This is a genomic window from Eisenbergiella massiliensis, assembly GCF_003435485.1.
The window spans coordinates 1-57,671 of record NZ_QVLV01000002.1; the positions used below are offsets into that span (position 1 = coordinate 1).

Here is a 57,671-nt window from a genome sequence, read left to right on the forward strand (position 1 = left end):
TCATTACTATTTGTGCCGCGCCCGAAGGCGCGCGGAATGGAGATTAGTATGAATCAGTATTGTATATACTGCTTACCCCAAAAGATTATTTGAAGAAACAAAATAAAAAAGAATTGCCTGAAAGCTTCCGGGTTTACGGAGCTTTTCACGTTATTTGGAAAAATGACTTTTTTTAAATCATATGACAATGCCCCTATCCTCTAAAGTAAACTGCATCGCAGTTTGGTGAGCTCTCAACTTGCTAATGAAAAAGATAATGTTATACCGGTAAATCAAAATTTTCAGAATATATCAGATATATTCGTATTAATATGTGAATTAATTGCCGCAAAAATATTTGGCGATAAGGTATCAAAAATATATGATAAAACTTTTCAGGTACTTTTAATTATTCCTATAATTAGTATTTTTATGTTGCATAATCTTTTTACTTTGGGTATACACAGACGGCCGCTAATGCTTTCCTTCGAAGAAAGGGGCTGTCAGTTAATAGATAGCCCCTTTTTTAAACAGATTATTTTACGGTCCGGACGCTCTCCACGATCAGCCGTACGCATCTGTCAATCCCCAAAAGGGAGCTGTTCAGAACGATATGGTAGTTGGAGGGAGCGCCCCAGGTCTGACCGGTGTAACGCTTATGATGAAAAGCCCGTTCACTGTCCTTCTGCTTCATGATGGCGTCTGTTTTTTCGGGAGGGATTTTATACTCGGTTTGGATGCGCTGCCGCCTTTGGTCCGGATCAGAGCGGATAAAGATGCGCAGGCAGCCGGGATAATCTTTTAAAATATAGTCAGCGCACCGCCCGATAATGACGCAGGAGCCTACCCGGGCGATCTGCCTGATGACCTGCCGCTGTGCCTGAAAGAGACGGTCCGCTTCACTCAGATTTCCGGTGGCAAAAAGATGGGTCTCAAAGGCACCATAGCTTTGAGCGGCCCAGTTCCATGCGGTATCCCGCAGAGAAAGGCCTTCCTCCGTTGATTCCACATAATCGCTGGACAATCCGCATTCCCGGGCTTCCATGGCGATCAGTTCCCGGTCATAAAAAGGGATTTTCAAAGCCTGGGCAACTTTCAGGCCGATCTCTCGGCCGCCGCTTCCGTATTCCCGGGCAATTGTGATGATAATATGGGAAGAATCTTCCGGCAAAGCGGCGGCAGATTCTTTTTCCCAGCTTTCTTCCGCACTTTTTTTCGGGCGCATCAATACGGCGCTGACAGCTAGGGAGAGAAAAACAAGAATGGAAGTTACCAGAAAAGAAGTCTCAATTCCCTTCATATCCCCATTGTCCCTGGCAGAAACGGACATGACTGTTACCAAAAGGGCGCTGATGATGGAACCGCCCACCTGGCGCACCGTATTCATGAGGGCTGTCCCATGGGAAATAAATTTCGATTCTACCGAGTTCACCGCCCAGGTCTGCAGCGGCTGAAGAAGAGCCACAACCCCCAGCGTACGGAAAGCGTATAGGATGACCACAGTTGCAAGCGGCGTGTCGATACCGATAAAAGAAAGGCCGAAGGTTGCGCCGCCCAGAAGCACCAGCCCTGCAAGAGAGAGTAGATAAGGCCCCCTTTTATCCAGAATCCTGCCGCACAGGGGATTTAAGAGAGCCAGAAAAAGAGCGCCCGGCAGCATGACCAGACCGGAGACGGTGGCGGAATAATGTCTCAGATTTTGAATATAAATGGGCAGCAGTGTGGAAACCGACAGCATGGAGCCGTAGGCGAAAATCAAAAGGACTGTTCCCAGGGTAAAATTCCTGTTTTGGAAAATCCGCAGTTCAAGAAGAGGGGAGGGAAGCTTCAGCTGCCGCAGGGAGAAAAGCACGATACACAGAATCCCCACCGCCAGAGGACCGAAGACTATAGGTGAGAAAAAGCCGTAAATTCCCTGGTTGGAGACGCCAGTCAAAAGACCGCAGAAGCCGATGGTTGACAGTATTACGGAGAGGATATCCAGCTTTCCTTCCGAATGCTTTTCTTCTTCCGGAAGTTTTACTATGCCCAATACAATGCTCAAGGCAGCAAGGGCGCACATAATGTAGAAAATACTCCGCCAGCCAAATGAATCCGCAATCCATCCGGCAAAAGTAGGGCCAAAAGCCGGCGCAAATCCGGTGGTGAGCCCTACAATGCCCATAATGGTGCCGCGCTCTTCGGGCCGGTAAAGCCGGAATGCCACAACCTGGGGAAGCGGCAGAAGGATTCCGGCCCCCAGCGCCTGCACCACACGGGCCAAAAGAAGAAGATAAATGTTGGGAGAAAATGCGGCGGCCGCGCAGCCGATAAAAAACAGGGAAACAGAGATCAGATATAATTTTCTGGAAGAAAAGTGTTCCATGAGATAACCGGTACAGGGAATCATGATCCCCATTACCAGCAGATATCCGGTGGTGAGCCATTGTCCCACGCTTGCGGTGATGCCGAATTCTGTCATAATTCTTGGCAGCGAGGCAGTCATTACAGTCTGATTTAATGAACTGATAAATGCACCGACGATTATGATGCCGATGATCAGTTTCTTGTTTATATTCTTATTTTTCAATCAAAAAATCCCCTTTCAAAAGACGGCAGGCAAGATGCACAATTGTTTCCGTTTCCTCCTTCCAGGCATTTTGCTGCCAGGTGCGAAGCAGCTGAAAAGTCAGGCCGGCCAGATAATTTTCCAGATATGGGAGTTCATCCTGTGATTTGGCTCCTTTTTTGGCATAAAAGGAAAACTCATTTTTGAAAAGAAAAATGTTGTCGATGGCAAAGATGTGGGAAAGCTGATTGTCAAACAGCACGGACAGGAACTTTTTGTGACCGCTCCAAAATTCGAAATAGACGGCCAGCATCTCTTCCAGCGTTTCAGGCAGCTTGGGCAGACCGTTTATAAACATGGAAAAAAGCTGGTTTAAAGAGTTCTCCAGAATGTCCTCCTTCTGGCTGAAATTCGTGTAAAAGGTTTGCCGGGACAGGCCGGCGCTGCTGGTGATGTCCTCAATCGTGATGTCTTTTAAAGGGCGTTCCAAAAGCAGCGAAACCAGAGAAGTGGCAAGGGCATTTCGGGAACGGATGGCCGCGGGATTTGTAGTATTTTTAATCATAATTTTACTTCACCTCTGGCATTAGTATAGCACAGCCATAAAAAATTTACAAATGTAAAACTTTTTGGGCGATTTTCAGCTTTTTCCATATATAATAAAATTTTCGGAGCAGGATAATACTGGGGACCATATCTGGCTGGCATTTCAGAGTATCAATAAATGACTTATATAGTTCATCATCTTCATCAATGCATGTATGCAGTTGAAAGAATTTTTGCCGAAATGTTTCTTCGGGTAATCCTTTAATTGAAAGAATATCCGCATTTTTGTTGGATGGTATCTTTTATTTGCCCTTCAGGTAAATAAGGAGGGTACCCACCCATTATGCATTGTAATAGATTAGCAGATCCTTTATGTCAGACGGATATGGAATAAACTTTGTTAACGAGAGGGCAGCAATAACTCTTGAATTAATTGGATTATCAAATCCAGCTTTGATAAATGAACGGATCATAAGACTTTGACATAAAAAAAAACATATAGTACAATTTATACGGATTATCAAGTTTTCCATTGTAAGCGGTTAGAAGGTAATGCATACATGGAGAATAATGTACACTTCATAAGCGACAGTTGGAGATATGTAAAACGTACCGTAATTTAAATAATTTTACGATTTCTTACACACTGGAAGGGAGGGTATAAAGCCAAAAATATGCTGAAGAAGCTGAAAAAATTAATCATATGAGCATCCCGGCTGCTATTTTGGAATTCTCCCTGGCCTTTTTGCAGGACTCAGATCAGGAGAGATTCGTGGTCTCCGGCATGAAAATTTTGATGTGGGGAGAGATACGATCCGTATAGCAGGGCAATATATGACAGACTATCACCTGGCGGATAAGATGTTGACTTTTCATCAGGTGCAATATATATTAAGAGACAGCTGGGACGTAATATCAATGCGGAAACAGAAATTCTGACGACACAGAAAGTTGAAACAAGAACTTCAAATAGTATCCGGTGCGTTCCTGTTCCAGCCTGGGTGATTGATGAACTCATTGTAAAACGGGCATGGTATGAAAAGCAAAAGCAGTTTGTCCCAGATTCTCATGATATTTATCAGCCAGTGATATTGTAATAACAATTGTAACCAGTCAAAATAAAAGAGAAAATGTAATCGTATTAATTGCACAGTAAAGGCGAAAAAAAGAATGAACAAAATAACCACAAAAAACAATGTTTCAACGAATACAAGAGAGTTAATCACGGGCAATTTAGCGTTAAGTGATGAAATATTGTTAAATATAGAGAAGCCTGCCCGTTATATCGGCGGGGAGGTAAACGCGGTTGTGAAGGATAAAGACAAGGTAGATATCCGCTTTGCCATGTGTTTCCCTGATGTTTACGAAATCGGCATGTCCCACCTGGGGATTCAGATCCTCTATGACATGTTCAACAGCTGGGAGGATACCTGGTGTGAACGTGTCTATTCCCCATGGGTGGATCTGGACAAAATAATGCGTGAAAAGCATATCCCGCTGTTCGCGCTGGAATCCCAGGAGCCTGTGAGAAATTTTGATTTTTTAGGCATCACCATCCAGTATGAAATGTGCTACACCAATATTCTGCAGATCCTGGATCTGGCGGGAATTCCGCTGCTTTCCCGTGACAGGGATGAAACTTTCCCCATCGTCATCGGCGGCGGTCCCTGTACCTATAACCCGGAGCCTATCGCAGACTTTTTTGATATTTTCTATATTGGAGAAGGAGAGACGATCTACCGGCAGCTTCTGGATCTCTATAAGGAATACCGCAAAAACGGCAACAGCCGCAGGGAGTTTCTCATTGAGGCCGCAAAGCTTCCTGGCATGTATGTTCCCTCTCTTTATGATGTAAGCTATAAGGAAGACGGCACCATCGCCTCTTTTACCCCGAATGTGGAAGGAATCCCTTCCAGGATTCTCAAGCAGATCCAGATGGATCTGACGGATACTTATTATCCCAGGAAGCCTGTGGTTCCTTTTATCAAAATCACCCAGGACAGGGTTACGCTGGAAATTCAGAGGGGGTGTATCAGAGGCTGCCGTTTCTGCCAGGCCGGGCAGCTTTACCGCCCGGTGAGGGAGCGGGATGTGGACATGCTTAAGAAGTATGCCATCGATATGCTGGAAAGCACGGGGCAGGAGGAAATTTCCCTCAGCTCCTTAAGCTCCAGCGATTATTCCAGGCTGGAAGAGCTGGTAACCTTCCTTATGGATACCTGCCGGGAACGTATGGTGAATATTTCACTGCCTTCCTTGCGTATCGACGCTTTTTCCCTTGATATCATGAGCAAGGTACAGGATGTGAAAAAAAGCAGCTTGACCTTCGCACCGGAAGCCGGAAGCCAGCGACTGCGGGATGTTATCAATAAAGGCCTGACGGAGGAGGTAATCCTCAAGGGTGCAGCCATGGCCTTTGAAGGCGGCTGGACAAGAGTGAAGCTGTATTTTATGCTGGGCCTGCCCACGGAGACAGAAGAGGATATCCGCGGCATCGCCGAGCTTTCCAATAAAATTGCCGCGCTTTTCTTTGAGACGGTTCCCAGGGAAAAAAGAACGGGACAGGTGCAGATTGTGGCCAGTACATCGTTCTTCATTCCCAAGCCCTTTACCCCCTTCCAGTGGGCGAAGATGAGCACAAAGGAGGAATTCCTGGAAAAAGCCCATCTGACGAAAACGGCAATCAGGGAACAGCTGAACCAGAAAAGAATCAAATACAACTGGCACGAAGCCGATGTAAGCGTTCTGGAAGGTGTGTTTGCCAGAGGCGACCGAAAGATTGCCTCCGTTATCCTGAAGGCCTATGAAAAAGGCTGCCTTTATGATTCCTGGAGTGAATTTTTCAAAAATGAGGTTTGGCTTGCGGCTTTTGATGAATGCGGCCTTGATATCAGTTTCTATACCACAAGGGAAAGGAGCCTGGATGAAATATTCCCCTGGGATTTTCTTGACTGCGGTGTTTCCAAGGAATTCCTGAAGAGAGAATGGCTCCGTGCCCAGGAGGGAATTGTAACCCCCAACTGTAAGCAGCAGTGCCAGGGCTGCGGTGCTTCCCGCTTTAAAGGAGGCATCTGTTTTGAGGAAAGAAATGCGCAGGGGGAAATCGAAGACGGTTCAGCGCGCACGCTGACAGAATATGCCCAGCTGCATCAGGACACCGGCGAAATTGCGGGAGAAACACAGCCGCCGGCACAGGAAGGGAAAGGAGGGGCGCAGGCATGAAGGTACGTGTAAAATTTGCTAAATATGGCTGCATGAAATTCATCGGCCATCTGGATGTGATGCGCTTTTTCCAGAAAGCGATTCGCAGGGCCGGTATTGACGTGGCCTATTCCACAGGCTACAGCCCACACCAAATAATGAGCTTTGCCTCTCCGCTGGGAGTAGGAATGTACAGTAATGGGGAATATATGGACATAGAGGTGAAAAACTCCGCAGAAAATGCCCTGAAACCGCAAATGTCGTCGGCAGAGATGTGCCGCAGGCTGAATGAAGTGAGCGTTCCTGGCATTGAAATCCTCAGTGTGAAGGCATTGCCGGAAAATGCGGGCAATGCCATGGCCAGTGTGGCGGCCGCCAGATATACTGTATACTTTAAGGATCCTGCGTTTGATTTCCATTTCCTTGATTCCTGTCTGGAGGACTTTCTTGCCCAGCCGGCCATTATGGTTACCAAGGAAACAAAAAAAGGAACCTCTCAGATGGATCTGAGACCCGGAATTTATGAGTGTAGAATAACGGCAGACGGCAGTCTGGAATTTCTGGTGGATGCCAGCAGCGGCGGCAATATCAAGCCGGCCCTGCTGATAAACGCCCTGTGGCGGTTTGCCGGGCAGCAGCGGCTGCCATACTTTGCGGGACAGCCTTATGCGCAGGAGGAAGAACTGCCGTCCATAGCGCTTCAGCAGGTCCGGGAAGAAACCTATACCAACACCGGTACGGCGGAATCTCCCGTTTTCGTGCCGCTGGATGAAGTGGGGGAAGATTTTTGAACGATTCCAAACTGATTTTACTCAGACAGGACAGACATATTCTGTCCCTGCTCCTCAATGAAGGCCGGCTGACGGAGGTTAATGCCTACCAGCCGGCTGCCTGTGCGCCCGCTGCCCCGGATGCCGATACCTGCATTCTGGGCAGCATTTATGTAGGGAAAATCAACCATGTGGTGAAAAATATTAATGCCGCTTTTGTGGATCTCACGCAGAGCAGACGGGCATTCCTTCCTTTGGACGGCAGAGCGGAGCCCAGGCTTTTGAACCGCCCCTATGACGGACGGCTGCTGGCCGGGGACGAGATCCTTGTCCAGGTGGAAAAAGAGGCCGTTAAAACCAAGGATCCCGTGGTAACCCCGGAGCTTTCCTTTTCCGGCCGTTATGCGGTCCTCATTCCTTCCGAAGCTCCCGGCAGGCTGGTCTTTTCAGGCAAGCTGGATACCGTAGTCAAAAAGCGGCTGAGGGATTTCCTCCCTGCAGACGAATTGACGGAAGTCCTGAAAAATGCTTCCCTCATCATACGCACCAACGCCGGGGAGCTGACGGAGAAGGAACCGCTGGTTTCCGATATCCAAAAGCTTTCTGCGCTGGCCTGCCAGCTTCTGTCAGTTGCCGACAAACGTACCTGCTACAGCTGTCTGTACCGTCCTGCCAGTCCTTATCTTATGGAAATAAGGGATACCTATACCGACCAGTTTGATGCAATTATAACGGACGACAGACAACTATATGAGGAAACCGCTGATTTCCTGAAAACCCAGTACCCGGAGGAACTGTCCCGGCTGCAGTTTTATGAGGACCCCCGGGTATCCCTTTCCAATCTGTACGGCCTGTCTGCAAAGCTTAAGGAGGCCACAGAAACGCGTGTATGGCTCAAATCCGGCGGCTATCTCGTCATAGAACCGACGGAAGCCCTCACGGTTATCGACGTTAATTCAGGCAAATACAGCGGTAAGAAGGGCATTCGTGACACCTTCCGCATGATCAACCGGGAGGCGGCCCTGGAAATTGCCAGACAGCTGCGCCTGCGTAATCTTTCCGGAATTATCCTGGTGGATTTCATAAACATGGAGGAGGCTGACGACAGACAGGAACTGCTGGAATTCCTGTCCGCACAGTTAAAACGGGATCCGGTAAAAACGGCATTGATTGATATGACCCCTCTGGGCCTGGTGGAAATCACCCGGAAGAAAATCCGCCGCCCCTTAAAAGAACAGCTGGAACAGTAGTTTTTTCCCGGCTGCTTTGGACTTGCCGGTTACAAACATTTTCGCTGGAGGAAAAAACAATGCGGCTGCTCCGTATGAAAAATATACATGAAGGCGCCTATCTGAAGCATTACGAGCTTACCTATCTGAATAAAAGCGGTAAAGAAAAAGTTTTCGAACTGGTCAGCCGGAACCGCCTTGCTTCTCCACGGGACATCGGCAGGAAGGCAAGCGGCGTCACGATAATTGCTTTTCAAAAGGAACGCATGCTCCTGCTTCGGGAGTTCCGTATGAGCATCAATAAATCCATATATAACCTGTGCGCCGGGATGCTTCAGGAGGGTGAAAGCGTGGAGGACTGCGCCCGCCGCGAGCTGTATGAGGAGACGGGCCTTACCGTCGCCCGTTTCCTGGATATCCTGCCGCCCTCTTATTCTGCGGTAGGTTTTTCCGATACGAGCACCTACATGGTAATACTGGAAGCTGAAGGAACTTTTTCCGACCATACCTCTGCCAATGAAGAAATTACCGCAGGGCTCTATACCCGGGAAGAGCTGAAGGCCATGCTTAGAACCGAGGAGTTCAGCTCCCGTTCCCAGACCGCCGCCTATTTCTTTGCCCATTTCCGGTAACGGTCCGGGCGTCCGTATTGTTACCGTTTCCTTTAGAAGGTTCTTAGAGATAAACCTGATATCCTGTTTTTTGACGGCGGCAATCCGCCTGATTACATACAGGAAAGGAAAAAAGCAAATGAAAAAACAAGACAGAAAAACGAAAAGAATCCCCGGGTGCCTGTGCGCAGCCCTTCTGTGCGCGGCCGTTCTGGCTGCCTGCGGCAGCTCTTCCCAATCCGGACAGGAGAATTCCTCCCCTTCACAGGCAACGCAGGAGAGCGGCGCGCCTTCTTCCCGGCCCGGTGAAGTTGAAACCCCTTCCGCTGCAGAAAGCAGCGGCCAGTCAGCTGCAGACATAACGGAAAGCGGTAATGCACCTGCTTCAGGCAATGCTTCAGCAAATACATCCGCTGATGATACCGGCAAAAACGGCGGGCAGACAGAAGGACAGGCTTCGGACACAGACCATGCCCTCATCGAATTGTCAGGCGAAATTGAGACCATCGGGACCGGCAGCTTTGTGGTGAACCAGATTTTTAATGAAACACTGGATGACGGATCCATGATCGCTTATTCCTCCACTAAAGACAAGACGCTTCTTGATATTGAATATAATGATCAGACCGTGTTCACTATCTGCAGCAGTTCTGACGGAGGAATCACTTCGACAAACACGCCGGGAACCCAGGCGGATCTGGAGGTCGGCCGCAGCTTGATAATGAACGGCTTCTGGGAAGGCGATACTTTTCATGCGCAGGAGATTACCATTTACCATTTTGGGTAATTTATGAAAGCTCTCTCATCAGAACCGTTACGATATTTTCAGATGTATGGCAAAAAAATTATGGCAAATTTTTCGTATTTTTTGTTGACACCTGTCCGGCTCGATGCTATTATATATGAGTATGCCGCATAACGAGGTAAAAGTGTGTCCTCAGGGACATCACCGCAGTTAGCGAGTTTTGGAAATAGGAGGTGCCCTATGTACGCAATTATTGCAACAGGTGGAAAGCAGTATAAAGTTTCCGAAGGTGACGTTCTGAAGGTTGAAAAACTGAACGTAGCAGAAGGAGATGCTGTTACATTTGACCAGGTAATCGCAGTGAGTGACAACGGCCTTAAAGTAGGCGAAGATGTTGCTAACGCTACCGTTTCTGCTACTGTAGTAGGCGAAGGCAAAGGAAAGAAAGTCATCGTTTACAAGTATAAGAGAAAAACCGGTTACCATAAGAAAAATGGTCACAGACAGCCCTACACACAGGTTAAGATTGAAAAGATCAACGCTTAATCAGAAATCATGACGAAGATATTAGTCAGAAAGACAAGCACAGGAGGCTATGCAGGGTTTACCTGTATCGGCCACAGCGGTTTTGCCGCAGCAGGCAGGGATATAGTCTGCGCATCCGTATCCGTCCTTGTAATTAACGCCATCAATTCCATCGAGCAGTTAGCCGGGGAGGAGATGTCAGTAATTACCAATGAAGAGGAAGGTTTAATTGATGTCAGATTTGCCAATCCTGTTAATAAGAAGACCGCACTCCTTATGGATTCCATGCTGCTTGGCTTGCAGGAAGTGAAAGAACAATATGGTAGTAAATACCTGAAACTTCAATTCGAGGAGGTGTAGACCCAATGTTAAAAATGAACCTTCAGTTTTTTGCTCATAAAAAAGGAGTTGGCTCCACAAAGAACGGCAGAGACTCCGAGTCCAAGAGATTAGGCGCCAAGAGAGCTGATGGACAGTTCGTTAAAGCAGGAAACATTCTTTTCAGACAGCGTGGAACAAAGATTCATCCCGGCGTTAATGTAGGACGCGGCGGCGATGATACTTTATTCGCATTAGTAGACGGTGTACTGAGATTCGAAAGAAAAGGAAGAGACAAAAAGCAGGCTTCCGTTTATCCTGTAGAAAAATAAGTACGTATCTGCCGGGCTTCAAACATCTTTTGTTTGAAGCCCTTTCCATTATTATTTATTGTAAAGTTCGCCGCATTTTGCGGTTTTTTGAAAGGATTAATTATGTTTGCAGACAGAGCGAGAATTTATGTCAGAAGCGGCAAAGGCGGGGACGGTCACGTTTCTTTCCGCAGAGAAAAGTATGTACCGAACGGCGGCCCTGACGGCGGAGACGGCGGAAGGGGCGGAGATGTTATTTTCCAGGTGGACGAAGGCCTGAACACCCTGACCGATTTCAGGCATGTCCGCAAATATAAGGCGGTAGACGGGCAGGAAGGCGGCAAACGCAACTGCCGCGGCAAGGATGGCGAAGACATCATAATTAAGGTTCCGGAAGGTACTGTCATCAAAGAAGCCGAAAGCGGAAAAGTCATTGCCGATATGTCCGGTGACAACCGGAGAATCGTTCTCCTCACCGGGGGGCGCGGCGGCAACGGCAACCAGCATTATGCCACCAGCACCATGCAGGCTCCCAAATATGCCCAGCCGGGGCAGCCGGCCAGAGAACTGGAACTGCTTCTGGAGCTTAAGATGATAGCTGACGTTGGCCTGGTAGGCTTTCCTAATGTGGGAAAATCCACGCTTCTTTCCAGAGTTACCAATGCCAGGCCTAAAATTGCCAATTATCATTTCACCACCATCATCCCTAATCTGGGCGTGGTGGATATGGACGGCGCAAAGGGCTTTGTCATCGCGGATATCCCGGGGCTGATTGAAGGCGCTTCGGAAGGTGTCGGCCTGGGCCATGAGTTTCTGCGCCACATTGAACGAACCAGGGTTATCATTCATATGGTGGATGCGGCGGGAACCGAAGGACGTGACCCGATCACAGATATTTATGCCATCAATAAGGAGCTGGAAGAATATAATATGGAAATTGCTTCCCGCCCCACGGTAATCGCAGCCAATAAAATTGATGCCATAACAGATACAGAAAACAATCCCATCGATGCCCTGAAGGCTGAGTTTGAGCCGAAGGGGATCCGGGTTTTCCCGATTTCAGCGGTAAGCGGGGAAGGGTTGAAGGAGCTGCTTTATTATGTAAGCGGCCTGCTGGATCAGACTGAGGTAAAGCAGGTCGTTTTCGAACAGGAGTATTTTCCGGAATTTGAAAACGGTTATTCCAACGAACCCTACACCGTGGAATATAACGAAGAAGAAAATGAGTACGTGGTGGAAGGCCCCCGTATCGAAAAGATGCTGGGCTATACCAATCTGGACTCGGAAAAGGGCTTCACCTTCTTCCAGAATTTCCTTAAGGAAACCGGCATACTGGAACAGCTGGAGGAACTGGGAATTCAGGAGGGGGATACGGTCCGCATGTACGGATTGAAATTTGATTACTATAAATAAGCAAGCGCGGGAGGAATACAAATGACAAGCAAACAGAGAGCCTATCTCAAAAGCCTTGCCAGCAGTCTGGAACCAATTTTCCAGATTGGAAAGGGGAGCCTGACTCCGGAAGTGACAGAAGCTATTTCGGAGGCTTTTAACAAACGGGAGCTGATTAAAATCGCCGTTTTAAAGAACTGTTTTGATGATCCGAACGAAATCGCCGCTACCGTGGCAGAACGGACAAAATCCCAGGTAGTTCAGGTCATCGGTAAAAAAATCGTCCTTTACAAGGAAAGCAAGGATCATAAAAAGATCGAGCTTCCCAAATAGTAAGAGGAAAAACTGTCTGAATGGAGGAATCCCTCATGAATACAGGCAAAGATCAGGAGTCACACTCCTTAGAAGGAGAAAAAAGGCACAGAAGAGTGGGCATTATGGGAGGAACCTTCAATCCCGTGCATATGGGGCATCTGCTCCTGGCAGAAAATGCCTACTCCATGTTTTCACTGGATGAAATTCTTTTTATTCCCAGCGGCTGTTCTTATATGAAGGATCAGACGGAAATTCTGGACGGCGCCACAAGGCTGCATATGACGCGGCTGTCCATTGCGGATAATCCGCATTTTTCCCTGTCCTCCATGGAAATTGACCGGGGCGGCTATACCTATACCTGTCAGACGCTGGAACAGCTGGGGGAAGAGAATCCTGAAACTGATTATTATTTTATTTTGGGAGCCGACAGCCTGTTCCAGATGGAAAGCTGGAAGGATCCTGAAATTATTTTTCAGAAGGCCGTTATTCTTGCGGCGGTGCGTGAGGGCCGTGATATAAAGGAGCTTCTGGAAAAGGCCGGGCAGCTGAAGGATAAATTTAAGGCCGAGATCCATCTGGTACCTATTGGGAATATAGATATTTCCTCCTCAGATATCCGCAGACGGGTCCGTGAGGAACGTTCCATCCGCTATCTTGTCCATGAAAGCGTCCGGGAATTTATTGAAAAAAATAATCTTTACCGGGATTTAACAGTCCCGGCTTCGCAGGAGAACAGACATGAATAAAGAAGCAAAACATTCCGATGCAAAGCGTCCCAAAGAAAATCAGGAAATCATTGCTTTACGAAAAGCCATGAGTAAGGCCCTGGAAGAAAAAAGATATGAGCACACGCTGGGCGTCGCCTATACAGCGGCCGCCCTGGCCATGCGTTACGGACAGAGCGTGCATAAAGCGCAGACGGCTGGACTCCTTCATGACTGCGCCAAAAATCTGACAAATGAGAAGAGAGTGGACATCTGCCGGAAAAACAATATTCCAATCAATGCCGCTGAGGAGAAGAATCCTTTCCTCCTCCATGCAAAGGTGGGAAGCTATCTTGCACAGAAGAAATACGGCATTTCCGATCGGGAAATCCTGGATGCCATCACCTACCATACAACAGGCCGCCCTGATATGACCGTTATGGATAAAATTATTTACATTGCGGATTATATCGAACCTGGCCGCAGCCAGGCTCCTGGACTGCCGGAGGTACGCAGGCTTGCCTTCACGGATTTGGACGACTGTCTGTTCCGGATACTCGGGGATACGCTTGATTATTTGACCGCATCCAAGATGGAAATAGATGAAGCAACCCGTCAGACCTATGATTACTATAAATCACTGAGAGAACAAAATACGGAAAGGTAAAGGTACTTTTATGACAGATACACGTTCCAAGGAAATGACCAGACTGGCTATTACAGCCCTGGAAGATAAGAAAGCGGAAGACATCAGCATTATTGACATCAGCGAAGTCTCCGTTCTCGCAGATTATTTTCTGATTGCCAGCGGCAGCAACCGCAGCCAAATCCAGGCCCTTACAGACAGCGTGGAAGAAAAGCTGGGCCGTGCCGGCTACAGCCCGAAACAAATTGAAGGCTATGACACCGCCAACTGGATACTCATGGATTACGGCGATATTATCGTCCACATTTTCGACCGTGAAAACCGTCTTTTCTACGATCTTGAAAGAATCTGGAGAGACGGAAAAAGAATTGCACGGGAAGATTTCAATTAATCCCCGGTAGTTGGCGAAAGCCCGGCAAATTACCTGTCTGCGAAATGATTGCGGCGATTCATGGATTCCTTAAGATTCATAATTTCACAGAGCTGTTCAGATAATCTTACCAGAATGCTTTGGCGTGGTCTGGAACTTTTTCTTAAACGCCCTGGAAAAAGTGGAATAATCCTTAAAACCGCATGCATAGCATGCTTCCGTAACGCTCATTCCGTTCTGAATCTGTGTTTTCGCCAGCAACAGACGCTTTTCACTGATGTAGGAACCGATGGAATATCCGGTTTCCGCTTTGAACAGATGCATCAGATAAGACCTGCTGACAAAAAAATGCTCTGCCAGGCCATCCACAGTAATTTCATCCTTCAAATGAGCATTGATATAATCCACAATAGCCGCAATCTTTTCGTTTGACACTTCATTTTCAAGATAATTCGCATGATTGTTAATCAGCGCCCGGTTCAGCCATATCATAAACTCCAGAAAAAGCACCTTCTGATAAAGCCCATTGGCATATTCCTGGCTGGAGAAAGAACGCTCCAGCTCCCTGCACACCGCAAACAGGCTGCTTTTTTCCAGATTATCTATACGCAGAACATTCCCGTGTTTTTCCCTCGCTTCCTGAAAACACCGGCTCAAATCATAATTCTCATCTCTGTACTCCCGCATAAACCCGGAAGACACATAAATAATAATCCTCTCATAAGGCATATCGCTGTGAATCACCGGTCTGTGGATCTCTCCGGCATTTACCAGAATAACATCATAAGGCCTCAGCTCGTACCGCCGCCCCTCAATTGAATACGTCACGTCCCCGCTCAGGAACAAAACAATCTTGTCAAAGTCATGATAATGATAGGCAATATCCATTTTTCTGGCATCCTTCAAATGAAAAATCCTGAAATCATTCTTAAGATACCCCGTCTTTTCATAATTTTCCATCTTCACTCTCCTGACAACACTGGAACAATTTTCAAACATACTCTAGCATAAACTTTTCTTATTCCCTATTATAAAGCACAATTTGCAAGATTGAAAGCACCTGTTCTGTTTTTTGTATGGAAAATGCCGGGTAAAATAGAAGATAGTAGAGGAGGCTTACACTATGAACTTTGCAGCACTGCGTTATGAAGAGCTTGCGCTTAACGCGTTTCCTGTTTTGCATACTGAGGTTTACGATGGCTGGATTCTCCGGTTTTCCGGCGGGACGGCCCATGAGGGGAACTGTGTCAGTCCGCTTTATCTTTCTACAAAAGCATATGAGGATAAAATAGAGTATTGTGAAAATAAATTCAGGGAAAAGGGGCTTCCCTGTGTATTTAAAATGACGGCCAACGTACCGGCCGCTCTGGATCAGCAGCTGGCAATGAGGGAATATGAGCAGCAGGACAAAACCTATATCATGGAATGCCGCCTGACCAATGAAGGTGAAAGCCTCAAAAACGCACAGGGAGATGCCGCAGGCGCATCAGCGGCTTCCGGCACCCAAATCCGGCTGACCCGTACAATGGACGACAGTTGGCTGGAGGCATTTCTTTCTCTAGACGGCGGTGACTGCATCTGCCCGGAATCCGCAAGGGCCATGCTCACAGCAATCAGAAATCCTGTATACTGTGCCGCTTTATATGAAAATGACAGAATTATCGGCTGCGGCCTGGGGGTTGTGGAGGATGGCAAAATAGGCTTATATGACATCCGGGTACACAATGATTTCCGCCAGAAAGGAATCGGCGCCCGCATTTGCCGCGCCATAATGGAGGAAGGCCGCAGAGAGGGAGCCGATACCGCATTCCTTCAGGTGTCCGCTGCCAACAGGCCTGCTGTCAGATTGTATCAAAGCATTGGTTTTGAAGAAGTCTATACTTACTGGTACCGCATCAGATAAACTGGGCGGTGCCTTTTTATATCCCGTTTTATTTTATGCACCAATTCCGGGCCGGCATCTGTTTAAACTTCCAATTTCCGGTAATACTTCAGATAAAACCGGAAAGGAAGAGACTCTTTATGTTAAGAAGCTATCATCTGACCCATTTGACGGATACAGGCAAGGCTGAAAAAATTCTTCGTGAAATGGACGGTCTGGAAGGCGTCCGTTCGGTCAGTATTTCTGAGGATTTAAAGGAACTGGATGTGGAGGCTGAGGAAAACAGCTTCAGCCTGATTATGGACAGGACGGTAAATATCTGCAGAAGAGTAGCGGACGGCTGTGAAATAACCTTTATGTTTCGTTAACTGGCTTCTGGATTTGCATTTTTGATGAATGACCGACTGGGTCAATAACTTGTTTTGCTGCCGATACGGACATGTTCAGCACAAACCAGGTTTGGTCTCTACAAAAAATTATAGTAATTTTATAAGACAGTACAATATAAAGCGCCCGCTTACAGAAATGGGACTTTCCGTAAGCGGGCGCTTTTATGTCTGGAAAAATTAGTGTTTATTTATTATGGCTGAGCTTCTCTGACCTGCGGAAACGATTAATGGTAGATACGGAACACACCGAACACCTTACCGAGGATCTTACAGTCATTTACAATAATGGGAGCCATGTTGTCATTCTCCGGCTGCAGGCGGATATGGCCTTTTTCCCTGTAAAAGGTCTTGACCGTTGCGGAATCGTCAATCAGGGCAACCACCATATCGCCGTTCCTAGCCGTAGCACAGCTCTGTACGAATATCTGATCGCCGTTATTGATTCCCGCGTTGACCATGGAATCCCCGCGTACCTTTAAGATAAATGAGGGTTCTCCGGTCGGTATATACTCTGCGGGGATTGGAAAGTAGCTTTCAATATTCTCTTCCGCAAGTATGGGCTGCCCGGCTGCTACATTGCCGACCACAGGCAGGCTCACCAGCTCGGTCCTGACCATCTGGAAGCTGTCGTCACAAATCTCAATCGCACGGGGCTTGGTGGGATCTCTTCTGATGTATCCGTTCTTCTCCAGCGTCTCCAGGTGGGAGTGCACGGAAGAGGTGGATTTCAGGTGAACCGCCTCACAGATTTCCCTTACTGCCGGCGGATATCCCCTTTCCAGTATCTGTTCTTTTATGTAGTCCAGGATTTCTTTCTGCTTTGCAGTAATTTTGCCCTGTGCCATATTTCATCCTCCTTTAAATTCCTGACAGACACCGGTAGTATCCTGCCGGTGCCGTTTTTTTTAGTATATCATAGGGAAAATTAAAAAGCAAACATATATTCCGAATGACTGTTCGATTTTTTGTCCCCGGGTATTGACAATCGAATCTATGTTCGATATAATACAAAGCATAAAGAACGTGTGTTCGTTGCACCTGTTCGGACAGGTCAGGAGGGGCAGATCATGATTGAGGAAAGAATTCGTCTTAACAGAATCAGAAGAGAACAGGAGCTCAGACGGCATATCCTTCTTTTTGTCGTATCTGCCGCCATTATACTTGTTCTTGCTATTGCCGGCGGCAGCTTCATATCCAGGGCACAGGCTCCCGGGGAGACCGTTTATTATAAATATTTTACCAGCATCCGTATTGAATCGGGAGATTCGCTCTGGACACTTGCCGACACCTATGCGGATGGGAATTTTGAATCCAGGGAAGCGTTTATCAGGGAAGTAATCCGGACGAACCATCTCCTGGATGAGAATATTAACGCAGGAGACTACCTGATCATCCCGTACTATTCGGCAGAATTCAAGTAACTGCCACAGAGCTTGCCAGTTTGATATATAAGAGCTTTTACACTGCCTGATTTCCGTAAAACCAAAGAGTTTCTTTAGAAATTCTTTGGTTTTTTCTGTATGGATTTTTCAGTTTTCTGGTCTATTCTGTTTATAAACCTGATTGTGCCTTTTCCCCGGATGTACTTTACGTTACAGCTTAGCCTGCGGCTGCCCTGTAACTGCTTTACCACTGTTTACCTCTTACGATTTTGTAATTTAGAGGAAAAAAGGAGGAAAGTATGCTATAATATTTTAAAAATGCGGCCGGATAGCTGCAAAAATTGCTGACAGCAGAGGGAGGATGTTAAAATTGGAAGCAAACCGTATATTGGTAGTTGAGGACGACCGGGATATCCGAGAAGGAATTGAAATATATCTTAGGAATCAGGGCTATGTGGTATTTCAGGCCGGAGATGGAGTGGAAGGCCTGGAAATTATTAGACGGGAAGAGATTCATCTTGCTATTGTAGATATTATGATGCCCCGAATGGACGGCATTACCATGATGATGAAGGTAAGAGATAAGGGATATGATTTCCCTGTTATCATGCTTTCAGCCAAATCTGAAGAGGTTGATAAAATCATGGGGCTGAATATGGGCGCTGATGATTACGTGACAAAACCGTTTACTACCATGGAGCTGCTGGCCAGGGTAAATTCCCATCTGCGCCGCTACAGCCGTTATCTGGACGCCGTAAACAAAGCCGCAGAGCCGGAAAATGATACATATCATTGTCTGGGCGGCATTGAGGTTAACGAGGAAACAGTGGAAGTTTTTGTAGACGGCAATCCTGTGAAGCTTACGCCTATCGAATTCAAGATATTGCTTCTTCTCATAAAAAATCCGGGACGGGTATTCAGTGCAGATGAAATATATGAACGTATCTGGAACGAAAAAGCAATCAACACAGATACTATTATGGTCCATATCCGCAAAATCAGGGAGAAAATCGAAATCGATCCTAAAAATCCGAAATATCTAAAGGTGGTGTGGGGCGTTGGATACAAAATGGAAAAGCAATAAAAAAAGCTCTTTTCTGCTGCCGGTAATTGCGATCAGTGCGGCTGCCAGCATTCTTTTCATGAGTCTGTTTCCTCTTTTTCAGAAAAAGGCGGAAGAAAGCTATATTGATCCTCTTACAGAACAGGACTTTATAAGCGACCTGTTTTCAATCAATCTGGTCCAATATAAATACCTTCGTGAAAAAGCAGATCAAAAGCAATATGAATACTCGGATCTTTATCTTGATATTGAGATGCCGGCATCAGATAATCCCTCAGATTCCTATATGGATTCCAGCATACAGTCCTTCCTTGCTCTGCAGAGGGAGGCGATTAACAGCCAGTGTACGTCCTATGAAAGCATGCTGAGTTCCCTCAGTGAAATGATGGATTATTATGTTGAGGATTTGAATACCGGAACTGTTATCTCAAACAGCGGATCCGGCCTGCCTGATGCAGTGGGCGGAGAGGATTCTTCCGATAAGCAGGCGAATTCCGAGTATATGTATTACCTGAATCTGCAGTATGACAGCGCCGGCAATATCACCAATGTCAATGTAAAGTGCCGGAATAATGCAAAACAGTTTTTAAGCCGCGTCCAGAATGCAGGGCATGAGTTCCCTCTGAAGCTGAGTAAGGAAACTCCCAACGGGTATTCTTATTCCTATGATTATGATGCTGAGGTGAATGGCCGTGTTGCCGAGTATACGCTTTACAGCGATGATTATGAAACCGCTTCCTCACCAACGCTCCGGCTGAGCATATCCTCGCCGGCTGATATGAGAATTATTTATGGCCTGACACAGGCGCAGTATACGGAGCTGATGAAGCCTGACAATTATTATGTTTATATGGCAAATTTCCAGAGCATGCATTTTGCGGGGCGGGACAGTTATTTTGAAGCGGGTATCGCTCCGGCCTATCTGGCCTTTATATTGGCGATGGCCCTGGCCGGCTTTCTCCTCTGTCGGAAGAAAAGCCTTCGCTCAGAGGAGCTGCTGCCGCTCATCAGCCGTATTCCGTTAGAGTTTCTGACCGCTGCTGCCGTGGTTTTATTTTCCACTACATCCCTGGTTATCCAGTATATTTATGAATATCAAAACGACCTGTTTCTGCGCAATGTAAGGGCAGGAATCGGGGCCAACGGCAAGCTGGGCATTCTGCCCCTTGACAAAACAGTTATATTCCTCATGCTTACGGTCATTTTCATTGTTTCCTTCCTGATAGGCTCAAGTTTATCCGGTTTCCGAAAGGGCTTTCTGAAGGAGCACAGCCTGATTTGTAAATACTGGAACCGCATTGTTGGTAAGATACGCAGTCTGTGCCACAGCTTTTACACAGATCTGGTGACCTATGATATCGGGACGGATGCCAACAGCATTATTATAAAGGTAATCCTTGTAAATTTTGCCATCCTTCTTGTTATATGCTGCTTCTGGTTTGCCGGTATATTTGGCCTGGTTATTTATTCAGTCATCATTTACTTTATTCTGAAAAGATATGTGAAGGATATCCAGAGCAAATACCGGAAGCTGCTGGGTGCTACCCGTTCTATTGCCCAGGGCAATCTGGATACTGCGCTTTCCGAGGATTTCGGTATATTCGAAAGCTATAAATCACAGCTGCGGCAGATTCAGATGGACTTCAAACGCGCAGTGGATGAAGAAGTAAAGAGTCAGCGCATGAAGACAGAGCTGATCACCAATGTGTCCCATGACCTGAAGACGCCTCTGACCGCTATTATTACCTATATAGAGCTGCTCAGGGAACCGGATATTACAGAGGAAAAGAAAACGGAATATCTGGATATCCTGCAGCGCAAGTCCAACCGGCTGAAGGTGCTGATAGAGGATTTGTTTGAAATCAGCAAGGCCAGCAGCAAATCCGTAACCCTGCAGATTGTGGACGTGGATATCTGCAACCTGCTACGGCAGGCTTATCTGGAACAGGATGACCGTATTGAAGCTGCCGGGCTGGATTTTAAATTCAACCTGCCAGAGGAACGGATTATCCTTCCTCTGGACAGCCAGAAAACCTACAGGATCTTTGACAATCTGTACAGCAATATCATCAAATACGCCCTTAGTGGGACCAGGGTTTATGTCAATCTGAAAGATGAAAGCGATTATGTGAGGGTAGAGCTGAAGAATATTTCTGCAACGGAGCTGTCCGTCGCCCCTGAAGAGCTGACAGAACGTTTTGTCAGAGGAGATGATTCCAGAAATACGGAAGGCAGCGGACTCGGCCTGGCAATTGCCAAGAGTTTTGCCGAGCTGCAGGGAGGTTCCATGCAGATTGCCATAGACGGCGACCTGTTTAAGGTAATCCTCCGGTTTAAGAAGAAAGCCGTTTCCATACAGGAAGAAAAGCCTGAGCAAAATAACGTGCTTACCGGTGAAGGCAGTACTTTTTCCAGGCAGCAGATGCCTTATCCCGTACAGAATCCCCAGGGTTATTATGGCGGGCCAGGTACGTACAATAACCCCTCCGCGCAGAACTTTTACGGTGGGTATCCCGGAATGTACGGAAGCGCCCAGGGAATGCCCCGCACAGGAAATTACGGCGCCGGGCAGGAAATGCCCCGCACCGGCTATGGCGCCGGCCGGCCAATAAACGGCAGCGGTTATGGCGCTGCGCCTTACAATGGCGGAAGCTATCCGGGCGGAGGACGCATGGGAACGCAGCCTGCGCCTGATACAGCCTGGCAGAATCCACGGCCTCCTTTTTCACAGGAGGGAATGAACTCCCAGCCTGCAGCTGTGCCGCAGGAAGCATCGGAGCCAAAAGGTTCCTTCTTTAAAAAAAGGATCAGAAAAGAACGGAAGAAAAATCAGACAGAGGAAGAATAAATACCAAAACCGCTGCACCGCCTGTACGTGCAGCGGTTTTCGGCATGTATTGAAAGTAATCGGAGAAGCTATTTATGAAAACAATCTTACTTTTGGAAGATGATGAAAATCTGAACAGAGGCATTTCACTGAGGCTGGAAAAGGAAGGCTACCGTGTGCTGCCAGCCTTTCATATTTCCCAGGCACGCAGGCTGTTTCATGAGAATGAGGTATCACTGATCATAAGTGACATCACTCTTCCGGACGGCAGCGGACTGGATTTTGGCCGTGAGGTAAGAAAAAGCAGCAGCGTATACCTGATTTTCCTCACCGCGCTGAATCAGGAAATTGATATTGTAAGCGGTTATGATATTGGTGCGGATGATTATATTACCAAGCCGTTCAGCCTGATCATACTTCTTTCCAAGGTAAATGCCCTGATGAAGCGTGTGGAAACACCGGCCGGCTGCCGTCTTTGTTCCGGCGATATCTGTCTTGATTACCGGGAAATGAAGGTATGGCAGGGGGATGTCCCTGTGGATCTGAGCAAAAAGGAATGGCTGCTGCTGGCGTATTTTATGGAAAATCCCAGACAGATTCTCACAAAGGAACAGCTTCTGGATGCAGTTTGGGGGCAGGATGGTCAATTCGTAGACGACAATACCGTGCCGGTCAATATCAGCAGGTTGCGCGGGAAGCTTGGCGGGGATTTCATTCAAAATGTCAGGGGGATGGGGTATCTATGGACAAATTCCGTAACAAAAGAATTCTGAGCCTTACGGCGGCAGCAGCCCTTGCTATGGGCTGTCTGCTTCTTTTTGGCTCTCTCGCCTGGAATCTGGAAAAAAGGGAACGCATGCTTCTTGGGTTTATGTCCGCCCAGGCGCCGGAGCAGGCCGGAGAATTCCTGGATGAAATAAACCGCCGGGATTTTTATTACCAGGCAGGACGGGAACTGGAAAAACGTTATGGTTATCATGCCTTCAACAGGTCTGCGACTTTATTGGTTGGCAGATATTTTTTCCTGTTCTGCGTTCTTTCAGGTACTGCCGGCGTTCTGTGCTTTCTGGCTCTCAGGAGCAGTGATGTGCGCCGCCGCAGGCTGGAGGACGAGTATCAGGAGCTGAAGCAAAAGATGCGGACGCAGGAAGAAAAAAATCAGCTTGTCACGGACAGATTACGTAAAGAGGAAGGAAAGACCAAGGCTCTGATTACAGATATTTCCCATCAGCTGAAAAATCCGCTGGCCTCTCTGAAAATGAGCTATGAGCTGGCAGATACCGAGAGCCTGACATTGGAGGAGCAGCGAAGCTTCGTGAAGCAGGGCTTTGCGGAAATTTTGAAAATTGAGAACCTGCTGGATACCTTTTTGCAGCTTTCCCGCCTGGAAGCCCATATGATATGTATACAGCCGGTGGATTCCGGTCTGAAGGATACTATCATCCAGTCGGTAAACAGAGTTTACATGAAGGCGTTCCGGAAAGAGATATCCATAGAACTGAACGACTTTACGGACTTCGTGCTTCCCCATGATCCCAAATGGACCCAGGAAGCCCTGATTAACCTGCTGGACAATGCGATTAAATATTCTCCTTCCGGCAGCCATATCGAAATACGGGTGATACCTGTGGTGAGCTACATTTTTATAGAGGTGGAGGATGAAGGGATCGGCATTCCCGCAAGTGAGTATTCCCATATATTCCAGCGCTTTTACCGCGGGGCTTCTTTGCAGGTCAGGCAGGAGGAGGGGAGCGGGGTAGGACTTTACCTGACCCGGAAAATCCTTGAGGAACAGGGCGGAACCATTCGCGTTAAGAAAGGGAAAAAGGGCTCCGTCTTTCAGCTTACGCTGCCCAAACGCCGGTTTGGAATAGCAGATGATAAATAGAATAATCCGTGTCATTCTTACAATTTTGTTATTCTTTTTGCAATCCTTCTGTAAGAATCGGGGGCTATGATGGAATGATAAAGGATAACACAGAAAGGATGACTGTTTATGAAACATTTGCAATCAGACAAGGACAGCCGGCAGATGGCGGGACAGCAGCCGGAGGGGCAGCGCTATCCCATCGTGCTCACCAGGGATCTTGTAAAATATTATGGAAGCGGTGAAAATCTGGTCCGGGCCATTGACCATACCTCTTTGGATTTGCAGAGGGGAGAATTTACGGCGATTGTAGGGCGTTCCGGCTCGGGAAAAAGTACGCTTCTGCATATGCTCGGCGGACTCGACCGTCCTGATTCCGGGAAGGTCTTGATTGAAGGACAGGATATTTCTTGCCTGAAGGATGAAGAACTGGCCAGATTCCGCCGGCGGAAAATAGGATTCATTTTCCAGGATTACAATCTGGTTCCTTCCCTGAATGTATGGGAAAATATCGTTCTGCCCATAGGACTTGACGGAAAGAAGGCTGATAAGGAGTTTGTTTCTTCCATTGTGGAACGTATTGGTATCCAGGATAAACTCAGGGCGCTTCCAAACACTCTGTCCGGCGGACAGCAGCAGCGGGTTGCCATCGCGCGCGCCCTGGCGGCCCGGCCGGCCATCATACTTGCCGACGAACCTACCGGCAACCTGGATTCCAAAACGGAGCTGGAGGTAATCGCACTCCTGAAATCCTGTGTTAATGATTACTGTCAGACGCTTGTGGTCATTACTCATGATGAAACTATCGCCCAAATGGCGGATCGCATCCTGATTATAGAAGACGGGAAGGTGGTGAGCGAATGAATACCATCAATGCAACCGCCTGTGCGAACCTGAAATTGAACAGAGGGAGGAACCTTCTCACCGGGATCGCCATCATGCTCACCGCATTCCTTATTTTTTCCATTACCACCCTGGGAAGCGGTGTGATCCGGTTTCAGTTCCATGCGGCCAATCAGCTGTACCCGACTTATCATATCATGTACCGTGATGTCCCGGAACAGACTGCCGCAGAGCTGGCGCGCAGCGCAGATATTGAGAAGCTGGGGCTGAGGCAGGATACGGCACAGATACGGCAGGAAGATACCATATGCCGGCTGATATACCTGGATGAAACGGGAAGGGAGCTTGGCAGGATAGATTTGGAAAACGGCAGTTTTCCTGTTGAAAAAAATGAGATCGCTGTTTCCCGGGGCATGCTGCAGGCCTTTTCCATTTCTGGTTCAGCGGATATCGGAGATGAGATAACACTGCCTGTCCAGCCGATAGAAGCCCATGGGCTTGGCTTTGAGCAGGAGTATACCTTTACCATATGCGGTATTTTGCCCACGCCGGAAGCTGAAGAGGATAACCGGCTGTATTCCGCTCTGGTGTCAGAGCCGTTTGTCAGGGAACTGCTTCCTGCGTCAGAACGGCTGTACAGGGTTATGGTCCGTTTTTCAAATGCACGGTCCTACACCACGGATGCGATTATTCAGAAGGGGGAAAACATCGCTGAAGCTTTTTCCATTCCCAAAGGCAATATTTCCGAAAATTCCCCTTATCTGTTAGCGAACTATATTGATCCGACCTTTTATTCCGCTATTGCAGTGGTTCTTATTATCGTTGTACTTGCGGGCATTATTACGATTTACAGTATTTACTATGTATCTACCATGTACAAGGTACAGGAATACGGAAAACTGAAAGCGTTGGGGGCTACCTCAAAGCAGGTGCGCAGCATCGTTTTCAGGGAAGGAATGCTGACTGCGCTTCTGGCCATCCCTGTGGGACTGCTGACAGGGACAGGGGCCTCCTATGGCGCCTTTTCCTTTTTCCTGAATACCTTTTCCAGCAATGATGCGCTGGGAGAAGCGCTCAGGGCGGCGTTCAACAGCAGAGAGCTTCCGCTTCTGCAGGGATGGGTTTATTTCTTTGCAGCAGCAGTCACTCTGTTCACAACAGCCGTCTCCCTGCGCAGGCCGGTACGGATTGCCTCTAAAATATCGCCGGTGGAAGCCATGCGTTATGATGGTCCCGGCTGTCGGACAAAAGCAAAGCAGCGCAAAGGTTATGCGGATATCAGCCTTTTCCGTCTTGTCAGGGCCAATCTGTCACGCAACAGGAAACGGACGATGATCACGCTTGCCGCACTCAGTGTGACAGGGGTTTTGTTTCTGTCGGTATCCACCGTCCTTTCCTGCGCCAATCCTTCCGAAATCGCCCATGACCGGATTTTGTACGATTTTGAGCTTTCCATCTATTCTGTTTCCGGTGATAAAATGCGTCCTGAATTCGAATGGACATCCATTCAGCAGGACAATCCGCTGGATGCCGCGCTGGAAGAGCAGGTGCGAAGCATTCCCGGGGTTACAAAGCTGATCCGCCAGCTGAGTACCGATGTATTGCTTACGGATGTATATGACGGGGATGAGCTTTGGTCTACCTCTATTTCCGGCGTTCCCAAAGAGTTGGCGGATGCCATGGAAAAATCGGTGATTCAGGGGAAAATTTCCTATGAAGAGCTGCTTGACGGGGATAAAATAATACTGAACAAAAAAGCCTATAACTGGTCGCCGGAATGGCAGATCGGCAGCAGGATTTCCATGCTGATAGAGGACGGCGGCAGACAGATTCCGAAGACCTTCGTTGTCGCGGCAATTGCAGAACCGCCGGTTTACCTGAACTTCTATGCGCCCTTTATGGTTCCTTCTGAAGTGCTGGAAAAGCTGTGTGTAAACAATCAGACGTACCACTGGTCCATCCAGACGGAACCCGGGCAGTTAAAGGCGGCAGAGGCGCAGCTGCGTCAGATGGCTCAGGGAAACCAGTTCCTGAGGCTGAGAACTTTTGAAGAAGAGCTTGCGGAACGTGCCGAGCTTTCCGGCTTCACCTCGGCCATATGTTATCTGTTCCTTTCTATCCTGGGCGGAATCTGTATTATGAACCTGATAAACACCATGACCAACAGTGTTTACGTCCGCAGACGTGAGCTGGGAATGATGCAGGCGCTGGGCATGTCGGAAAAACAGCTGTCACGGCTGTTCCGGTTGGAGGGACTGTTCTATACGCTTGGCTCCCTCGCTTTTTCCACAGCCTTTGGGAGCCTGTTTGGTTATGTGTTTTACGTTAAAGCAAAGGATTCAGGTTTTTTAAGTATCGTAAGCTACCATTATCCATATACGCAGACGCTGGTTCTTTTTATTGCCATAGCGGCAATCCAGCTGCTCATGACCTGGATTCTGGCGCGCAGCTTCCGGAAGCAGAGCCTGATCAACAAGATACGTTTTTCCTGATGCGAAAGGCCATATAAGTCAGGCGCACCATAAATTAAGGGAACCGCGACGGTTACGGTTCCCTTAATTTTACGGCTTTGGCCGCTTTGCGTTTGTTTTCATCCTGCATGGCGGCATAATGCTTTCTTGTGGTATTCACATCCTTATGTCCAAGCACATCGGCAACCAGATAAATATCCCCGGTTTCCTGGTACAGGGTGGTGCCGTAGGTACTGCGCAGCTTATGAGGGGTGATTTTTTTCAGGGTGGTTACCCTGGAGGCATATTTTTTCACCAGATTCTCCACGCTGCGGACTGTAATTCTGCGGTTCTGCATGGACAGGAAAAAAGCGTTCTCATGACCGCTCAGAGGAATGATGCGCTCACGTTCTTCCAGATAATCATAAAGGGCATCCTCCACCTCTTCGCCGAAATAAACGATATCCTCGTAGCCGCCCTTCCTGCGCACCTTCAGCCGCTGGTTGTCAAAATCCACATCCTGGATATCCAGGCCCACGCATTCGGACACACGGATTCCGGTGCCAAGAAGAAGCGTCAGCAGCGCCAGATCCCTGGTTTTTGTCTTGTTGTGGTAGCGCTGTTCGTTTTTTGTCAGCCTGCCGCCGTCCTCCACCTCATCCAGAAGGACTGCCACTTCATTTGGGTCCATACGGATGATTTCCTTGTCGTGAAGCTTGGGAAGAGGCACCAGAACGGCAGGATTATTTTCTATCAGCTCATTTCTGTAATAGTAATTGTAAAAGCTGCGCAGGGAGGCCAGCTTTCTCTTTTTTCCCCGTTCGTCATTCGTGTACTCCACGCCGTCCTTCACATAATAGGAGAGGTATTCCATGTATTCTTCAATATCCTCCCTGCCGATTTCATCCAGAATGGACAGCGGAAAGTCAACGATATCCTTTTTCCGGTATACGCCGTTCGTCTCATGGATGAATTCAAAGAAGACGCCCAAATCATAGGCGTAGGCGATTCGCGTTCTGGAGGCCGTGGTATTCTCGATCCCGCGGAAAAACTGTTTGCAGAAGGGCGGGAGAGCAGCGAGCAGCTCCCGGAGCTTCAATATGTTTTTTTTATTTAATTCGTCATGATAGTTTTTATTCTCTGCCATTTTTCTTTTTCCTCCGCTGCAGTCCCTCCGTTGCCATGATCTTTGTGGAATGGTGGTACGATTGTTACCTGCGGCTGGTGTCCGGCGGCGGCCAGCCTGTCATTCCGCCGTCCTGGATGGCTGTAAACATGCGTTCCTTCACGCCGGGATTTTCCTGGTTCAGTTTCTTAAGCAGCTGCTTCACATATTCCCGTTTGGTATAGCCGTCGGCGGGACAGGGGCTTTTTACCACAGGGACCTGGTTCTTATTCACAAAGCCGATGACATCCGCTTCATTCATATACATGAGCGGCCTTATCACCGTCAAATCCATCCGGTCCAGATAGGTGACCGGGCTGAAGGTATGGAAGCGGCCTTCGTAAATCAGGCTCATCAGCATGGTTTCCACCACATCGTCCTTATGATGGGCATAGGCAACCTTATTGCAGCCTTCCTTCTTGATGGCCTCATTTAAGGCTCCTTTTCTCATTTTAGCACAAAGGGAGCAGGGATTGGACTCTTTTCTCTGATCAAAAATAATATCTGCAATATCCGTTTTCACAATAGTATATGGAATTTGCAGTTCGTCGGCGCAGATGCTTTCAATACGGCTTAAATCCAGATTGCCGAAGCCCAGATCCACAGTCACCGCATGGATATCGAACTTCTGCGGATAAAAGCGGCGCAGGCCGTGCAGCGCATATAAAAGCGTCAGGGAATCCTTTCCTCCGGAAATACCCACCGCAATTTTATCTCCGTCGGCGATCATATGGTAATCATCCACAGCCTTGCGGACATAGCTTAAAACCTGTTGCAGTCTCATAAATCATCCTTTCTTTTGTAACACGTGTCTCTTTATAAATCCTGAATAGATATTATACAATTATTTTAGAGAAATTTCATTAATTTTGCTTAATTTTTTAATGCGGGTGTTATATAATAGATATCGTGCACACCTGTATCCGGGTTCCTGCCGACAATACTTAAACAAAAGGAGACCATGCAATTATGAAATTCCGCTGGGACAAAAAATATCTCTATTGGGGCATCACGGCCCTTCTGGTCATAGGAGCCAGCATATGCCTCTTTTTCCTGATGTTCCGGGGCGCCAATTTCAAGGACGGAGTCTCCAAAATCATCGCTATTTCCATGCCCATCATCGATGGCCTGATTCTTGCCTATCTGCTCACTCCGGTTCTGAATTTTATTGAACATAAGGCTCTTAAGTATATTTTCAAGAAAAAGCGTGGGGATATGACTGAAAAGCAGCGCAAAATGCTGCGAATGTCCGCCATTACGCTTACCTTGCTGTTTGTTGTTTTTATCATTTACGCATTCTGTTCCATGGTGCTTCCTCAGTTATTCAAGAGTATACAGAGCATTGTATTTCAATTTCCTGTATATGTGAACAACCTTACCGTCTGGCTGGAAAAGGTCCTGGCGGACAACCCTGATGTGGAGACTTTTATCAACGATCTCATCAGCACATATACACCTGAATTGAAAAACTGGATGAATGAAACCCTGCTGCCTCAGATGAACGCCGTACTCAAGGTAGTTTCCAACTACGCGTTCAGCCTTCTGAAGGCCATGTGGAACCTGATAATCGGTCTGATTATTTCGGTATACATCATGGGGAGCAAGGAAAAATTTTTCGGACAGGCAAAGAAAACTGTGTATGCGGCCATGGATATCAAGCGTGCCAATGCTTTTATTGAAGACATCCGTTTCGTGCACCGCACCTTCGGCGGTTTTATCAGCGGCAAGCTTTTGGATTCCCTGATTATCGGAATTCTCTGTTTTGCAGGAACCAGTATTATGGGTACGCCTTACCCCGTGCTTATCAGCGTTATTATCGGCGTTACCAATATCGTTCCCTTTTTCGGGCCCTATCTGGGCGCCATTCCCAGTGCGGTCCTGATATTGATGATCGATCCGATGCAGTGTCTCTATTTCCTGATTTTTATCCTGATTCTGCAGCAGTTTGACGGCAATATCCTCGGACCCAAAATTCTTGGCGATTCCACGGGGCTTTCCAGCTTCTGGGTAATCTTTTCGATCACCCTGTTCGGCGGTATCATGGGAGTTCCCGGAATGGTAATCGGTGTTCCGACCTTTGCTGTAATTTATGCTTTGTGCAGGCGCCGCATCAACCGTAATCTGAAGAAAAAGAATCTGCCTACAGAAACGGACGAATATAAAAACCTGGGAAGTATTAAAGAAGGCAGCAGGGAATTCGTTCCTTACCAGCCGGAAAATGTGGATGGCAAGCCGGCGGAGAAGGCAGGGTCCGCTTCAGAGTCTTCTGTAAAGGGAACGGATGACGACAGGGAAGATAAGTGAATTGAAAGAGATGGTTTAATTAATTATGATAATTACAGATTTCAGATATGAGCACATTCCGGAGGCGGAGGCGCTGGCGCTGTCCTGCTATGATGAGGAGCGCAGAGAGGTTCCGGCTCTGCCGGAAATCCATTCGGTGCCGGCCCTGAAAGACTTTGCAGACAATCATATGGGGGCAGCAGCCCTTGAAAATGGGCGGCTGGTTGGCTTTTTGTGTTCGGTTGCCCCTTTTGATAATGTATTTCGATCCACGGATGTGAAAGGTGTTTTTTCACCTATGCTGGCCAATGCTGCCATATTGGAAAACAGGGCCGCAATTTATGCCGCATTGTATCAGTACGCTGCGCTTAAGTGGGTGCAGGCGGGAGCGTACAGCCATGCGGTCTGCCTTTATGCCCATGATGAAGCTGCCTTGGGGCAGTTTTTCCGTTATGGATTCGGCCTGCGCTGCGTGGATTCAATCCGGACAATGCAGCGGTTGGATACAATGCAGCAGTTGGATACGATGCGGCGGATGGATGGGCAACGGCTTTTGAAGAGTGGGAGCGCTCATGAGGGAAAGACAGGTATGTCGTCTTTGGGGGGATTTGTTTTTACGGAGCTGAAACCAGAGGAATATTGCCAAATATATCCACTTGAAAGCATGCTGAACAGTCACTACCGGAAAAGCCCTTTTTTTATGAACCGCAGGCTGGAAAGCTGTGAAGAATTTTGTGAGGAATGTGTGAGGAATAAAGACAGATGCTTTGCCGCGTTCCAAAAGGGGGAGCCATGTGCATACCTGAAACTTTCAGATACAGGGGAAACCTTCATTACGCAGGCTTCCGACTATATTCATATTACAGGCGCATTTTGCCTGCCGGAATATAGGGGAAGAGGACTGTATCAAAATTTGCTGGACTATGCTGTGGATATTCTGGAAAAAGAAGGATATACGCGCCTTGGCGTAGATTTTGAAAGCATAAACCCAACAGCCGATAGATTCTGGTCCAAATATTTTACTGCCTATACCCAGGGCGTTGTACGCCGTATTGATGAACGGATTGGGCAAGTCATTATTCCGGAATAAATGAATATTACATACAGGAGATTATACATCATGAAATTTGTGATTCAAAGAGTAACCGGCGCCAGCGTTTCTGTGGAAGGAGAAACTGTTGGAGCCATCAGGAACGGTTTCCTGGTGCTTATCGGTGTAACTGATACCGATACGGAGGCTGTTGCCGATAAAATGCTTCGTAAAATGCTGAACCTCAGAATCTTTGAAGATGAAAACGGAAAAACCAATCTGGCGCTCAAGGACGTAAACGGAAGTCTTTTGCTCGTTTCCCAGTTTACCCTGTATGCCGACTGCAGAAAGGGTAACAGGCCGTCTTTTGTGAAGGCAGGGGCGCCGGAACATGCAAAGCAGCTGTATGAATATATTATTGAAGAATGCCGTAAGGAATGCGGTAATGTGCAGTGTGGAATTTTTGGTGCGCATATGAAAATAGAACTGGTGAATGACGGGCCGTTTACCGTTGTGCTTGATTCAGAGGAGCTGATGTAAACAGGACGGGGAAATTCACGCAAAAGGTTTACATAATATTGTTATGTAAACCTTTTGCGTGAATTGTTATATTTTGCTGTTTATAATCAATTGCGCGCCGGAGATTTCGCATTGCAACATTTCGTTAAACTTCTTGGCTCGCAAATTTTTTCCTGGGAGGATTCTGTATTGACAATAACTCATAAAGGTTCTGTGGTGCTTGAAACTGAACGTCTTATCCTTCGCCGGTTTACTATTGACGATCTTGAGCCGGTTTTTAATAACTGCTGGAGCAAGTCTGAGGTTTGGCAGTGGACAAATTATAAGCCTATGAAAACCACCGAAGATGTTGTTAAGACTGCGGAGATGTTTACTGAGGAATGGCTGGGCGCATATTCCCGGCCAAACAGATACAGCTGGGCAATCCAGATGAAAGCGTCCGGCGATGTCATCGGCAGGTTCTTCGGCATGCACCCGGAGGATCGGCTTAAACAAATTGAACTTGCGTATGAAATCGGCCCTGACTGGTGGAACCAGGGCTACATGACCGAAGCGGTAAAAAGAGTTCTGGACTACTTTTTCCGTGAGATTGGCTTTAACCGGGTTTATGCCTACCATGCTCATGAAAACCCTGCTTCCGGCAGAGTGATGCAGAAATGCGGGATGCTTTACGAGGGCACTATGCGCCAGGCCTGCCTGTGTAACCGCGGTATCTTTGATAAGGTGAATTACGCAATTCTTGCAGAGGACTATTTTGGCAGGCAGAAAATGGGAAAGGACGGTTGAAAGCGCTATTTAAGTGTTAAAAAGCATTATCTATTCGTTAAACTTGTGTTTTGCGAATAGTTCTATTTGTAAGCTGTGATGCTCTTCTATGTAATTCCTCATTTATCGGTTCCTCCTATAAATCCTCAAGTTAATTCTGTTTCTTCATCTTCGCAATCAACAACCCTGAATCTATATTTGCTATATTTGCATGCGTCTGCATTTCCGTCAATTGCCGCTTGCATTTTTTCAAAGTCAATTGGCTCTCTAATCACATTTTAAAAGCTACTACAAATGCACGCCGCAGGAATACCGGCTGAAAAATTAAATAAATGCATCAAACCAGCCGCTCAACTACAACCGGATAAATCTTCGTTGTAATGAGCGGCTGATTCGTTTTTATGACTCTGCTTCCGCCTGCGGACGCAGTTTGGCCAATACCTTTTCCACATCAAAGAAATGAACCACGATCAGCATAATGACCAGGATGACCGCTGGAATGACCGAATACAGCAAGCGGATCGAAAGGATCGCACTATCCGTCTGCACACTTGCCGAGCTGATAAAGCCAAACAGTGCCATAAATCCACCAACCAGCAGTGAGGCCACACCGCTTCCGACCTTATTCGCAAAACTAGCAATTGCCGTCGGTGTTCCCTCCACACGTTTACCAGTCTTAATCTCTCCATAGTCGATACACTGCAGGATAAAGTAATGGTTCATCATAGTCAACGTTTGTGAACCGACCGAAATCACCAGTGTTGTGACTACGATCACCATCAGATTGGATGGGAAGAAGAAGCGGATAACCGCTGCTATCAAAGCTACCGCCAGCCCGAACTTGACAAATGAAATAGAACCGATCGTCCGGATTGCCACCGGGAAGAGCAGGAAGAAGAACGGTGACAACAGGCTGAGCATACCAATGACTGACATCAATCCCAGATTTCCAAAAATATAGGTAAAATAGTATGTTCCTACAATCGAAAGTGTATTCGTAAGCAAGAATGACAATAGTACCAATAAGGAGAACATAAAAATATACTTATTCTTCGCTACCAGCTTCAGTCCTTCAACAAATCCCACCTTATTCTTATCTTCGCTTTCCTGATCAATCGGGATCTCTTTTACAAAAAGGAAACGGCAGATTCCGATCAGCAGCATCGGCACCCCATAGATCAGTGCGATCTTCGACCAGCCCCCCGGCTGCGTGCCCAGATTCGCCATCAGCTGCGGCAGCAAAATACTGGATACAGCGCTGAACAGCATCACGATTACGCCGCCAATTGACAGGATCTTCGCCCGCTTGGCATCTTCTTTCACCGCCCGGCCAAGGAAAACGGTTTCACAGGACTGCAGAAAAGTAGCACAGACAGAGTTGATCAGGACATATGTAACAAATATGTAGATCATCTTTCCGGTGGTTCCGATATCCGGCGTACTGTAAAATGCAATGATCAGCAGCCACAAGGGAATGATAAATAATTCATAAGGCCTTGCTTTCCCCAGTTTTGTATTGGTTTTATCGATGATAAAACCGGCAATCAGGTCGGTTACCCCATCAAATAGCTTCGCTGCCATAAACAATGCTCCAACTGCCGCTGAACCGATCCCCAGGATCTCGGTTGAATAATAGGTCACCTGCATCATCAGCACCACACTGATCGCCATCGAAACGGAACGTGAGTTCCAGGCTAACATCAGTTTTGTCGGCACTTTATTCGCCTTTTTCTTACCTTCAGATTTCATTTTGCTTCCTCCTTCTCATCCTCTCATTGATTCCACGACTTGGTTAATTGATAAAAACTGTCTTTGGGCTTTCTCGTTTGTGTCGCCCTGTCCACGCTGATCAAACCAAAATTCCGGCTGTATCCCAGCTGCCACTCAAAATTATCCATCAGTGACCAGTGCAGATAGCCGATTACCGGTATTTCATCCTGAAGGCAACGTTTGACTCCACCAAGTACTTCTTCGATAAATGCGACCCGTTCCGTATCATCAAGTGTTGCGATTCCATTCTCGGTAATCAGAATCGGAATTTTAAGCTCACTGTGTACCCTGCGAATCACATGCTCAAGTGCCTGCGGATAGAACTCATACTCCATCTGGGTCCGCTTGGCATGCTCCGGTGCCGGCAGCTCACCCTCAGCATTGACCAGCGTTCTGGTGTAGTTCTGCAGTCCGAAAAAATCATCCTTTTGCAGATACGGAAGATAATGGGTAAATTCCTCCGCCCAGTGCTGCCTGGCAACCTCTTCCCCGCCTTCGACCGGCTGGATGTCATGCAATGAAAGGGTAATACCGATGGCCAGATGCGGGCATTTTGCTTTCATCGCATCCCGGGCCGCTTCATGAGCCTGCATGATCAAAAGATCGCCCGCTTCCGTACATGGATCCAGGAAGGTATTCACCGCTGCCACACCACCAAAAGCCGCACAAGCCTCTCTTCGTCCCACCATAAACTGTTCCGGCAGCTCCAGATTCACACCGATCTGCAGATTGATGCCCATATTCTTAGCAAAGGTCCGCATGACCGAAGTCATTTGCAGGCGCATGTTCGCTTCATTTATGGTACAGATATATTTCATCTGATCCCCCAGCTGCGCCGCGACATAAGCGCAGTAATCCCGAAAATATGCAACCACCTTTTCCGACTCCCAGCCCCCTTCTTTGATCAGCCACTGAGGTGAAGAAAAATGGTGCATGGTAACAACCGGTGTAATTCCATTGGCCTGGCAGCACGCCAGAACCTCACGGTAATGGTTGATTTCCGCTTCACAGTATCTTCCCTTCTCCGGTTCGACCCTAGCCCATTCGATGGAGAAACGGTAAGCATTCAGGCCGGCTGCTTTCATCAGCTTAATATCCTCTTCATAACGATGATAGTGATCTACCGCATCACCGGAGCGTTCCTTGAATGAACTGTGCTCCAATTGTTCCATTACCCAGAAATCACTCTGGACATTATTTCCCTCCACCTGATAGGCTGCTGTTGATGCCCCCAGCATAAACTGTTTCATTCCTTCCATAATATCCTGCCTCCTTTTTTCACTTAGCTACATCTGATTTCCAGCTCTTCTTCAAACCCTTTACCCGTCACTTTTAAAGTTATTTTTCCAGGTTCCATCGGTGCCCGCAGACAGATCAGCCCCTGCCCTTTCCAGAGTTTTCGTTTCCCGGTACCATAGTTTTCATCGGTACAGGGATTTCCTGAACCAAATCCCGCCAGGTTGCCGCCTTCCACATCCGCTGTCACCTCCAGGTCATCGGTCGGAACGATCTCACCTTCACCGTCGACCAGGCAGACCTTAACGAAACACAGATCCATACCATCTGCCCGGATCTCCTTTCGGTCCGGTATCAATCGGATTCCTTTCGGTTCACCCGCGGTAATGAGTGTATCTTCGGCGGTTATTCTTCCCTCTTTGTGCGCAATCACTTTGAGTGTCCCCGGCTGATAAGGTAACGTAAACTCCGCTTTAAAACGTGTCACCGGAGCGGTTCCCACCACCTCATCATTTAAAATGAATTCAACCGTATCACAGTCCGCATAACATTCTACATCGATATCTTTCCCGATGTAGGCTTCCGGCCAGGTCCAGCTTTTCCAGACATCACTCCACTGCCATCCCAACCCCTGAGACTTTCTCCCGGTATACTGCGGCGGCTTGGCAAAAAGATGAATGCCATCGTCTTTCTGCCACATCACCTTCCGGTAATAGCTTTGGGGCCTGCGATTGCCATCCAGATCAAAATCTCCCTGATAACAGCTGAGCCACGGCCAGGCTCCCAGCATCCCGCTCGCCATATCCTGCACGCTCCGCAGGACCCGGCCAGCACCGGCTTCGCCCAGATTATCGTATGCCGTCCAGATAAAATCACCGATTACATTGCTGTTTTCCATCATCGCCTGATAATAATCATACGTATTATTGGCATGTGTTTCACTGGCGCAGATGATTCGGTCCGGATATTTTTTTGCATCGGCTGTGTATCGTTTGGGCAGATAATTGTAACCAACGATATCCAACATAGCCGCACAGTCTTCTGAGATTTCGCCCCAGACGTCTTCGCCGTTTACAAACCCATCGCCCATATTATTGGTCGCGATGTTTTCGATCATTTTTTCAAATACAGCCGGATCAGCCATCCGCTTCATAACCTCTTCACTGCCGCCTTTTTCTGAATCATTCTTTTGGCTGGCTGCTGCAAACGGCATGCGGGGCGGCTTATCCTTCTCACGCTTTGTTTTGATCATGCTGTGGAAGGCTGCCATGACCGGTCGGTCCGGATCCAGGCTCCGTACGAAGTCTGCCTGCATCCCGGCCAGCTCCACGCCTTTACTCATGCCGCCGGCTTCCACCAGTTCATTGCCAACCGACCAGCAGAATACCGATGGATGATTGCGGTCACGCCGTACCATCGCTTCAGTATCCCGCTGCCACCACTCATCAAAGTACAGATGGTAATCCTGATCGTTCTTCCCGACCCGCCAACAGTCAAAGGTTTCGTCGATCACATACATCCCCAGCCGGTCGCAGGCATTCAGCAGGGCTTCGGAAGGCGGATTATGCGAACACCGGACCGCATTATATCCGGCGGTTTTAAGCAGTTCAATCTTACGTTCTTCCGCCCGCGGAAAGGCCGCTGCACCCAGCAGCGTATTATCATGGTGAATGCATCCGCCCAACAATTTTACCGGCTGACCGTTTACGCGCATACCGTTCTTTGCATCGATCTCGATCTTACGGATTCCCACCGGCAGCTCGCTGTGGTCGGTGCCGAGATTTGTCTGCAATTCCAGTTCCAGATGATACAAATGCGGAGACTCGGCTGACCAAAGCACAGGTCCCACCACTTCGATATCCGATTCCATTTTTCGTGTACTGCCGGCGGCCACCTTCACCGGTAATGAGGCTTTTGTCTCTCCCACCCTGATCTGTAAAGTTCCCTGAGCATCCTTTTCTGATTCATTTGTCACTACCGCTTCTATATGTATCACCGCATGGGAATCACGCACTTTGGCGGTTGTCACCGCAATATCCCACGGCCGGATATGACATGCCTCACCGATCCATAAACTGACTTCCCGGTATAATCCGCCGCCGGAATACCAGCGTGAATTCGGCTGAATGCACCTCGTGACCACTTCCAGCTCATTTTTTTCACCCGGAATGATTGCGTCCTTCAAGTCAAGCTGCCATGGTGTATATCCATATGGGTGCACACCCAAGGCTTCCCCATTCATTGTCACTTCCGCATTCATGTATGCACCGTCAATATCCAGCACCACCGTCTTATCGCTCCACTCGGCCGGTGCCTCAAAGCATTTTGTATAAACCGCGCGGCCGCCCGGAAAATATCCTGTGGAAGCTCCGCCAACTGCTTCTGCCGTCCTTGGTTGGTTAATAATAAAATCATCGGGGAGATCCACCTTGACTCTGGGATTATCATTCCCCAGCCAAAATTCTTTTGATTGTCCGATTGCCCGTTCCCAGCCCAGACTAAATGGGATTTTGATCATCTCTATTTCCTCCTTCACTTGTATCTTGTATCATTTTCATTACCTTCCAGCTGCAACTTCCCACTGTTGTGGTTGATACACCTGTTCATTCATGATAAAATATCTATAACTCTTAACATGATTTTAATGATTTCTACGGTCCTCTTCAATGTTTCTTCCGTAGTTCAAAAAATTAAGCTGTATTATTTCCGTATATCTTAGGAGGTCAAAAATGTCTGTTGATTACAAAATAGAATTAAAAAAACTCGTTTCAGCCTTACAAGTAGAAGCCAAATCGCATCATAAAAACCGTGATTTTCTCCAACTCCTGCCCTTTAATCCCGAAAAACAGGAATCATATGACCTTTATACGATGAACTCGCCTTTCAGCCTGACCATCATTGACTATACGCCCGACGCACCTTATCTCTTCGCCTTTATAGGGGCAGAAACGGCCTTCTCCATTGCGGTTGACACCAGGCAGTTAAGCCGCCTGCATAAACACGACTACTTCGAACTATTTTATATTTTAGATGGGCATTTGGATATTATGATTGAGGGGAGCCATCATCGGTATGAGAGCGGAGAGGCTTGTCTGATCAACTGCAATGCCCGCCATGTGGAAGAGTACCGCAGCGCCTTTCTGGCGGTCTACCTCAATTTCTCCCCCCAATACCTGTCTGCTCTGACCAAGCATCTATTTTTGGATACACAAAAAGACGGCCTTCCCTGGTTTCTCAGCCAAAATATTCAGGCTGATCAGAAAGACCGTAAAGATTATATTGATTTTACTCCGATGCCCGCACCGGATGAGGGTATTTCAAATGGCATGGAGCAGCTTATCTATCGGATTGTAAGCGAATCCAAAGGCAAGGCCCCCGGTTATGAAGATATTGTTTCCGGCAGCCTGAAACGACTTCTATTTCATTTGCAGTCGCCGATTGAGTATACCCACTCCTATGTCCGGCTGAAAGCGATTCGGGAGCAAAATTTGTTTGAGGATACCGTCACTTACATCAATCTTCAAAAGAGAAAGGTCAGCAGAAGTGAATTGGCTGATGCCCTGAACTATAATGGCGATTACATCAGCCAGATCTTCTATAAGCAGACCGGGCAGACCCTCGCTGATTATATCCGGAATGTCTGCCTGCGGGAAGCTGCAAGCCTGTTGTTAAATACTGATCTGAGCGCTTCTGCGATCATTCACCGGCTCGGCTTTGAAAACCGCACTGCTTTTTATCGTCAGTTTAAGAAGAAATATCAGGTGACATTAGATGAATACCGCCATAATTATCGTAACTTTTAGCTGTTTTGGATACTAATTTTTACGGCAATTTCAAATCCTTTCAAATATATTTCACGGACCGTACGCTCACTTACATGTGTGTTTGTATGCATCCGGTTATTTTCCTTTTGATAGACATACACCTGCTTATCAATCTCTTTCGCCGAGACCGGAATCCTGACTGCTGCGTCCTTCTCCTGCGCCTCTTCCTGATAACTATAAGGCACAATGCCCTCTGACTTCAGCTCCCGCAAGTCTTCCTGAAGGGGCAGTAAGTCTTTGGCAGCCACGGTAACTGCTTCTTCATCCAGCCTTATTGCCGCTGCAATGCTGGTATCCCGTGAATGACTTCCCACCCGAATAAAATATTCCTCAGCTTCCAGAATGTACATGGAACGTTCAGAATCGTAAGAAGCCATTGTCTTTAGCGGATATGTAATCTGCAGCTCCTCACTTTGCCCCGGGGCAAGCACGCCGTTCTTTCCGTATGCCGCCAGTTCCTGGTAAGGTTTCTCCAGCATTCTTTTGGGGGCGGAATAATAGACCTGTACAACCTCGCGACCTGCAATTTCTTCCCGACGTTTGTGACTTTTACCGTTACCGAAACATTCTGTGCAGATGCCGTAACCTTTTCCACAGCAAGTTCAAACTCTGTATAAGAAAATGACTATGGCTTACCTTTCCATATCCAAACGGATAGGCCGGAGTAACATTAAATGTGTCAAATACCGGTACCCCACATAGATTCCTTCCCGGTAGAACTCATCATCTAAAAAACTATATGACTCCGCCCCGGATAGTCTCGGTATTGTTTGGCCCATGTAGTTGTCAGGTGACCTCTCGGTGACACCTTTCCGGTCAATACGTCCGCCAGTGCATATCCTCCGATACTTCCGGACTGACTCATCAGAAGCACTGCCCCGATCCCCGGCTGCTGTCTTAGATACTTCGTATCGATTACTCCGCAGACATTTAGAATGACAATGACATTCTCATAGCTGGCGGTCTTTTCCCTCTCCGGCATTACGGGCAATCACATAAATGGCAATATCTGTTTCTGCCCTTTGAATGTCCTCATCACGGATCTTCGGAATCATCGGCTCATGAAAGGGGGAATTGAATAGCTGCATGACTCTTCGAATTCATCACTACAATGAAAATCCTGGCTTATATGCCGTCCTACAAAGCAGTCGCTGCCTCTTTCAGCTGCCTAAAGCCAACAAAAAGGGGCTCCAGTATCTGGAGCCCCCTCATGTTTCGTTACATTTGTGATAATTCTTATTTCTTCATTTTTGTTAATTTGAATATTTTTTCCAATTAAAGGATGCTTCAAATACTTTACACGCTTTTTCTGTTCTTTGGCGTATTTAATCTCAGATTTAGTTGATTCACTAATATATCCACCAACATTAATTACATAAATTTCATCTGCCATATCAATTTTTCTTTTATGCATATCGTCAAGCATGACTTTTGTCTGAGTCAATGTATTTTCATCCATACCTTCCCAGACCTCTTCATCTCCTGAATGTCCAAATAAACCAACAGATATAACAATATATCCTTGTAATGTTAAAAGTTTTTGCGTTTCCATAAACTCTTTTTGAATATTGTGCTTCCACATAATGTAATTACTTTATATTTTCCTACCATAAATATTCTCCCATCTAAATTTCAGTTTAATTGTGTAATATTACGTAAGCTTACACAGTTTTAAGCAGGTATTCATCCAGGGCCTTCCGGATTACCCAGGAGAGCGGATGCTCTACTTTCTGACAATAATCACACAGCCGTTTGTACTGCTCAGGCTCCATACTCACATCTTTACGGACACACTTCTTTCCTTCATCAATTTTCGATCTTGCCATACTGCCATCCCCTTTCTATACGTAATATTACACAATATTTTCAAAATTTCAGTTTAGCCATACAACGCACAAAAAAAACCATCAAATATTGATGGTTGACTAACTTATTTTTTAGGAAGTATTAAAACAATTATTGTTAGAATACCTAAAAGCATAAAAAAAGTAAATGAAGCATATGCTACGAAATAATTTAATTTTGTTTTATATCTTTTTTCTCTTATTATTTCTTTACGATACTTTTTGTCTAACATACTATTAATTTTGAATAATGTATTTCCTATTTTTTCATATCTCTTACATGCAGATAATAATATATAAAGAAATACACAATCCATTATAATACCTACAACAGGAAAAATAATGAGAGGTACATAATTTTCACAATATTCTTTATATAAAAACGGAATTAAAATGGTGGTCAATGTAACTACAAACATTTTCGTTACAATATTCCATATAGATGAATCTCTATACTCCCATTCACTTTCATATGCCATGTATAATGATATCAACTCACCATTTTTTAATTCTTTCATATGTACCTCCATGCATATTTTTATCATCATTATAAGCTTTAAACCATCAATATTCAATTATCAAGGATCTATATTTCGCTATTAGTTCAATAAAATTTTCACTAATTCATCAAATTTAATCTGTCTGGGTAAATCCTCATTTAAAAAAACAAAAGCCGAAAATGCAGCCCACGAAATACAGGAGAAATGACAGGCACCAGGCATCCCTGTTTACATGGGCTTCAGGTTTTTATTCAGCCGTTCAACCATCCAGGCCAGTCTTTTTTCACGGCCGGCATCTGTTTTGGCATCCAGCCAGGCACGTGTATAGGTCTTTTTAACAGAAGGAGGCATTGCCATAAAATTCGTATGGGCGGGTTCAAATTTTGAAAGAAGGCCGGAAACTAAGGCTATTTGCTCCTCGGTAATCTCCGGCGGCTTCCTGGCATTCCATTGCCCGTTTTCCCTGGCCTGCGCAATTTTTATCCTGCCATAATCTGTCATAATGCCCTGGGCTTCAAGTTTTTGGACCAGAGCCTTATTCTTTTCTGACCACTTGCTGTTTGCCCTGCGTGTGGAAAAATATTTTTTATAACTCTTATCGTCAATTTTCTGCATCTGACCGTCAATCCAGCCAAAGCAAAGTGCTTCTTCAAGTGCCTCGCCGGCCGTCAGCGTTTCAGGGCCGCCCGCTTTGCCAAACAGCAGCCATATGCCGCTGGCTGTCTGACAGTTTTCCTCCAGCCAGGCCCTGAATTCTGTTCTGTTGGTAAATTGCATTATATTGTCGTCCATGGTATCTCCTTTTCCGGATCTGATTTTTCTGGAACTGATTTAAAATGATAGATTTTCTTGCGGTAATCCCGGGGAGAACAGCCCTTCAGCCTGTGAAAAACTTTGGAAAAATAGTTGGAATCCGCAAAACCTGAATGGAGGGCAATTTCCGTGAGACTCTCCTCTCCTGCCAGAATGTCAGGGAGGCTCTGTTCAATTCTGTACTTCAGTAAATAGTCAAACAGAGATTCCTTCATATATCGTTTGAAAATACGGCAGCATTCACTTTTGCACAGGTGCACATGCCGGGCGATATCCTCCAGCTCCAGCTTCTGCTGGTAATTTTCCTGGATGAAGGTAATCATTCTGCGGATTCTTTCATAATTTTTTTCATCCCTTCCGTTACTGTTACAGGCTTTGTCCAGACAGCAGTGCTCCAGCATCAGTCTCCAGATGTGAAGCAACTCCTCCTGCAGGCGCAGTTCATATAATGGCTTCTTTTCTTCATATACGGCGGTAATATGCCGGAGGCCTTCTATTACCGCCCCATGCCAGCTCTCTTCGCTGTTAAAGCTTTCTTTGCCATAATAATTTTCTTTGCCGTGAAAAAAATCTTTGCCGTGAAAATGCAGAAAAGCCAGGCCGGAATTATGGATCAGAGGTTCCACATACTTTTCCTGGAGCAGGCTGCCTTCATAGCCATAGAGCAGCCTGGGAGAAAAGGTAATGGAAATGTAGCGGCAGTCTCCTTCATCCGCTCTGTGCGCCGAATGGAGCGTTCCTGAATTGCCGAACAGGGCGTCTCCTTCATTCAGGCTGATGCTGCTGTCATTTATCTGATAAATCATGCATCCGTCCGTTACCAGCGTAAATTCAATTTCCGTATGCCAGTGCCAGAGAAAAGAGCCTGTCTCATAGCGGGAAAGTCTTTCCCTGCTGACCAGGAAAGGAAATCGATAGCTTCCGTGCTCCTTTAATTCCCGGCCGGAGGGGTTGGTGATTATCTGTGTTTTTTCTTCCTGCCTGTCCATCTGCTCTCCTGTCCGTGCAAGGAACTGATCCTTCTGCAATCCGCCCTCATTCCCTGCTTACAACCTTCTTATAAGAAGGATAGCATTATCAGACTGGCAATGCAATTACTATTTTACCTTCTGAGCAATATATTCCTTATAATGCGCAGAATTTTTAAGGAGTACATAACTAAAACCGCTATAATAATAACTGTAAAGGGCGCCCGGATAAAAACGGAAAGGAAAGAAAAAAATGTGTAAATCAAAGGAAAGCCTAAAGGAAATGCTCTATGCTGTTTATGGCGAAGAAACCCGGAGCCTTGCCCGCTTCACCGTGCTTGAACGGCAGCTGAAAACAGAATTTAATGCGGAGGGAGCCGAATATTTTACTGCTCCGGGAAGAACGGAAATAATAGGGAACCATACGGATCATAATGGAGGCAAGGTGCTTGCGGCCAGTATTGGGATGGATACCATTGCCGCTGCCTGGCCGAATCATTCCGAATGTGTCATTGTGCGAAGCCAGGGCTTTTCACAGCCCTTTGTTTTAGATTTGGAACATCTGGATGCAGTACCGGAGGGGGACGGAACCCTTTCCCTGCTGGCGGGTATTTTCCGGGGGTGCCGTACCCTTGGTTTTAAGGTAGAAGGCTTTTATGCCTGTATTTCCACCGAGGTGATCAGCGCGGCCGGCGTCAGCTCTTCCGCTTCCTTTGAAATGCTGATTTGCGCTATTATCAATCATTTCTTCAATGAAGGCCGTATGTCCTGCCTTGACTATGCAAAAATCGGGCAGTATGCGGAGCATCATTACTGGAAAAAGCAGTCCGGGCTGATGGATCAGCTGACTTGTGCGGTGGGCGGAGCGGTCTTCCTTGATTTTTCAGATAAGGAGAATCCGGTGGTGGAAAAACTCACTCTCCCGCTGGAACAGGAGGGCTATCAAATCATCCTGGTAAATACCGGAAAAGGCCACGGAAACCTGAGCCGGGAATACTCAGAAATCCCTTCGGAGATGAAAAAGGCAGCTTCCTGTCTAGGAAAACAGCAGCTGTCTGATACCAGCCTGGAATCGCTCCTGATAGAAGCGCCGGCTATCCGGCAAACCTGCGGTGACCGCAGCCTGCTGCGAGCCATCCATTTTTTTGAAGAAAACAGACGGGTTGACGACGCCAGGGAAGCGCTTGGTCAAAGCAATATTCCCGTTTTCCTTTCTCTTGTCAGCCAGTCAGGCAATTCTTCCTGGAAATATCTTCAGAATTGCTGTGTCCCTTCTGAGCCGGCAGAGCAAAGCGTGAGCGTAATGCTCGCTCTTACAGAGCTGTTTCTGGCCAAAATCGGAAAAGGGGCCTGCCGGGTACATGGAGGAGGCTTTGCCGGTGTCATCATGTGCATCCTTCCCCGGGAAGCTGCCGATGTATACAGGGAATATATTTCCGCTTATGCGGGATGTGACAATGTTTTTCCCATCACAATCCGCAGTCAGGGCGCAATTCATCTGGGGTAAAATAATATGCCGGCGCAGGAAATGCCAGACAACCAGCCGGTACTTATATATGCGGATGCTTTTTCCTGCGCCGGGCATACTTTTTTATATTCCCTGTTCTTCAAAGCATGTTTTCAAATAAAGCGCATCCTCCATGGTATTGTCCCAGGCATATTTTTTCAAATCCACTCTGTTATCCTTTACCGGGACACCTTCCTTTTCCAATAGAAGCCGCTGCATATCCGGTGTATCGAAGGCAGGGGAACCGGAAAGAATCCCCTGGGAATTAACAATGCGGTGCGCCGGAAGATCACCGGCAAGCCCTCTGTTCAGGGCGTAGCCTACCTGTCTGGAATTGCGCGGCCGGCCGCATAAAAGCGCCAGCTGCCCATAGGTAGCCACTTTCCCACAGGGAATCTGTGAACCAACCAGCGCCAGTCTTTTATAAAAATCCATCCTTATCCCTCCCATAACCTCGGCCATTTTCCTGTTTTTCAACCTGATTATATAATGAGGGCCGGCCTGCGTCAATGTACACCTGATAAACCAAATGCCCCTTGACCTTCCCCCGCAGAGGAGGCGTTATGCTGTATTCAGCAACCAAAATCAAGACGGCTGATCTGGAAATAAATGCCGGTATTCATTACAGAAAGCGGGAACAGGAATGAAAAAAACAGTGGATAATTTTCAGCCTGCAGGCGGCATGCACTGCATCACCAACGCAATGAAACAAATCTTTAATTTCTATGGGCATCCCTTATCGGAGGAAATGCTGTTCGGGCTTGGTGAAGGCCTTGACTTTGCATACATAAATATGGCCCATTCGCCGATGGTATCGGGGCGTTCGAAAATAATGGAATTTGAGGGGATATTATCAAAACGCCTTGGGGTGGGGATGAAATTCAGGAAAGGACGCGATAACAACAAGAGCTTTGAAGCGGCCAGGAAAATGATTGATGGCAACCAGCCGGTACTTATATATGCGGATATGCCATATCTTCCGTATATGTCCTTGGATCCGGACAGCCATTTCGGCGGCCATGCTGTTGTATTGTTCGGCTATGATGACGAACAGGGCTGCTTTTACGTCAGTGATCGTGATAACCCGGACTTCCCGGTCAGGACTCCCGGGGGAATGATTGCTGAAAATTATCATATGGTGAGCTATGAACAGATGGAACTGGCCCGTTCCAGTGCCTTCCGGCCTTTTCCTGCGAATAATAAGTATATCATGTTTGATTTCAGTAATTTTAAAAATGCGGATAATGCAGGAATTCGTCAGGCTATCATGGCAGTGTGTGATAAAATGTTAAATCCCCAGGCCAGGCTGAAGGGAATCTGCGGTATTGAAAAATTTGGGAAGGAAATTATAAAATGGGGTTCCTTCGATGTGGCAAAGCTGCGGACGGCGGCAATAACCAACTATTTTCAGATAAGTGCGGATGGGGGGACCGGCGGCGGGATTTTCAGAAAAATGTACGGCGGATTTTTGCTTGAGGCGGCAGAACTGCTTGATAACAGCCATATCCGGACGATTGGCTCACGCTTCTTTGAAATTGCAGAGGAGTGGGATATTGTGGCAGATGAACTGTGGGAGGTGTCTGAAGATGGGCATAGCAGTCTCCTGCTCCATATATCTGAAGAAATCAGGGCGCTGCATGACGCGGAATATGATTTATACAGCCAGCTGACGAAGCTTTGAACACGCACAGAAAAAGACGCGGTTTTCAATAGATAACGCGAAAATACAACAGACTTTTTCTCAGCGCATGGGCTCCCAACAGATAAAGCATGGCGCAGGCGGTGCTGAAGCTGAACAGGACATATAACAGACCGGGCTTTTTACTTTTCATGAATTTTCTCCAATGTGGAATGCTGGGGTGAATTTTATCTGAGATTAGTATTCCCCTGATAAAGAATTGCATGTCAGTCTGCCGGATCCTAATTTTGTCATTTTGTATGAAGTTAACATAAATATATTATGTTAACTTCATATCCTTATAAGATTGTATTAAGGTTACATAAATAAATTATGTTAACTATATCGCTGTTTTAAATTGAATAAAGCTGCTCAGGCATTTTTTTTAAGTATTCTCTGTATGCCGGCAGCATCTGTCAGGTTCACTGTCTCAAAAATCCCATTGTAAAAAATGCCCCAGTTATTAAATACACAGGGCAGGTCCTTTGCTTTCCGGAGTGAGTCCACCCGGATGAAAGAAACAGGGATATGATTTGTTTCACAGTAATCTCCTATCCTTTCGATATACTGCGGTATAAATGGGCATTGCATATCATAAAAGATTGTCAGCTCTTTATTTTCGATGCTGGAGCTTTTGGCTCTGGGAGTGAATTCCGGCATGGTTCCATCAAAGGAAAGGGCAAGCAGTTCATATCCGTTTTCGGTGGTGTCAGCCACCTTAAAGCCATATTTTTTCGCAAACGCCTGATCGGAAAGCCAGCCCTTTTGTTTTTTGGCCCCCAGCATACAAATGCCGGATTTTCCCTTTTCCCTGGCATCTGCAATACAATATTCCATCAGGGCTTTCCCATACCCTTTCCCTTTGCAGCTGCCGGATACCCACAGGCAATACAGGTAATAATAATTGTCACCGATAATGGGTACCCAGGCAGTTTCAAGAGGGGCATATTCAATAAAAACCGTGGCCTTTTCATTCAATTTTCTGAATACATGGCCCTCCGCCAGCCGATCCGAAAGCCATTGCCGTTTTGCCTCCACCCCCTGGTGCGGCTTTTTACTGCGGATGATACAGCATAAATGCTCGTTGGCAAGGTTTTCCGGTGTTAAATTTACAAAATCCATATTCATGTAATGCTCCTCCTGTTTCACTGTTTGTCAATATTTTATCATAAACCGGTAAGCCCGTCTATCGAGGCGGATCCATAATTGTAGTGGTTCCATAATCCAAGTAATTTCATGCTCCAAGTGGTCCCGTACAGGCTGTCTGGCAGGATAAAGGCGGCGTCTTCGGCTGCTGAAAAAGGGACCGCCTGCAAGCATCAGATGAACGCTGCAGGCGGCCCCTTTCCCGGATATGGTGCGAGGGTTAAAGCTTAAATTTGCTCTTATCCTTCATTTCTTTATCAAATTCAGGATTGAAATAATAAAAGTTTTTGGGATCCAGTTTATCCTTTGTTTTTTCCAGCGCTTCACCGAATCTCTGGAAATGGACGATTTCCCTGGTACGCAGGAATTTCAGAGGTTCCCTGACTTCCGGATCGGTAATCATGCGCAGCAGGTTGTCATAAACGGTCCTGGCCTTCTGTTCTGCCGCCAGGTCTTCTGTAAGGTCCGCAATGGCATCGCCCTTGGACTGAAACTCAAGTGCTGTAAAGGGGACGCCTGCGGCGGCCTGGGGCCAAAGGGCCGCGGTGTGATCGATATAATATGCGTCAAAGCCGGCTTCCTGTGCCTGCTCTACAGTCAGGTGCTTCGTCAGCTGGTAAACCATGGCGCAGATGATTTCCATATGCGCAAGCTCTTCTGTACCAATATCTGTAAGAAGGCCGCCCACTTCCTTTACCGGCATGGAATAACGCTGCGCCAGGTAACGCATGGAGGCGGACAGCTCACCGTCCGGCCCTCCGTACTGGCTGATGATCAGCTGTGCTGTTTTCGGACAGGTTTTGGTAATTTTTACGGGGTACTGCAGTCTTTTTTCATATGCCCACATTTATACACACGCTCCTTCCCAGGGGGCCGGACCGTCTGTCCAGCTGAATTTTTTCATTTCCTTGCCGCAAAGGACCATGGCTGCTTCGGAAAGCGGGTAAAATTTCTGCGCGAATTCTTTTGTCAGCTGCACTTTACGGTTGGAATATTCCTCAAACATGCGGAGGGCTTCCTCATCTTCTTCGTGGGTATCCAGATACAGTGTCAGGTCATTTACCACAAAGCCGGCTTCGTCAATTTTGGAAAGCAGCTGTTCTCTTTCCTCCTGTTGCGTACTTTTTTCTTCAGCGCCGTTGTCAAACCCCTGGCCCGCGGGGATTTCCTCTGTGTCGTCAGCCATAAAAAATGGCAGGTTCAGCTCCGGGAAAATGGTTCCTTTTCTCAATGCCGCCGCAGGTTCATAGACTGATTTCCACTTCTGGCAGGGAATGCTTGCAATAGCAAGCTGGTTACCGTTTTTATCCATTGTAAAACTCCTTTCTGTTGCATAAAATGACATGGAGTTCGTAGCTTCATGCCGCCGGAATCTGTATTTTTTTTAAGTAAAAAAGGGTCTTTTTACCACAAAAAAATACATCCTCCGACAAGCTTAGTATGCTTCCGGGAGAATGTATTTATGTTGGGAGTTTGATACATTACTTATTTGCAGCTGTCATTTTTGTTATATTACGGCATAGCTTCCAGGATAAAGCAGTCTGCATAAAAGGCAGAGTTTCTGTCTACGTCTGTAGTATCCAGGAGGAGCTGGCTGCCTTGTTTTTTAAAAGGAATTTCCTGGCCGGTTCTCATCAGCCTGACACTCTTTATGTCTTCAGTGGCAGTAAGGTATACGCGCAGGGGCAGACGGACGCAGTCATCGTAGAGATAAAAAGCATATCGGATATTATTTTTGGCAGTGTATTTCACATTTCTTTCAAAATAGGGTTTGATAATATCGGTTTCATAAATGCCCTCTCCATGCATCCTGAGCCATCTGCCCATATCGCGCAGTGAAGCCACAGCCCCGGCAGGAAGTTCGCCGTCCGGTTGCGGAGCCAGGTTCAGGGCCAGGTTGCCGCCTTTGGAGACGATGTCCAAAAGAAGATGGACAAGCTGCCTGCCGGATTTGAAGTGATCTGTATAATGAAAGGAGAATTTCTCTCCTACTGTGGTGCAGGTTTCCCAGGGGATAAAAAGCGGCTCCTCCGGCACCTGTTTTTCAGGGGTTACAATGTTTTCGTATTCTCCGCCCACCGTCCTGTCACAGACAATGAGGTGAGGTTGCGGGCCTTTTCTAAGCTTCTCCACGATTTCCCCCAGGCGGATATCCTGATTAAGGTTATCCTTGTTAACCCAGCCTCCGTCCAGCCAGAGACAGTCAATTTTTCCATAATCGTTGCCAAGCTCCTCCAGCTGCCTGTGTGTATAGGATACAAAGCGGTCCCACAGCTGCGGGTATTCCTGAATGGAATAGTTCACATTTCTTGTGGGCGCTGTTCCGAAATCACGATGCCAGTAATCATCACAGTGCCAGTCGGGTTTGGAAAAATAAACGGAAATGGCCATTCCCCTTTTCCTGAATTCTTCATACAGGCTGCGCGTGATATTGGCATAAGGACTTGTATGGAAGGGACAGGAAGGAGCGGTAATCTTATAATCGGTAGTCGCGGTATCAAACATACAGAAGCCGTCATGGTGCTTGGTGGTGAAAAGAAGGTATTTGAAACCGCATTCCTCAGCCAGCTGTGCCCATTTATCCGGACGGAATTTTACAGGATTGAAGGTTTTGTTGGCATTGATATACTGCTGCTTGAAGGTTTCAATATCGGTCCAGTCCACATCCACCTGTGACCAGGAAGCATCGCCGTCCGACAGGGGCCAGGATTCCAGGGTTCCCAGCTGGCAGCCCGGCGCCCAGTGCATCATAAAGCCCAGCTTCAGACCCATAAACCATTTTACATGCGCCTGTACTTCAGGCTCCTTCGGAGGCACATACTGCTCAGCGGCTGTGTAGGTATGCACGCCGTTGGTTACAATTTCTTTTTTCATTTTTCTGCCTTTCCGCCCGTTTCCCCGGGCAAACTGCTTTTGTCAGGATTTTCTTTTTCCTGTGTGATATCCAGTATAATGCGTACTGTCAGGCTCCCATCCTCCTCATTCCGGAAAATCAGGCCGCTTCCTCCGTGATACCAGAGCGCGATCCGTTCATTTACATTACGGATGCCAAAGCCGCTGGAAACCTGCAGCGTTGTTTTTTCATAACGTATGTGGCGGTTCAGTTCCTGTGCGTCACAGCCTCTGCCATTGTCATGGACCTCTATCAGCGCCGTACGGCCTTCCTTCCAGGCGTGTATGTCAATGCACAGATCCTCCCCATCCACCGTTTTGGCATGGCGCACGGAATTTTCCACAAGCGGCTGCAGGGTAAATTTGGGAATGCTGATATCCTCGTTGTCAACGGAAGTATCCAGGTGCAGCCGGTTGTTATGGCGCAGCTGGTAAACGGAGATAAATTCCCGGATATTGGCGATTTCCTGGGAAATGGCAACCATGCCGTCCGCATTGGTGATGCTGTAGCGCATCATATTGGCGATGGAGGAAACGATACTGGCGATATCATCACAGTTTCGGGATAAAGCAAGCCAGTTCACCATATCCATCGCATTAAAAATAAAATGAGGGTTGATTTGGGCCTGCAGGGCGCGCAGCTGTGACCGTTTTTCCTTTTCATCCTGAATGCGGATGTCTTCAATCAGCCGGTTGACATTGTCAATGAGCTGGCCGAAGCTTTTTTCCAGTATGACAAGCTCCTTTTCATTGGATACGTGCAGCTTTTCCTTATCATAATTCCTGGTGTCGCGCACCTCTCCGATTGCGGCGGAAAGACGGATCAGAGGGCGGCTTAAGCGACCGGTGAGGATGTAAATGGCAAGCAGGAGAACCAGGGAAATTCCTGCGAAAATCAGGCTGTAGGTAGCCATCAGGGGCTTTACGCTGGCGGTGATATCGCTGTTTGGAGTAAGAAAAAGCAGATGTATGCCATACTGGGCCTGGCAGTTGCTGGCCAGGTATTTTTCCCCGTCCAGGCTTAAGGTAAACTCATCCTGTTCCCTGCAGCCGGAGGCCTGCCAGGCATATTCATAAACGTTGCAGCCGATGCCTGTGCTGCTGCAGTACAGGTTTTTCCCATCATCGTCCAGAATGGCATAACCGCTTCCGGCCGTCACAGGAATACTGGAAAATACGTTTTCCAGCTGGTTTTTCGCTACGCTTACCACCATCACTGCGGTGCCGTTGGAATCATAAGGACCAATGTAGTAGGTGTTGATAATTTTTCGGGCAATGCAGAATTCATCTGTAGACTCATTCGTAAATACATGAACGGTACGCTTTACGGTTTCCCTGTACCATTCCTCCTCCTGTACATTGGTATCGGAAAAGACCACATTTGAGGCAGCATAGGGATTATTGTCAAGGGTATAGCTTTCAAAGGTCTTCGCAATCGGGAGGAGGTCAGAGAGAAAAAGGGTACTTCGGTAATAATAGGTGCTGTCAATTACCTGGTGCGTGGCGTAATGCGCAAACTGGGTCTTGACGGCCTCCCGCATCTGTATTGTTTCCAGAGGATCCGTGCATGGATTGCTCAGATAACCGCCCAACGCCTTGTCACTGACCAGCTGCACGGCAGTGTGATAGACGGACTGTACAAAGTTATCGGCCATCTGGCGGTTCAGCTCCACACTGGCCCGCTGCCTGATTACGGTTTCCTCAAACATAACGTGATAAAAGTACAGATACATAACCCCATAGGAAACAAGCAGGACGGATAGCATGACGGCTGCAGTGATATAGAAAATTTTTTTCCTAATTCCCATCAATACCTCCCTGTATAATCAGATTTCTGTATTCGCTGGGGGTGCTCCCCATTTTCTTTTTAAACAGCTTGGCGAAGTATTTGGCGTCACTGTAGCCGGAAAGTGCGGCTACCTCTGAGATGGAATACTGCATATCGGAAAGAAGCTCCCTGGCCTTTTCCAGACGCAGTTCGGTAACATAACTGATCAGATTGTTCCCCGTCGTCTGCTTGAAAACAGTGCTCAGGTGGGACAGGGATACATGCATGGCATAGGACAGGCCGGACAGGTTAAAATCCGGTTCACAGTAATGCTCTCCGATATAACGGAAGGCATAGGCGGCTATTGCCTCCGTATGGGCGCTCTTCTGCTGGGAAACGCTGGTCAGCAGATCATAGTATTTCGTGATAATATAGTCCATTTTTTCCTGGCGGCTGGTCATATCCAGGAAAGTTTCCATGGTTTCATTCCTGGAATAGGAAATTGCCTGCTGCTCCAGATTCATGTCATTCAGATAGGCGTATAAATAATTGATAAGCTGGATGCCTACGGGATTGCAGTCATTCCCATTCATCAGCTCGGCAAATAGCGCCGACTGGAAAAATTCATCCAATATACCGCGATCATTGGTTTTCAGCGCCTCCAGGAGCTGTTGCTTTAAGGAATCATCCCAAACTGTAAGGTAGGATTTGCGCTGGAGAAGAAGCTGTTCCTGCTTACGGGCAAGAAGATCATTGAGCTGCCCTATTTTTTCCCGTGTGATGGGTTTGAGTATGTAATCAATTACCCCATATTGGATGGCCTGTCTGGCAAACTCAAATTCACCGTGAGCGGTAAGAAGTATCATCTGTATGTTTTCATTTTTCTCATGGACAATACGGGCCAGCTCGATGCCGTTCATGCCGCCCATTTTTATATCGGATATGATCACATCCGGAATCAGTGTTTCCATGAGCGCGACGGCTTCCTCTCCCGAAGAGGCCGTGCCTGTCAGTTCACCCTGGAAGCGGTTCCAGTCCAGCATGGATATGAGGCCTTCTATAGCGTATTTTTCATCGTCTACCAAAAGTATTTTCAGCATTGGGGAACACCTCCTTTTCAGGTGATGAATTTATTATAAAGCCGGTAAGAGGGATGTGCAATTGATTAACAGGAGAATCGAAAAAAATACACCTTTTCTAAAAAGAATCTGATTGTAGGGGCCAGCGCGTTTTTCTACAATGGAAGCATACCGAAAAGGAGGTTTTGGGGAATGGGAAAAAGAAAAAATATTCTGTTGCTTTTGTCGGATCAGCAGAGACTGGATACGGTAAGTGCTTATGGGATGGACTGTATCTGCAGGACTCCGCATATTGACAGGCTTGCGGAGGAAGGAATGAAGTTCCGTAATGCGTTCTGTACTTCTGCTATCTGTGCACCTTCCAGAGCCAGTGTGATGACCGGGCTGTATGCGCACCGGCATGGAGTGATAGATAATTATACGGATATTAAGGAAGGCGTGCCGCTTTTGGGGGATTGTATGGCTTCTGCCGGGTACTATTGCGGTTATGTGGGAAAGTGGCATGTATCACCGGTGAAAACACCGGCGGAATGCGGTTTTGAGGATAATCTTCCCTTTATGGGCTATGGGTTTCCCGGAAGCAGGGTATTTCCCAGCCTGAAATTTGATATTCCGCCGGTGAATACACCCAATTATTATGCAGAGTATCTGAAGGAAAAAGGGTTTGAGGGTGTGGATGTATCGCATGGGTTTATGGGAAATAATCCGGCGCTTCAGATTCAGGAGATGTTTTGCAGGCACGAGGGGCCTGTGGAGAGCACAATAGAGTATTTTGTGGCGCAGGAAACCAACCGGCTGATCGAAAAGGCAAGGGATAAGGATCAGCCTTTCTTTATCTGGAGTAATTTCTGGGGGCCGCACAGTCCGAGCATTGTACCGGAACCCTACTATTCCATGTACCGGCCGGAGGATATACCGGAACATCCCAGCTATTGCGAGGATTTCCATGATAAGCCGTATGGATATTATCTGACGGAGAAGATGTGGGGTCTATCAGATTATGGCTGGAAGGGGTTCCAGGAGATTGCCGCCAGATATTTCGGGCATTGTACGCTGATAGATGACTGTGTGGGAATGATAGTTGAGAAACTGAAGGAATGCGGACTGTATGAGGATACGATAATTATATACAGCGCGGATCATGGGGATTGCATGGGCGCGCACCGGCTGATTGAAAAGGGCGCTTTTACGTTTGATGAAATCTACAGGATCCCTTTGGTAGTGAAGGGACTTGGGACTAAAGATAATGAGAGCCTGGTGCTGCTGCAGGAACTGATGCCAAGCATTCTTGAACTTGCCGGCATGAGGCCTCCCAAAAAAGTGGACGGAGAAAGCCTTGTGCCCCTGATGCTTGGAGAAGTGCCGGATAATGGCCGGAAGTATATTTATGGGGAGTATCACTACCATTTTTATACGGCGCGGCAGCGCATGGTAAGGAATTTGGAATATCAGTTTACTTTTAATGAGAATGAACGGGGAGAATTATATGATTTAGGCAAGGATCCCTGGATGCTCAAAAATGTGTGTTATGAGAAGGAATACGAAGGCATAAAGCGTTGCCTGATGGATCGGATGAGTGAGTTTATGAAGGAAACAGAAGATCCGGCAGGGGTATGGTTTGAGAGAATCCGGGAGTTCTACTGATAATTATGGTGACAGGCTTATGACGGAGTTTTTTCGTAAGGCATCAGCCATGCATCTTTGAAAAAACTCCACTCCCCATAAAAAAAGTCGCGTTGTGGCGGGCCTGGGTTTCCTTTAAAATTAAGATATGGAAGGCGAAGTGAAATAAGGAGGCCAGTTGGTAATGAATGTGAATAAGAAGAGCCGATGGTTCTATTTTAAGAAGAATCTGCCATTGACTTTGATGGCGCTGCCCGGGGTGGCACTTATGGTATTATTTAAATATCTTCCTTTATCCGGAATTATCCTGGCATTTAAGAAATATAACATCCGGGACGGGATTTTCGGAAGCGCCTGGAACGGGCTGAAGAATTTTGAATATCTTTTTAAGACGAAGGATGCCTGGATAATTACAAGAAATACACTGGGTTATAATCTGCTGTTCATTGTGCTGGATCTGGTGCTGGCCGTGACAATGGCGATTGTACTCAATGAACTGCATCAGAAGAAAACGGCGAAGGTATTCCAGACAGTGTTTATGGCTCCCTATTTCCTGTCCTGGGTTGTGGTTTCCTTTATCGCTTATTCTTTCCTGAGTGTGGACAACGGTTTTATCAACCGGACCTTCGGGCTGGATGTCACCTGGTATTCCCAGAAATCGGCATGGCCTGTTATCCTGATTGTTTTCCAGATATGGAAGACGCTTGGGTATTCCACGGTCATGTATCTGGGTTCTATTGTGGGAATTTCCAATGACTATTATGAAGCGGCGCTGATGGACGGGGCGACGAAATGGCAGCAGATTAAATATATCACGCTGCCCTCACTGAAAAGTATGATGATTGTTCTGACGATTCTGGCAATCGGCAAGATTTTTTATGCGGATTTCGGTTTGTTCTACCAGCTGCCAAGAAATTCAGGACCCTTATTCCCGGTGACAAATGTTATCGATACCTATGTATACCGTTCCCTGAAGGAAAACGGGAATATCGGAATGGCTGCTGCGGCTAACCTGTACCAGTCTCTTATCGGTTTCGTGCTTGTGCTTTCTTCGAACTTCGTTGTCCGTAAGATTGACAAGGACAGCGCATTATTTTAAGGAGGCCAGATATGTCAAAATCATCGGTTATAAATCATAAAGAAAAAAGAATCAACGCTATCAGCAAAAAGGCCAATGTGATGATGCTTTGCATTCTGTCGGTATTTGCCCTGCTGTGTGTGCTTCCGGTGCTTCTGGTTGTGGTAGTCTCCTTCAGCAGTGAACAGAGTATTTTCCAGAATGGCTACTCTTTTTTCCCTACGCAGCTGAGCCTGAACGCCTATCGCTTTTTCCTGCGTCTGGGGGATCAGATTATCCGTTCTTATGGAATTACCATATTTGTGACGATTGTTGGAACGCTGTTCAGCCTGGCTGTGACCACGATGCTTTCTTATGTGCTCTCCCGCCCGGATTACCGTTATGGTAAAATACTTACGTTTCTGCTGCTTTTCACCATGCTTTTCAACGGGGGGCTGGTTCCCAGCTATATGGTGAACACTCAGCTGCTGGGACTCCGGGATTCGGTGTGGGCGCTGATTTTTCCCATGTCGCTGAATGCCTTTTATGTGATTGTGCTGCGTACATTTTTTAAGAGCATTCCTATGGAAATTATAGAAGCGGCCCATATTGACGGGGCCGGGGAATTCAAAACGTTTCTCCGGGTGGTGCTGCCGCTTTCCAAGCCGGGCATCGCAACCATAGGGCTGTTTACTGTAATCGCCTACTGGAACGACTGGTTCCTGGGTATGCTTTATATTTTTGAAACAAAGAAATACCCTATTCAAACGCTGCTTCAGAGTATGCAGAACAGCCTGGAGGCTCTTACCCAGTCCTCTGCCAATGCCCTGGAATATGCGGAAATGGCAAAGAACGCGCCTACAGACAGCGGACGTATGGCGCTGACGGTGCTGGTGGTTCTTCCGGTAATGCTGGCCTATCCCTTTTTCCAGAAATACTTCGTCAAAGGACTTACTATCGGCGGCGTAAAAGGCTGATATGGCAAAACTATTCTGTTTTATGGAATGCTTCATGCATTTTATAAATAAAGGTACTGCAAAAAACTATGATAAATGGAGGAAATGAGTATGAAAATGAAAAAACTGTTAAGTACAGGTCTTTCCGTTGTTCTGGCTGCCGCTCTTCTGGCTGGCTGTGGCAGCAGCCCTGCGCCTGCGGCATCCAGCGAACCCGCCGGAGAGAAAGCATCTGTTGAAAGCACTGCAGCGGATACGGCTGCGGAAACCACGGCGTCAAAGGAGACCTCTTCTGATGAGATCGTCACCCTGAAATGGTATATGTCCATCAATCC

The 57,671-nt window shown here is 47.1% G+C and carries 57 protein-coding genes (1 of these 57 running past the window's edge); 33 read left to right on the forward strand and 24 right to left on the reverse strand.

All coding sequences use genetic code 11. The features are described from left to right. Positions 1-514: 514 nt before the first annotated feature. Both DXC51_RS02600 and DXC51_RS02605 read right to left on the reverse strand, forming a co-directional pair. On the reverse strand, positions 515-2,548 hold the full coding sequence (locus tag DXC51_RS02600; RefSeq protein WP_117543612.1) for a DHA2 family efflux MFS transporter permease subunit: 2,034 nt from the start codon (positions 2,546-2,548) through the stop codon (positions 515-517). After that, positions 2,538-3,092, reverse strand: a complete 555-nt coding sequence (locus DXC51_RS02605) for a TetR/AcrR family transcriptional regulator (protein ID WP_021639123.1) — start codon at positions 3,090-3,092, stop codon at positions 2,538-2,540. Before DXC51_RS02605 ends, DXC51_RS02600 begins: the two co-directional genes overlap by 11 nt. Positions 3,093-4,243: 1,151 nt before the next feature. Between DXC51_RS02605 and DXC51_RS02610 the strand changes: the two genes are divergently transcribed. From DXC51_RS02610 to rsfS, 13 genes are all read left to right on the forward strand, one after another. Next, entirely contained in the window at positions 4,244-6,295 is a 2,052-nt protein-coding gene (locus tag DXC51_RS02610) for a TIGR03960 family B12-binding radical SAM protein (RefSeq protein WP_117543614.1), read from the forward strand. Next, positions 6,292-7,065 (forward strand): TIGR03936 family radical SAM-associated protein, encoded by a 774-nt coding sequence (locus tag DXC51_RS02615; protein WP_021639127.1) that lies wholly within the window; start codon positions 6,292-6,294, stop codon positions 7,063-7,065. Before DXC51_RS02610 ends, DXC51_RS02615 begins: the two co-directional genes overlap by 4 nt. Then, entirely contained in the window at positions 7,062-8,294 is a 1,233-nt protein-coding gene (locus DXC51_RS02620; protein WP_243003110.1) for a ribonuclease E/G, read from the forward strand. The genes DXC51_RS02615 and DXC51_RS02620 overlap by 4 nt, the downstream gene beginning before the upstream one ends. Positions 8,295-8,368: 74 nt before the next feature. Further along, entirely contained in the window at positions 8,369-8,905 is a 537-nt protein-coding gene (locus DXC51_RS02625) for an NUDIX hydrolase (RefSeq protein WP_235930567.1), read from the forward strand. Positions 8,906-9,023: 118 nt separating this feature from the next. Beyond that, the gene (locus DXC51_RS02630) at positions 9,024-9,671 is read left to right on the forward strand and encodes a hypothetical protein (protein WP_147332329.1); all 648 of its coding nucleotides are present in this window, start codon (positions 9,024-9,026) and stop codon (positions 9,669-9,671) included. Positions 9,672-9,869: 198 nt separating this feature from the next. Continuing rightward, positions 9,870-10,175: a 50S ribosomal protein L21 gene (rplU, locus tag DXC51_RS02635; protein ID WP_021639131.1), complete on the forward strand. Its 306-nt coding sequence runs from the start codon at positions 9,870-9,872 to the stop codon at positions 10,173-10,175. Positions 10,176-10,184: 9 nt separating this feature from the next. After that, complete coding sequence (locus DXC51_RS02640; protein ID WP_102288830.1) at positions 10,185-10,514, forward strand: ribosomal-processing cysteine protease Prp; 330 nt, start codon at positions 10,185-10,187, stop codon at positions 10,512-10,514. Positions 10,515-10,519: 5 nt separating this feature from the next. Next, entirely contained in the window at positions 10,520-10,804 is a 285-nt protein-coding gene (rpmA, locus tag DXC51_RS02645; protein WP_021639133.1) for a 50S ribosomal protein L27, read from the forward strand. A gap of 102 nt (positions 10,805-10,906) precedes the next feature. After that, complete coding sequence (obgE, locus tag DXC51_RS02650) at positions 10,907-12,196, forward strand: GTPase ObgE (protein ID WP_117543620.1); 1,290 nt, start codon at positions 10,907-10,909, stop codon at positions 12,194-12,196. Between the two features lie 21 nt (positions 12,197-12,217). Beyond that, the gene (gene yhbY / locus DXC51_RS02655; RefSeq protein WP_021639135.1) at positions 12,218-12,508 is read left to right on the forward strand and encodes a ribosome assembly RNA-binding protein YhbY; all 291 of its coding nucleotides are present in this window, start codon (positions 12,218-12,220) and stop codon (positions 12,506-12,508) included. A 35-nt stretch (positions 12,509-12,543) separates the two neighbouring features. Then, a complete protein-coding gene (nadD, locus tag DXC51_RS02660; protein ID WP_117544011.1) occupies positions 12,544-13,236 on the forward strand; it encodes a nicotinate-nucleotide adenylyltransferase in 693 nt (230 codons plus the stop codon). After that, on the forward strand, positions 13,229-13,861 hold the full coding sequence (yqeK, locus tag DXC51_RS02665) for a bis(5'-nucleosyl)-tetraphosphatase (symmetrical) YqeK (protein ID WP_117543622.1): 633 nt from the start codon (positions 13,229-13,231) through the stop codon (positions 13,859-13,861). The genes nadD and yqeK overlap by 8 nt, the downstream gene beginning before the upstream one ends. 10 nt (positions 13,862-13,871) lie before the next feature. Beyond that, complete coding sequence (gene rsfS / locus DXC51_RS02670) at positions 13,872-14,231, forward strand: ribosome silencing factor (RefSeq protein WP_117543624.1); 360 nt, start codon at positions 13,872-13,874, stop codon at positions 14,229-14,231. Between the two features lie 96 nt (positions 14,232-14,327). Here the strand turns inward: rsfS and DXC51_RS02675 are convergent, their stop codons facing one another. Continuing rightward, complete coding sequence (locus DXC51_RS02675; RefSeq protein WP_117543626.1) at positions 14,328-15,170, reverse strand: AraC family transcriptional regulator; 843 nt, start codon at positions 15,168-15,170, stop codon at positions 14,328-14,330. Between the two features lie 163 nt (positions 15,171-15,333). Between DXC51_RS02675 and DXC51_RS02680 the strand changes: the two genes are divergently transcribed. Together DXC51_RS02680 and DXC51_RS02685 are read left to right on the forward strand one after the other, a co-directional pair. After that, on the forward strand, positions 15,334-16,113 hold the full coding sequence (locus DXC51_RS02680) for a GNAT family N-acetyltransferase (RefSeq protein WP_021639140.1): 780 nt from the start codon (positions 15,334-15,336) through the stop codon (positions 16,111-16,113). Positions 16,114-16,232: 119 nt separating this feature from the next. Next, entirely contained in the window at positions 16,233-16,460 is a 228-nt protein-coding gene (locus DXC51_RS02685) for a hypothetical protein (RefSeq protein ID WP_035323601.1), read from the forward strand. Between the two features lie 245 nt (positions 16,461-16,705). On the opposite strand, the gene lexA is transcribed toward DXC51_RS02685, so the two are convergent. Next, positions 16,706-17,326, reverse strand: coding sequence for a transcriptional repressor LexA (lexA, locus tag DXC51_RS02690; RefSeq protein ID WP_021639143.1), 621 nt, complete (start codon positions 17,324-17,326; stop codon positions 16,706-16,708). Between the two features lie 222 nt (positions 17,327-17,548). Here lexA and yneA point away from each other — a divergent pair, with 222 nt between their 5' ends. The 7 genes from yneA to DXC51_RS02725 all read left to right on the forward strand — a co-directional run bounded on the left by yneA (position 17,549) and on the right by DXC51_RS02725 (position 26,955). After that, the gene (gene yneA, locus DXC51_RS02695; protein ID WP_025489924.1) at positions 17,549-17,902 is read left to right on the forward strand and encodes a cell division suppressor protein YneA; all 354 of its coding nucleotides are present in this window, start codon (positions 17,549-17,551) and stop codon (positions 17,900-17,902) included. 331 nt (positions 17,903-18,233) lie between these two features. Then, a complete protein-coding gene (locus DXC51_RS02700; RefSeq protein WP_025489923.1) occupies positions 18,234-18,947 on the forward strand; it encodes a response regulator transcription factor in 714 nt (237 codons plus the stop codon). Next, entirely contained in the window at positions 18,922-21,774 is a 2,853-nt protein-coding gene (locus DXC51_RS02705; RefSeq protein WP_117543628.1) for a histidine kinase dimerization/phospho-acceptor domain-containing protein, read from the forward strand. The genes DXC51_RS02700 and DXC51_RS02705 overlap by 26 nt, the downstream gene beginning before the upstream one ends. Before the next feature lie 74 nt (positions 21,775-21,848). Next, a complete protein-coding gene (locus DXC51_RS02710) occupies positions 21,849-22,526 on the forward strand; it encodes a response regulator transcription factor (RefSeq protein WP_117543630.1) in 678 nt (225 codons plus the stop codon). Next, a complete protein-coding gene (locus DXC51_RS02715; protein ID WP_051358460.1) occupies positions 22,496-23,641 on the forward strand; it encodes a sensor histidine kinase in 1,146 nt (381 codons plus the stop codon). Before DXC51_RS02710 ends, DXC51_RS02715 begins: the two co-directional genes overlap by 31 nt. A gap of 144 nt (positions 23,642-23,785) precedes the next feature. Continuing rightward, the gene (locus tag DXC51_RS02720) at positions 23,786-24,484 is read left to right on the forward strand and encodes an ABC transporter ATP-binding protein (protein WP_102290259.1); all 699 of its coding nucleotides are present in this window, start codon (positions 23,786-23,788) and stop codon (positions 24,482-24,484) included. Continuing rightward, positions 24,481-26,955, forward strand: coding sequence for an ABC transporter permease (locus DXC51_RS02725; protein ID WP_117543632.1), 2,475 nt, complete (start codon positions 24,481-24,483; stop codon positions 26,953-26,955). Before DXC51_RS02720 ends, DXC51_RS02725 begins: the two co-directional genes overlap by 4 nt. A 52-nt stretch (positions 26,956-27,007) precedes the next feature. Here DXC51_RS02725 and DXC51_RS02730 read toward each other — a convergent pair whose 3' ends face one another. Together DXC51_RS02730 and DXC51_RS02735 are read right to left on the reverse strand one after the other, a co-directional pair. Next, entirely contained in the window at positions 27,008-28,060 is a 1,053-nt protein-coding gene (locus DXC51_RS02730; protein WP_035323654.1) for a tyrosine-type recombinase/integrase, read from the reverse strand. A 64-nt stretch (positions 28,061-28,124) separates the two neighbouring features. Then, positions 28,125-28,862, reverse strand: coding sequence for a tRNA lysidine(34) synthetase (locus DXC51_RS02735; protein WP_117543634.1), 738 nt, complete (start codon positions 28,860-28,862; stop codon positions 28,125-28,127). Between the two features lie 185 nt (positions 28,863-29,047). Between DXC51_RS02735 and DXC51_RS02740 the strand changes: the two genes are divergently transcribed. From DXC51_RS02740 to DXC51_RS02755, 4 genes are all read left to right on the forward strand, one after another. Then, positions 29,048-30,382, forward strand: a complete 1,335-nt coding sequence (locus tag DXC51_RS02740; protein ID WP_117543636.1) for an AI-2E family transporter — start codon at positions 29,048-29,050, stop codon at positions 30,380-30,382. Positions 30,383-30,407: 25 nt separating this feature from the next. Beyond that, positions 30,408-31,451, forward strand: coding sequence for a GNAT family N-acetyltransferase (locus tag DXC51_RS02745; RefSeq protein WP_117543638.1), 1,044 nt, complete (start codon positions 30,408-30,410; stop codon positions 31,449-31,451). Positions 31,452-31,481: 30 nt separating this feature from the next. Then, positions 31,482-31,931, forward strand: a complete 450-nt coding sequence (dtd, locus tag DXC51_RS02750; RefSeq protein ID WP_025489912.1) for a D-aminoacyl-tRNA deacylase — start codon at positions 31,482-31,484, stop codon at positions 31,929-31,931. Positions 31,932-32,099: 168 nt separating this feature from the next. After that, complete coding sequence (locus DXC51_RS02755; RefSeq protein ID WP_180998239.1) at positions 32,100-32,696, forward strand: GNAT family N-acetyltransferase; 597 nt, start codon at positions 32,100-32,102, stop codon at positions 32,694-32,696. A 378-nt stretch (positions 32,697-33,074) separates the two neighbouring features. On the opposite strand, the gene DXC51_RS02760 is transcribed toward DXC51_RS02755, so the two are convergent. From DXC51_RS02760 to DXC51_RS02770, 3 genes are read right to left on the reverse strand one after another with little or no spacing between them, the layout of a single operon-like run. After that, the gene (locus tag DXC51_RS02760) at positions 33,075-34,424 is read right to left on the reverse strand and encodes an MFS transporter (RefSeq protein WP_117543640.1); all 1,350 of its coding nucleotides are present in this window, start codon (positions 34,422-34,424) and stop codon (positions 33,075-33,077) included. Positions 34,425-34,447: 23 nt separating this feature from the next. Further along, on the reverse strand, positions 34,448-35,704 hold the full coding sequence (locus DXC51_RS02765; RefSeq protein ID WP_021639165.1) for a glycoside hydrolase family 1 protein: 1,257 nt from the start codon (positions 35,702-35,704) through the stop codon (positions 34,448-34,450). Positions 35,705-35,727: 23 nt separating this feature from the next. Next, entirely contained in the window at positions 35,728-38,199 is a 2,472-nt protein-coding gene (locus DXC51_RS02770; RefSeq protein ID WP_117543642.1) for a glycoside hydrolase family 2 TIM barrel-domain containing protein, read from the reverse strand. Positions 38,200-38,410: 211 nt separating this feature from the next. Between DXC51_RS02770 and DXC51_RS02775 the strand changes: the two genes are divergently transcribed. Beyond that, the gene (locus tag DXC51_RS02775) at positions 38,411-39,484 is read left to right on the forward strand and encodes a helix-turn-helix domain-containing protein (protein ID WP_117543644.1); all 1,074 of its coding nucleotides are present in this window, start codon (positions 38,411-38,413) and stop codon (positions 39,482-39,484) included. Here the strand turns inward: DXC51_RS02775 and DXC51_RS02780 are convergent. The 7 genes from DXC51_RS02780 to DXC51_RS02805 form a co-directional block, all read right to left on the reverse strand. Then, positions 39,481-40,083 (reverse strand): fibronectin type III-like domain-contianing protein, encoded by a 603-nt coding sequence (locus DXC51_RS02780; RefSeq protein WP_320919948.1) that lies wholly within the window; start codon positions 40,081-40,083, stop codon positions 39,481-39,483. The genes DXC51_RS02775 and DXC51_RS02780 overlap by 4 nt on opposite strands. A gap of 149 nt (positions 40,084-40,232) precedes the next feature. Further along, positions 40,233-40,487: a glycoside hydrolase family 3 C-terminal domain-containing protein gene (locus DXC51_RS30710; protein ID WP_021639170.1), complete on the reverse strand. Its 255-nt coding sequence runs from the start codon at positions 40,485-40,487 to the stop codon at positions 40,233-40,235. 186 nt (positions 40,488-40,673) lie between these two features. Continuing rightward, positions 40,674-41,057, reverse strand: coding sequence for a hypothetical protein (locus DXC51_RS02790; protein ID WP_243003111.1), 384 nt, complete (start codon positions 41,055-41,057; stop codon positions 40,674-40,676). 109 nt (positions 41,058-41,166) lie between these two features. After that, positions 41,167-41,331, reverse strand: a complete 165-nt coding sequence (locus DXC51_RS29420; RefSeq protein WP_181970017.1) for a hypothetical protein — start codon at positions 41,329-41,331, stop codon at positions 41,167-41,169. A 104-nt stretch (positions 41,332-41,435) separates the two neighbouring features. Next, the gene (locus DXC51_RS02795) at positions 41,436-41,867 is read right to left on the reverse strand and encodes a hypothetical protein (RefSeq protein ID WP_117543646.1); all 432 of its coding nucleotides are present in this window, start codon (positions 41,865-41,867) and stop codon (positions 41,436-41,438) included. Between the two features lie 210 nt (positions 41,868-42,077). After that, a complete protein-coding gene (locus DXC51_RS02800) occupies positions 42,078-42,641 on the reverse strand; it encodes a YdeI/OmpD-associated family protein (RefSeq protein ID WP_117530941.1) in 564 nt (187 codons plus the stop codon). Continuing rightward, positions 42,626-43,690, reverse strand: a complete 1,065-nt coding sequence (locus tag DXC51_RS02805) for an AraC family transcriptional regulator (protein ID WP_243003112.1) — start codon at positions 43,688-43,690, stop codon at positions 42,626-42,628. The genes DXC51_RS02800 and DXC51_RS02805 overlap by 16 nt, the downstream gene beginning before the upstream one ends. A gap of 193 nt (positions 43,691-43,883) precedes the next feature. Between DXC51_RS02805 and DXC51_RS02810 the strand changes: the two genes are divergently transcribed. Next, a complete protein-coding gene (locus DXC51_RS02810) occupies positions 43,884-45,137 on the forward strand; it encodes a galactokinase (protein WP_117530939.1) in 1,254 nt (417 codons plus the stop codon). Between the two features lie 84 nt (positions 45,138-45,221). On the opposite strand, the gene DXC51_RS02815 is transcribed toward DXC51_RS02810, so the two are convergent. Beyond that, entirely contained in the window at positions 45,222-45,572 is a 351-nt protein-coding gene (locus tag DXC51_RS02815; protein WP_025489910.1) for an MGMT family protein, read from the reverse strand. A gap of 208 nt (positions 45,573-45,780) precedes the next feature. Between DXC51_RS02815 and DXC51_RS02820 the strand changes: the two genes are divergently transcribed. After that, positions 45,781-46,818, forward strand: a complete 1,038-nt coding sequence (locus tag DXC51_RS02820; protein WP_025489909.1) for a BtrH N-terminal domain-containing protein — start codon at positions 45,781-45,783, stop codon at positions 46,816-46,818. 25 nt (positions 46,819-46,843) lie between these two features. On the opposite strand, the gene DXC51_RS30235 is transcribed toward DXC51_RS02820, so the two are convergent. The 7 genes from DXC51_RS30235 to DXC51_RS02850 all read right to left on the reverse strand — a co-directional run bounded on the left by DXC51_RS30235 (position 46,844) and on the right by DXC51_RS02850 (position 53,721). Beyond that, positions 46,844-46,969, reverse strand: a complete 126-nt coding sequence (locus DXC51_RS30235; RefSeq protein WP_268890904.1) for a hypothetical protein — start codon at positions 46,967-46,969, stop codon at positions 46,844-46,846. A gap of 218 nt (positions 46,970-47,187) precedes the next feature. Further along, positions 47,188-47,943 (reverse strand): GNAT family N-acetyltransferase, encoded by a 756-nt coding sequence (locus DXC51_RS02825; RefSeq protein WP_025489908.1) that lies wholly within the window; start codon positions 47,941-47,943, stop codon positions 47,188-47,190. A 238-nt stretch (positions 47,944-48,181) separates the two neighbouring features. Next, positions 48,182-48,808 carry a manganese catalase family protein gene (locus tag DXC51_RS02830; RefSeq protein WP_021639184.1) on the reverse strand — a complete coding sequence of 209 codons (627 nt, stop codon included), beginning with the start codon at positions 48,806-48,808 and terminating at the stop codon, positions 48,182-48,184. After that, on the reverse strand, positions 48,809-49,273 hold the full coding sequence (locus DXC51_RS02835) for a spore coat protein CotJB (RefSeq protein WP_021639185.1): 465 nt from the start codon (positions 49,271-49,273) through the stop codon (positions 48,809-48,811). It lies immediately after the preceding gene. Positions 49,274-49,473: 200 nt separating this feature from the next. Next, positions 49,474-50,835, reverse strand: a complete 1,362-nt coding sequence (locus tag DXC51_RS02840; RefSeq protein WP_117543650.1) for an alpha-L-fucosidase — start codon at positions 50,833-50,835, stop codon at positions 49,474-49,476. Further along, positions 50,832-52,661, reverse strand: coding sequence for a sensor histidine kinase (locus tag DXC51_RS02845; RefSeq protein ID WP_025489906.1), 1,830 nt, complete (start codon positions 52,659-52,661; stop codon positions 50,832-50,834). Before DXC51_RS02845 ends, DXC51_RS02840 begins: the two co-directional genes overlap by 4 nt. Beyond that, on the reverse strand, positions 52,651-53,721 hold the full coding sequence (locus DXC51_RS02850) for a response regulator transcription factor (protein ID WP_025489905.1): 1,071 nt from the start codon (positions 53,719-53,721) through the stop codon (positions 52,651-52,653). The genes DXC51_RS02845 and DXC51_RS02850 overlap by 11 nt, the downstream gene beginning before the upstream one ends. 171 nt (positions 53,722-53,892) lie before the next feature. On the opposite strand from DXC51_RS02850, the gene DXC51_RS02855 reads away from it, so the two are divergent. From DXC51_RS02855 to DXC51_RS02870, 4 genes are all read left to right on the forward strand, one after another. Beyond that, positions 53,893-55,344, forward strand: a complete 1,452-nt coding sequence (locus DXC51_RS02855; RefSeq protein WP_021639189.1) for a sulfatase family protein — start codon at positions 53,893-53,895, stop codon at positions 55,342-55,344. Positions 55,345-55,507: 163 nt separating this feature from the next. Then, positions 55,508-56,422: an ABC transporter permease gene (locus DXC51_RS02860; RefSeq protein WP_021639190.1), complete on the forward strand. Its 915-nt coding sequence runs from the start codon at positions 55,508-55,510 to the stop codon at positions 56,420-56,422. 11 nt (positions 56,423-56,433) lie between these two features. Next, on the forward strand, positions 56,434-57,357 hold the full coding sequence (locus DXC51_RS02865) for a carbohydrate ABC transporter permease (protein ID WP_021639191.1): 924 nt from the start codon (positions 56,434-56,436) through the stop codon (positions 57,355-57,357). Positions 57,358-57,447: 90 nt separating this feature from the next. Further along, positions 57,448-57,671, forward strand: the start of a protein-coding gene (locus tag DXC51_RS02870; RefSeq protein WP_025489903.1) for an extracellular solute-binding protein. 1,366 nt of this gene lie beyond the right edge of the window; 224 of the gene's 1,590 nt are visible here — the first part of the coding sequence; it begins with the start codon at positions 57,448-57,450; its stop codon lies off the right edge, out of view.

Bases quoted from the DNA above. Each gene is read 5' to 3' on its own strand.
- DXC51_RS02605 (WP_021639123.1), bottom strand. From the start codon at position 3,092: ATGATTAAAAATACTACAAATCCCGCGGCCATCCGTTCCCGAAATGCC.
- DXC51_RS02610 (WP_117543614.1), top strand. From the start codon at position 4,244: ATGAACAAAATAACCACAAAAAACAATGTTTCAACGAATACAAGAGAG.
- DXC51_RS02615 (WP_021639127.1), top strand. From the start codon at position 6,292: ATGAAGGTACGTGTAAAATTTGCTAAATATGGCTGCATGAAATTCATC.
- DXC51_RS02625 (WP_235930567.1), top strand. From the start codon at position 8,369: ATGAAAAATATACATGAAGGCGCCTATCTGAAGCATTACGAGCTTACC.
- DXC51_RS02630 (WP_147332329.1), top strand. From the start codon at position 9,024: ATGAAAAAACAAGACAGAAAAACGAAAAGAATCCCCGGGTGCCTGTGC.
- rplU (WP_021639131.1), top strand. From the start codon at position 9,870: ATGTACGCAATTATTGCAACAGGTGGAAAGCAGTATAAAGTTTCCGAA.
- DXC51_RS02640 (WP_102288830.1), top strand. From the start codon at position 10,185: ATGACGAAGATATTAGTCAGAAAGACAAGCACAGGAGGCTATGCAGGG.
- rpmA (WP_021639133.1), top strand. From the start codon at position 10,520: ATGTTAAAAATGAACCTTCAGTTTTTTGCTCATAAAAAAGGAGTTGGC.
- obgE (WP_117543620.1), top strand. From the start codon at position 10,907: ATGTTTGCAGACAGAGCGAGAATTTATGTCAGAAGCGGCAAAGGCGGG.
- yhbY (WP_021639135.1), top strand. From the start codon at position 12,218: ATGACAAGCAAACAGAGAGCCTATCTCAAAAGCCTTGCCAGCAGTCTG.
- nadD (WP_117544011.1), top strand. From the start codon at position 12,544: ATGAATACAGGCAAAGATCAGGAGTCACACTCCTTAGAAGGAGAAAAA.
- yqeK (WP_117543622.1), top strand. From the start codon at position 13,229: ATGAATAAAGAAGCAAAACATTCCGATGCAAAGCGTCCCAAAGAAAAT.
- rsfS (WP_117543624.1), top strand. From the start codon at position 13,872: ATGACAGATACACGTTCCAAGGAAATGACCAGACTGGCTATTACAGCC.
- DXC51_RS02675 (WP_117543626.1), bottom strand. From the start codon at position 15,170: ATGGAAAATTATGAAAAGACGGGGTATCTTAAGAATGATTTCAGGATT.
- DXC51_RS02680 (WP_021639140.1), top strand. From the start codon at position 15,334: ATGAACTTTGCAGCACTGCGTTATGAAGAGCTTGCGCTTAACGCGTTT.
- DXC51_RS02685 (WP_035323601.1), top strand. From the start codon at position 16,233: ATGTTAAGAAGCTATCATCTGACCCATTTGACGGATACAGGCAAGGCT.
- lexA (WP_021639143.1), bottom strand. From the start codon at position 17,326: ATGGCACAGGGCAAAATTACTGCAAAGCAGAAAGAAATCCTGGACTAC.
- yneA (WP_025489924.1), top strand. From the start codon at position 17,549: ATGATTGAGGAAAGAATTCGTCTTAACAGAATCAGAAGAGAACAGGAG.
- DXC51_RS02710 (WP_117543630.1), top strand. From the start codon at position 21,849: ATGAAAACAATCTTACTTTTGGAAGATGATGAAAATCTGAACAGAGGC.
- DXC51_RS02715 (WP_051358460.1), top strand. From the start codon at position 22,496: ATGGACAAATTCCGTAACAAAAGAATTCTGAGCCTTACGGCGGCAGCA.
- DXC51_RS02720 (WP_102290259.1), top strand. From the start codon at position 23,786: ATGGCGGGACAGCAGCCGGAGGGGCAGCGCTATCCCATCGTGCTCACC.
- DXC51_RS02725 (WP_117543632.1), top strand. From the start codon at position 24,481: ATGAATACCATCAATGCAACCGCCTGTGCGAACCTGAAATTGAACAGA.
- DXC51_RS02730 (WP_035323654.1), bottom strand. From the start codon at position 28,060: ATGGCAGAGAATAAAAACTATCATGACGAATTAAATAAAAAAAACATA.
- DXC51_RS02735 (WP_117543634.1), bottom strand. From the start codon at position 28,862: ATGAGACTGCAACAGGTTTTAAGCTATGTCCGCAAGGCTGTGGATGAT.
- DXC51_RS02740 (WP_117543636.1), top strand. From the start codon at position 29,048: ATGAAATTCCGCTGGGACAAAAAATATCTCTATTGGGGCATCACGGCC.
- DXC51_RS02745 (WP_117543638.1), top strand. From the start codon at position 30,408: ATGATAATTACAGATTTCAGATATGAGCACATTCCGGAGGCGGAGGCG.
- dtd (WP_025489912.1), top strand. From the start codon at position 31,482: ATGAAATTTGTGATTCAAAGAGTAACCGGCGCCAGCGTTTCTGTGGAA.
- DXC51_RS02760 (WP_117543640.1), bottom strand. From the start codon at position 34,424: ATGAAATCTGAAGGTAAGAAAAAGGCGAATAAAGTGCCGACAAAACTG.
- DXC51_RS02765 (WP_021639165.1), bottom strand. From the start codon at position 35,704: ATGGAAGGAATGAAACAGTTTATGCTGGGGGCATCAACAGCAGCCTAT.
- DXC51_RS02770 (WP_117543642.1), bottom strand. From the start codon at position 38,199: ATGATCAAAATCCCATTTAGTCTGGGCTGGGAACGGGCAATCGGACAA.
- DXC51_RS02775 (WP_117543644.1), top strand. From the start codon at position 38,411: ATGTCTGTTGATTACAAAATAGAATTAAAAAAACTCGTTTCAGCCTTA.
- DXC51_RS30710 (WP_021639170.1), bottom strand. From the start codon at position 40,487: ATGCCGGAGAGGGAAAAGACCGCCAGCTATGAGAATGTCATTGTCATT.
- DXC51_RS02790 (WP_243003111.1), bottom strand. From the start codon at position 41,057: ATGGAAACGCAAAAACTTTTAACATTACAAGGATATATTGTTATATCT.
- DXC51_RS29420 (WP_181970017.1), bottom strand. From the start codon at position 41,331: ATGGCAAGATCGAAAATTGATGAAGGAAAGAAGTGTGTCCGTAAAGAT.
- DXC51_RS02795 (WP_117543646.1), bottom strand. From the start codon at position 41,867: ATGAAAGAATTAAAAAATGGTGAGTTGATATCATTATACATGGCATAT.
- DXC51_RS02800 (WP_117530941.1), bottom strand. From the start codon at position 42,641: ATGGACGACAATATAATGCAATTTACCAACAGAACAGAATTCAGGGCC.
- DXC51_RS02810 (WP_117530939.1), top strand. From the start codon at position 43,884: ATGTGTAAATCAAAGGAAAGCCTAAAGGAAATGCTCTATGCTGTTTAT.
- DXC51_RS02815 (WP_025489910.1), bottom strand. From the start codon at position 45,572: ATGGATTTTTATAAAAGACTGGCGCTGGTTGGTTCACAGATTCCCTGT.
- DXC51_RS02820 (WP_025489909.1), top strand. From the start codon at position 45,781: ATGAAAAAAACAGTGGATAATTTTCAGCCTGCAGGCGGCATGCACTGC.
- DXC51_RS30235 (WP_268890904.1), bottom strand. From the start codon at position 46,969: ATGAAAAGTAAAAAGCCCGGTCTGTTATATGTCCTGTTCAGCTTCAGC.
- DXC51_RS02825 (WP_025489908.1), bottom strand. From the start codon at position 47,943: ATGAATATGGATTTTGTAAATTTAACACCGGAAAACCTTGCCAACGAG.
- DXC51_RS02830 (WP_021639184.1), bottom strand. From the start codon at position 48,808: ATGTGGGCATATGAAAAAAGACTGCAGTACCCCGTAAAAATTACCAAA.
- DXC51_RS02835 (WP_021639185.1), bottom strand. From the start codon at position 49,273: ATGGATAAAAACGGTAACCAGCTTGCTATTGCAAGCATTCCCTGCCAG.
- DXC51_RS02840 (WP_117543650.1), bottom strand. From the start codon at position 50,835: ATGAAAAAAGAAATTGTAACCAACGGCGTGCATACCTACACAGCCGCT.
- DXC51_RS02845 (WP_025489906.1), bottom strand. From the start codon at position 52,661: ATGGGAATTAGGAAAAAAATTTTCTATATCACTGCAGCCGTCATGCTA.
- DXC51_RS02850 (WP_025489905.1), bottom strand. From the start codon at position 53,721: ATGCTGAAAATACTTTTGGTAGACGATGAAAAATACGCTATAGAAGGC.
- DXC51_RS02855 (WP_021639189.1), top strand. From the start codon at position 53,893: ATGGGAAAAAGAAAAAATATTCTGTTGCTTTTGTCGGATCAGCAGAGA.
- DXC51_RS02860 (WP_021639190.1), top strand. From the start codon at position 55,508: ATGAATGTGAATAAGAAGAGCCGATGGTTCTATTTTAAGAAGAATCTG.
- DXC51_RS02865 (WP_021639191.1), top strand. From the start codon at position 56,434: ATGTCAAAATCATCGGTTATAAATCATAAAGAAAAAAGAATCAACGCT.